General features: G+C 52.0%; 51 protein-coding genes and 21 pseudogenes (1 of these 72 only partly in view). 32 read left to right on the top strand and 40 right to left on the bottom strand.

Translation table 11 applies throughout. The features are described from left to right. From FOY93_RS22855 to FOY93_RS22835, 5 genes are all read right to left on the bottom strand, one after another. Window positions 1–547, bottom strand: the 5' portion of a protein-coding gene (locus FOY93_RS22855; protein ID WP_427859739.1) for an N-6 DNA methylase. Its footprint begins 170 nt before the window's first position; only the first 547 of its 717 coding nucleotides appear in the window; the start codon lies at window positions 545–547; the stop codon falls past the left edge of the window. A gap of 156 nt (window positions 548–703) precedes the next feature. Continuing rightward, on the bottom strand, window positions 704–916 hold the full coding sequence (locus FOY93_RS22850; protein WP_143345843.1) for a hypothetical protein: 213 nt from the start codon (window positions 914–916) through the stop codon (window positions 704–706). Between the two features lie 139 nt (window positions 917–1,055). Further along, window positions 1,056–1,400, bottom strand: a complete 345-nt coding sequence (locus tag FOY93_RS22845) for a hypothetical protein (RefSeq protein WP_143345790.1) — start codon at window positions 1,398–1,400, stop codon at window positions 1,056–1,058. A gap of 46 nt (window positions 1,401–1,446) precedes the next feature. Further along, window positions 1,447–1,740 carry a hypothetical protein gene (locus FOY93_RS22840; protein WP_172621948.1) on the bottom strand — a complete coding sequence of 98 codons (294 nt, stop codon included), beginning with the start codon at window positions 1,738–1,740 and terminating at the stop codon, window positions 1,447–1,449. A 61-nt stretch (window positions 1,741–1,801) separates the two neighbouring features. Then, window positions 1,802–2,197: an ammonia monooxygenase gene (locus FOY93_RS22835; RefSeq protein WP_143345789.1), complete on the bottom strand. Its 396-nt coding sequence runs from the start codon at window positions 2,195–2,197 to the stop codon at window positions 1,802–1,804. A 1,072-nt stretch (window positions 2,198–3,269) separates the two neighbouring features. On the opposite strand from FOY93_RS22835, the gene ltrA reads away from it, so the two are divergent. Further along, entirely contained in the window at window positions 3,270–4,937 is a 1,668-nt protein-coding gene (ltrA, locus tag FOY93_RS22820) for a group II intron reverse transcriptase/maturase (protein ID WP_143345788.1), read from the top strand. A 482-nt stretch (window positions 4,938–5,419) separates the two neighbouring features. Here ltrA and FOY93_RS22815 read toward each other — a convergent pair whose 3' ends face one another. The 15 genes and pseudogenes from FOY93_RS22815 to FOY93_RS22750 all read right to left on the bottom strand — a co-directional run bounded on the left by FOY93_RS22815 (window position 5,420) and on the right by FOY93_RS22750 (window position 14,228). Next, entirely contained in the window at window positions 5,420–5,545 is a 126-nt protein-coding gene (locus tag FOY93_RS22815) for a type I toxin-antitoxin system Hok family toxin (RefSeq protein WP_223540704.1), read from the bottom strand. After that, window positions 5,487–5,636: pseudogene (locus FOY93_RS23820) on the bottom strand (DUF5431 family protein); the annotation flags it as partial. The gene FOY93_RS22815 and the pseudogene FOY93_RS23820, both read right to left, overlap by 59 nt. A 154-nt stretch (window positions 5,637–5,790) precedes the next feature. Then, on the bottom strand, window positions 5,791–6,099 hold the full coding sequence (locus FOY93_RS22810) for a hypothetical protein (RefSeq protein WP_123061034.1): 309 nt from the start codon (window positions 6,097–6,099) through the stop codon (window positions 5,791–5,793). A gap of 113 nt (window positions 6,100–6,212) precedes the next feature. After that, window positions 6,213–6,542: a hypothetical protein gene (locus FOY93_RS22805; RefSeq protein WP_143345787.1), complete on the bottom strand. Its 330-nt coding sequence runs from the start codon at window positions 6,540–6,542 to the stop codon at window positions 6,213–6,215. Between the two features lie 99 nt (window positions 6,543–6,641). After that, on the bottom strand, window positions 6,642–6,965 hold the full coding sequence (locus FOY93_RS22800) for a theronine dehydrogenase (protein WP_123061032.1): 324 nt from the start codon (window positions 6,963–6,965) through the stop codon (window positions 6,642–6,644). Continuing rightward, entirely contained in the window at window positions 6,962–7,690 is a 729-nt protein-coding gene (locus FOY93_RS22795; RefSeq protein WP_123061031.1) for a plasmid SOS inhibition protein A, read from the bottom strand. The genes FOY93_RS22800 and FOY93_RS22795 overlap by 4 nt, the downstream gene beginning before the upstream one ends. Next, window positions 7,687–8,118: a conjugation system SOS inhibitor PsiB gene (gene psiB, locus FOY93_RS22790; RefSeq protein ID WP_123061030.1), complete on the bottom strand. Its 432-nt coding sequence runs from the start codon at window positions 8,116–8,118 to the stop codon at window positions 7,687–7,689. The genes FOY93_RS22795 and psiB overlap by 4 nt, the downstream gene beginning before the upstream one ends. A gap of 42 nt (window positions 8,119–8,160) precedes the next feature. Continuing rightward, on the bottom strand, window positions 8,161–10,170 hold the full coding sequence (locus tag FOY93_RS22785; RefSeq protein ID WP_143345786.1) for a ParB/RepB/Spo0J family partition protein: 2,010 nt from the start codon (window positions 10,168–10,170) through the stop codon (window positions 8,161–8,163). A 75-nt stretch (window positions 10,171–10,245) separates the two neighbouring features. Then, the gene (locus FOY93_RS22780; protein WP_143345785.1) at window positions 10,246–10,479 is read right to left on the bottom strand and encodes a DUF905 domain-containing protein; all 234 of its coding nucleotides are present in this window, start codon (window positions 10,477–10,479) and stop codon (window positions 10,246–10,248) included. 47 nt (window positions 10,480–10,526) lie between these two features. After that, window positions 10,527–11,083: pseudogene (ssb, locus tag FOY93_RS22775) on the bottom strand (single-stranded DNA-binding protein). Window positions 11,084–11,283: 200 nt separating this feature from the next. Further along, the gene (locus tag FOY93_RS24155; protein ID WP_172621947.1) at window positions 11,284–11,979 is read right to left on the bottom strand and encodes a hypothetical protein; all 696 of its coding nucleotides are present in this window, start codon (window positions 11,977–11,979) and stop codon (window positions 11,284–11,286) included. Continuing rightward, window positions 11,945–12,451 (bottom strand): antirestriction protein ArdA, encoded by a 507-nt coding sequence (locus tag FOY93_RS22765; RefSeq protein WP_123061026.1) that lies wholly within the window; start codon window positions 12,449–12,451, stop codon window positions 11,945–11,947. Before FOY93_RS22765 ends, FOY93_RS24155 begins: the two co-directional genes overlap by 35 nt. Window positions 12,452–12,861: 410 nt before the next feature. Continuing rightward, entirely contained in the window at window positions 12,862–13,278 is a 417-nt protein-coding gene (locus tag FOY93_RS22760) for a DUF1380 family protein (RefSeq protein WP_123061025.1), read from the bottom strand. Window positions 13,279–13,326: 48 nt separating this feature from the next. After that, complete coding sequence (locus FOY93_RS22755) at window positions 13,327–13,551, bottom strand: YubE family protein (protein ID WP_123061024.1); 225 nt, start codon at window positions 13,549–13,551, stop codon at window positions 13,327–13,329. Continuing rightward, the gene (locus tag FOY93_RS22750) at window positions 13,548–14,228 is read right to left on the bottom strand and encodes a DNA methylase (protein WP_123061023.1); all 681 of its coding nucleotides are present in this window, start codon (window positions 14,226–14,228) and stop codon (window positions 13,548–13,550) included. Before FOY93_RS22750 ends, FOY93_RS22755 begins: the two co-directional genes overlap by 4 nt. A gap of 500 nt (window positions 14,229–14,728) precedes the next feature. Here FOY93_RS22750 and FOY93_RS22745 point away from each other — a divergent pair, with 500 nt between their 5' ends. Next, window positions 14,729–14,929 (top strand): hypothetical protein, encoded by a 201-nt coding sequence (locus FOY93_RS22745; protein ID WP_017694174.1) that lies wholly within the window; start codon window positions 14,729–14,731, stop codon window positions 14,927–14,929. Between the two features lie 32 nt (window positions 14,930–14,961). On the opposite strand, the gene FOY93_RS22740 is transcribed toward FOY93_RS22745, so the two are convergent. Continuing rightward, on the bottom strand, window positions 14,962–15,192 hold the full coding sequence (locus tag FOY93_RS22740; RefSeq protein WP_017694173.1) for a plasmid partition protein ParG: 231 nt from the start codon (window positions 15,190–15,192) through the stop codon (window positions 14,962–14,964). A 52-nt stretch (window positions 15,193–15,244) separates the two neighbouring features. Beyond that, the gene (locus FOY93_RS22735; RefSeq protein ID WP_123061021.1) at window positions 15,245–15,865 is read right to left on the bottom strand and encodes a ParA family protein; all 621 of its coding nucleotides are present in this window, start codon (window positions 15,863–15,865) and stop codon (window positions 15,245–15,247) included. A gap of 318 nt (window positions 15,866–16,183) precedes the next feature. Here FOY93_RS22735 and FOY93_RS22730 point away from each other — a divergent pair, with 318 nt between their 5' ends. Continuing rightward, entirely contained in the window at window positions 16,184–16,804 is a 621-nt protein-coding gene (locus FOY93_RS22730) for a recombinase family protein (protein WP_143345784.1), read from the top strand. 147 nt (window positions 16,805–16,951) lie between these two features. On the opposite strand, the gene FOY93_RS22720 is transcribed toward FOY93_RS22730, so the two are convergent. Together FOY93_RS22720 and FOY93_RS22715 are read right to left on the bottom strand one after the other, a co-directional pair. After that, window positions 16,952–19,075, bottom strand: a complete 2,124-nt coding sequence (locus FOY93_RS22720; RefSeq protein WP_143345783.1) for a peptidase domain-containing ABC transporter — start codon at window positions 19,073–19,075, stop codon at window positions 16,952–16,954. Beyond that, entirely contained in the window at window positions 19,068–20,342 is a 1,275-nt protein-coding gene (locus tag FOY93_RS22715) for an HlyD family secretion protein (protein WP_143345841.1), read from the bottom strand. Before FOY93_RS22715 ends, FOY93_RS22720 begins: the two co-directional genes overlap by 8 nt. Window positions 20,343–20,803: 461 nt before the next feature. Here FOY93_RS22715 and FOY93_RS22710 point away from each other — a divergent pair, with 461 nt between their 5' ends. The 5 genes and pseudogenes from FOY93_RS22710 to FOY93_RS22690 form a co-directional block, all read left to right on the top strand. After that, window positions 20,804–21,061: a hypothetical protein gene (locus FOY93_RS22710; RefSeq protein ID WP_172621946.1), complete on the top strand. Its 258-nt coding sequence runs from the start codon at window positions 20,804–20,806 to the stop codon at window positions 21,059–21,061. Window positions 21,062–21,111: 50 nt separating this feature from the next. Further along, the gene (locus FOY93_RS22705; protein WP_143345781.1) at window positions 21,112–21,381 is read left to right on the top strand and encodes a hypothetical protein; all 270 of its coding nucleotides are present in this window, start codon (window positions 21,112–21,114) and stop codon (window positions 21,379–21,381) included. A 26-nt stretch (window positions 21,382–21,407) separates the two neighbouring features. Then, window positions 21,408–22,649: a TcdA/TcdB catalytic glycosyltransferase domain-containing protein gene (locus FOY93_RS22700; protein WP_172621945.1), complete on the top strand. Its 1,242-nt coding sequence runs from the start codon at window positions 21,408–21,410 to the stop codon at window positions 22,647–22,649. Between the two features lie 194 nt (window positions 22,650–22,843). Next, window positions 22,844–23,005: pseudogene (locus tag FOY93_RS22695) on the top strand (recombinase family protein); the annotation flags it as partial. Between the two features lie 221 nt (window positions 23,006–23,226). Then, window positions 23,227–23,592: pseudogene (locus FOY93_RS22690) on the top strand (IS110 family transposase); the annotation flags it as partial. A 42-nt stretch (window positions 23,593–23,634) separates the two neighbouring features. On the opposite strand, the pseudogene FOY93_RS23975 reads toward FOY93_RS22690, so the two are convergent. After that, window positions 23,635–23,781 (bottom strand): annotated as a pseudogene (locus tag FOY93_RS23975) (arylsulfatase); the annotation flags it as partial. A 94-nt stretch (window positions 23,782–23,875) separates the two neighbouring features. Beyond that, window positions 23,876–25,221, bottom strand: a protein-coding gene (locus FOY93_RS23815) for an IS3 family transposase (RefSeq protein WP_442876326.1) whose coding sequence is annotated in 2 segments (ribosomal slippage) — window positions 23,876–24,735 and window positions 24,735–25,221 — 1,347 coding nt in all. Because the reading frame shifts where the segments join, the coding sequence is not laid out codon by codon here. A 67-nt stretch (window positions 25,222–25,288) separates the two neighbouring features. Here FOY93_RS23815 and tnpA (FOY93_RS22675) point away from each other — a divergent pair. From tnpA (FOY93_RS22675) to FOY93_RS22650, 5 genes and pseudogenes are all read left to right on the top strand, one after another. Beyond that, the gene (gene tnpA / locus FOY93_RS22675) at window positions 25,289–25,912 is read left to right on the top strand and encodes an IS66-like element accessory protein TnpA (RefSeq protein WP_143345831.1); all 624 of its coding nucleotides are present in this window, start codon (window positions 25,289–25,291) and stop codon (window positions 25,910–25,912) included. After that, complete coding sequence (gene tnpB, locus FOY93_RS22670; protein ID WP_143345776.1) at window positions 25,909–26,256, top strand: IS66 family insertion sequence element accessory protein TnpB; 348 nt, start codon at window positions 25,909–25,911, stop codon at window positions 26,254–26,256. The genes tnpA (FOY93_RS22675) and tnpB (FOY93_RS22670) overlap by 4 nt, the downstream gene beginning before the upstream one ends. Before the next feature lie 19 nt (window positions 26,257–26,275). After that, window positions 26,276–27,847 (top strand): IS66 family transposase, encoded by a 1,572-nt coding sequence (gene tnpC, locus FOY93_RS22665; RefSeq protein ID WP_143345775.1) that lies wholly within the window; start codon window positions 26,276–26,278, stop codon window positions 27,845–27,847. 29 nt (window positions 27,848–27,876) lie between these two features. Then, window positions 27,877–28,509, top strand: a pseudogene (locus FOY93_RS22660) (IS3-like element ISEc36 family transposase); the annotation flags it as partial. Window positions 28,510–28,685: 176 nt separating this feature from the next. Further along, window positions 28,686–29,379: pseudogene (locus FOY93_RS22650) on the top strand (IS1 family transposase). A 35-nt stretch (window positions 29,380–29,414) separates the two neighbouring features. Here the strand turns inward: FOY93_RS22650 and FOY93_RS22645 are convergent. The 5 genes and pseudogenes from FOY93_RS22645 to mobF form a co-directional block, all read right to left on the bottom strand. After that, a pseudogene (locus FOY93_RS22645) lies at window positions 29,415–29,657 on the bottom strand (IS3 family transposase); the annotation flags it as partial. Between the two features lie 2 nt (window positions 29,658–29,659). After that, the gene (locus FOY93_RS22640) at window positions 29,660–30,289 is read right to left on the bottom strand and encodes a helix-turn-helix domain-containing protein (RefSeq protein ID WP_143345774.1); all 630 of its coding nucleotides are present in this window, start codon (window positions 30,287–30,289) and stop codon (window positions 29,660–29,662) included. Window positions 30,290–30,495: 206 nt separating this feature from the next. After that, on the bottom strand, window positions 30,496–30,990 hold the full coding sequence (locus FOY93_RS22635) for a ProQ/FINO family protein (RefSeq protein WP_143345773.1): 495 nt from the start codon (window positions 30,988–30,990) through the stop codon (window positions 30,496–30,498). A 365-nt stretch (window positions 30,991–31,355) separates the two neighbouring features. Beyond that, entirely contained in the window at window positions 31,356–31,634 is a 279-nt protein-coding gene (locus FOY93_RS22630; protein ID WP_143345840.1) for a hypothetical protein, read from the bottom strand. A gap of 119 nt (window positions 31,635–31,753) precedes the next feature. After that, a pseudogene (mobF, locus tag FOY93_RS22625) lies at window positions 31,754–32,275 on the bottom strand (MobF family relaxase); the annotation flags it as partial. Window positions 32,276–32,377: 102 nt separating this feature from the next. Here mobF and FOY93_RS22620 point away from each other — a divergent pair. From FOY93_RS22620 to FOY93_RS22605, 4 genes and pseudogenes are all read left to right on the top strand, one after another. Beyond that, window positions 32,378–32,566 (top strand): annotated as a pseudogene (locus tag FOY93_RS22620) (IS630 family transposase); the annotation flags it as partial. Window positions 32,567–32,831: 265 nt separating this feature from the next. Next, window positions 32,832–33,074, top strand: a pseudogene (locus FOY93_RS22615) (transposase); the annotation flags it as partial. Between the two features lie 229 nt (window positions 33,075–33,303). Beyond that, complete coding sequence (locus tag FOY93_RS22610; protein WP_172621907.1) at window positions 33,304–34,644, top strand: IS110 family RNA-guided transposase; 1,341 nt, start codon at window positions 33,304–33,306, stop codon at window positions 34,642–34,644. 21 nt (window positions 34,645–34,665) lie between these two features. Further along, window positions 34,666–35,565: pseudogene (locus FOY93_RS22605) on the top strand (IS3 family transposase); the annotation flags it as partial. Window positions 35,566–35,579: 14 nt separating this feature from the next. Here the strand turns inward: FOY93_RS22605 and FOY93_RS22600 are convergent. After that, a protein-coding gene (locus FOY93_RS22600) for an IS3-like element ISEc36 family transposase (RefSeq protein ID WP_172621944.1) occupies window positions 35,580–36,808 on the bottom strand; the annotation gives its coding sequence in 2 pieces (ribosomal slippage) (window positions 35,580–36,493 and window positions 36,493–36,808; 1,230 coding nt in all). 102 nt (window positions 36,809–36,910) lie between these two features. On the opposite strand from FOY93_RS22600, the pseudogene FOY93_RS22595 reads away from it, so the two are divergent. From FOY93_RS22595 to FOY93_RS22575, 5 genes and pseudogenes are all read left to right on the top strand, one after another. Beyond that, window positions 36,911–37,135: pseudogene (locus FOY93_RS22595) on the top strand (integrase core domain-containing protein); the annotation flags it as partial. Window positions 37,136–37,440: 305 nt separating this feature from the next. Continuing rightward, window positions 37,441–38,094, top strand: a complete 654-nt coding sequence (nfsB, locus tag FOY93_RS22590) for an oxygen-insensitive NAD(P)H nitroreductase (protein ID WP_143345772.1) — start codon at window positions 37,441–37,443, stop codon at window positions 38,092–38,094. A gap of 45 nt (window positions 38,095–38,139) precedes the next feature. Continuing rightward, window positions 38,140–38,751, top strand: a complete 612-nt coding sequence (locus tag FOY93_RS22585; RefSeq protein WP_143345771.1) for an NAD(P)H-dependent oxidoreductase — start codon at window positions 38,140–38,142, stop codon at window positions 38,749–38,751. Window positions 38,752–39,261: 510 nt separating this feature from the next. Beyond that, window positions 39,262–40,210: pseudogene (locus FOY93_RS22580) on the top strand (IS30 family transposase). Window positions 40,211–40,400: 190 nt separating this feature from the next. After that, on the top strand, window positions 40,401–41,495 hold the full coding sequence (locus FOY93_RS22575; protein ID WP_172621943.1) for an L-dopachrome tautomerase-related protein: 1,095 nt from the start codon (window positions 40,401–40,403) through the stop codon (window positions 41,493–41,495). Between the two features lie 160 nt (window positions 41,496–41,655). Here FOY93_RS22575 and FOY93_RS24150 read toward each other — a convergent pair. Beyond that, a pseudogene (locus FOY93_RS24150) lies at window positions 41,656–42,895 on the bottom strand (IS91 family transposase). Window positions 42,896–43,099: 204 nt separating this feature from the next. Beyond that, window positions 43,100–43,642 (bottom strand): NAD(P)H-dependent oxidoreductase, encoded by a 543-nt coding sequence (locus FOY93_RS22565; RefSeq protein ID WP_143345768.1) that lies wholly within the window; start codon window positions 43,640–43,642, stop codon window positions 43,100–43,102. A 265-nt stretch (window positions 43,643–43,907) separates the two neighbouring features. Between FOY93_RS22565 and istA the strand changes: the two are divergent. The 5 genes and pseudogenes from istA to FOY93_RS22540 form a co-directional block, all read left to right on the top strand. Continuing rightward, window positions 43,908–45,008: pseudogene (gene istA / locus FOY93_RS22560) on the top strand (IS21 family transposase); the annotation flags it as partial. A 93-nt stretch (window positions 45,009–45,101) separates the two neighbouring features. Beyond that, window positions 45,102–45,482 (top strand): IS66-like element accessory protein TnpA, encoded by a 381-nt coding sequence (gene tnpA / locus FOY93_RS22555; protein WP_073001090.1) that lies wholly within the window; start codon window positions 45,102–45,104, stop codon window positions 45,480–45,482. Further along, window positions 45,479–45,826: an IS66 family insertion sequence element accessory protein TnpB gene (gene tnpB / locus FOY93_RS22550; RefSeq protein WP_073001021.1), complete on the top strand. Its 348-nt coding sequence runs from the start codon at window positions 45,479–45,481 to the stop codon at window positions 45,824–45,826. Before tnpA (FOY93_RS22555) ends, tnpB (FOY93_RS22550) begins: the two co-directional genes overlap by 4 nt. A 49-nt stretch (window positions 45,827–45,875) precedes the next feature. Beyond that, window positions 45,876–47,414 (top strand): annotated as a pseudogene (tnpC, locus tag FOY93_RS22545) (IS66 family transposase). Window positions 47,415–47,512: 98 nt separating this feature from the next. Then, window positions 47,513–47,974 (top strand): annotated as a pseudogene (locus FOY93_RS22540) (IS3 family transposase); the annotation flags it as partial. A 691-nt stretch (window positions 47,975–48,665) separates the two neighbouring features. On the opposite strand, the gene FOY93_RS22530 reads toward FOY93_RS22540, so the two are convergent. After that, on the bottom strand, window positions 48,666–48,875 hold the full coding sequence (locus FOY93_RS22530) for a YdgH/BhsA/McbA-like domain containing protein (protein WP_172621942.1): 210 nt from the start codon (window positions 48,873–48,875) through the stop codon (window positions 48,666–48,668). 612 nt (window positions 48,876–49,487) lie between these two features. Between FOY93_RS22530 and FOY93_RS22520 the strand changes: the two genes are divergently transcribed. The 4 genes and pseudogenes from FOY93_RS22520 to FOY93_RS22505 form a co-directional block, all read left to right on the top strand. Further along, the gene (locus FOY93_RS22520) at window positions 49,488–49,991 is read left to right on the top strand and encodes a hypothetical protein (RefSeq protein WP_232057405.1); all 504 of its coding nucleotides are present in this window, start codon (window positions 49,488–49,490) and stop codon (window positions 49,989–49,991) included. Window positions 49,992–49,999: 8 nt separating this feature from the next. After that, window positions 50,000–51,227, top strand: a pseudogene (locus tag FOY93_RS24145) (IS91 family transposase). Between the two features lie 494 nt (window positions 51,228–51,721). Beyond that, entirely contained in the window at window positions 51,722–53,341 is a 1,620-nt protein-coding gene (locus tag FOY93_RS22510; RefSeq protein WP_143345760.1) for an MCR-10 family phosphoethanolamine--lipid A transferase, read from the top strand. Next, a pseudogene (locus tag FOY93_RS22505) lies at window positions 53,338–53,680 on the top strand (Rpn family recombination-promoting nuclease/putative transposase); the annotation flags it as partial. The gene FOY93_RS22510 and the pseudogene FOY93_RS22505, both read left to right, overlap by 4 nt. Window positions 53,681–53,759: 79 nt before the next feature. Here FOY93_RS22505 and FOY93_RS22500 read toward each other — a convergent pair. The 4 genes from FOY93_RS22500 to tap form a co-directional block, all read right to left on the bottom strand. After that, window positions 53,760–54,341, bottom strand: coding sequence for a DUF2913 family protein (locus FOY93_RS22500; RefSeq protein ID WP_143345758.1), 582 nt, complete (start codon window positions 54,339–54,341; stop codon window positions 53,760–53,762). Between the two features lie 52 nt (window positions 54,342–54,393). Beyond that, the gene (locus FOY93_RS24200; RefSeq protein WP_490338434.1) at window positions 54,394–54,618 is read right to left on the bottom strand and encodes a hypothetical protein; all 225 of its coding nucleotides are present in this window, start codon (window positions 54,616–54,618) and stop codon (window positions 54,394–54,396) included. Window positions 54,619–55,302: 684 nt separating this feature from the next. After that, window positions 55,303–56,178, bottom strand: coding sequence for an incFII family plasmid replication initiator RepA (gene repA / locus FOY93_RS22495; protein ID WP_143345756.1), 876 nt, complete (start codon window positions 56,176–56,178; stop codon window positions 55,303–55,305). Then, window positions 56,159–56,236 (bottom strand): RepA leader peptide Tap, encoded by a 78-nt coding sequence (tap, locus tag FOY93_RS22490; protein WP_020323529.1) that lies wholly within the window; start codon window positions 56,234–56,236, stop codon window positions 56,159–56,161. The genes repA and tap overlap by 20 nt, the downstream gene beginning before the upstream one ends. Window positions 56,237–56,314: 78 nt before the next feature. Between tap and FOY93_RS23970 the strand changes: the two are divergent. Continuing rightward, window positions 56,315–56,418: pseudogene (locus tag FOY93_RS23970) on the top strand (replication protein RepA). Window positions 56,419–56,453: 35 nt separating this feature from the next. Here FOY93_RS23970 and FOY93_RS22480 read toward each other — a convergent pair. Further along, entirely contained in the window at window positions 56,454–56,732 is a 279-nt protein-coding gene (locus tag FOY93_RS22480; protein WP_123061079.1) for a replication regulatory protein RepA, read from the bottom strand. Window positions 56,733–56,832 lie beyond the last annotated feature (100 nt).

Raw genomic sequence — 56,832 nt, 5'->3', positions numbered from 1 at the left:
GGGATAGCTGGATAAAGGCCATATCCGCCGCGATCGGATCAATATCGATGCAGCTACCGAACATGTGCTCAGACGGGTTATAGCCCGCCTCCAGCAGATATTCCGCATACGCCACAATCATCCCCGCCGCACCGCTTGCCGGATCGCTGACGGTCACGAATCCCTCACGGCGTATCGTTTCGTCGACGTCCGGCATCAGCAGCCTCGCCAGCAGTGACTGGACGTGATACGGCGTGAAATATTGCCCGTTCCGGTCGTCGCCCAGCTCAAGCTCCATGAAGATCGCACCGAGAAAGTCGTGAAATTTCGCCTCCAGCGCGCAGACCATAAGGCAGAAAAGCGTATGCATATTGCTGATATCGCTCTCGCCGTACTTCGAACAGATTTCACGGCTGCGCTCAATGTTCTCCGGCGTTCTTATCCGCGCCATATCCAACTCGCTGGCCGCCAGCGTGATAAAGTCGCTGAACACCTCCCAGCGGCGCAGCTGGCGGGCGGTATCCCTGAACACGCTGATAAACTGGTGCCGTGCTTCGTCAGTGCTCATCATCCGGTGCGGTATCGTCGGCGCGTTCACGGCTGGCAATACGGGTTTCGCGGGTGTTAAGGGTGCGGCCGCTTTCGCCTGGTCAAAAAAACAGGCAAAACTGAGTTGAGACATATTTCCTCCTCAAATGCCGCCCCCTGCGGGGCGGCTCCTCCGTCAGTTAAATGCCCGCTTCATCTCGAGCGTGCGTAACACCTGCCCCCACTCACTCCCGCGCATGGCAGGAATACGAACGGCGCGCCTCTTCTTCCGGCAGTGCGCTATGTGACGACCCAGCGCCCGCATTTCGGCGCTGATTTCGTCACGGTCGATATCACTGCGTTTAATGCGCACCTGTTTTTTTACGGGTGCGTTTTCCGCCTCAAGCATCTGGACATACAGGGCGGTCGGTGTAACAATTGACGCTCTTCTGAAATGATTCATAGATGTTTCCTTTTAGTTGAGGCCGGATTCATCGTTCCCAGGCGAATAAATCCGGCGGGATATGGCAGACGAAAGTCTGCCTTTTTCATATCTGGCGCTGCATTTCCTCCTTAACGCGGGCCAGGATCTCCGCGTGGTTAAGGCTGCTGTAGTCGCGCATCCGGTAATAACGGATACCGATCCGCGCATAGATTTCGGTCACGTTGCCGCAGACCATCTCCGCCAGCATAAAGGTTTCACACTCGCCGTTCTCACTGCTGCGCCAGTTCATCGGGTACATCAGCCCCAGCGCATCATGGAAGGCGTGAACGTCAATTTCGACGGGCGCTGCGATATACGATTTTTCGCGGCTCAGCCAGTATTCACGCTCTGCCTCACTGGTCGCGTAAATACCCGCTTCAGCGCAGGATTCGGTCAGATTTAAGTGCATGGTTTATCTCCTTCTGGTTTATGGCGCCTGAATGTCGCCGCTGTGGTTAATCGTCAAACGTGATGCCGGAAAATTGAGCCATCAGGTTCAGCATGTCGGCTATATCGTCAACTTTCTGCTGAATGGCAGGTGTTGCCTTAACGATGCGCATCACCGTTGCTTTCAGCTCGTCCATACCGCTGTTTTCCGCTTCACCCAGCGCCGTTTTATCGGTGTTGCTCTGGTACTTCAGCAGGGCTTTGCTGACCTTGTTTTGCAGGCTCTCAAGCCCGCTGAGCGCGCTTTTCTCCCATGCGTCGAGGCTGAATGTGCTGTTCGCATTACCGTTGCTGATGCTCATGATGTCTCTCCGATGTAACTGGCGGCATCCCCTGCCGCCGTGTTTAGTCAGGCCAGTGCACTCACTCTGCGAGCATGGCGTATTCAAAGTTCATGCAGTTTTTCAGGCTCTTGTTCGCATACGTCCACGCCGCCATCCCCGTTGCACCGTATAACCGGACGGCGTGAGCCTGAGCCTGTAACCACGGCTGTACGACATGGAACGACAGCAGCGGCTTATCACGCATCCAGTTGAGCACGCCCTCGTCCCAGACGTTTTTGCTCATGGCGCAAAGGATGTTGCAGACTTCTTCCGCCTCGTCGGCCTCTGACAGTTGCAGGTTCCAGACCTGACACAGCTCCAGCAGGTATGACTTTTGCTCTGCGATAACACAGGCCAGACGGACTTTCGGGTCTGTACCCCATCTTCCGGTAGATTCTTGAGCGGCGGTTTTGACGTTGACGTTTCGTGTGTGCATCCTGGTTTTCTCCTGTGGTGATGGTTGTCCATCTCCCTGGTGAGTTCTCTCGCGGCAAGGGCCGAGTAGCAACGGCGGGGCGGCAGGAGAAGGGCGGAGACAAAAGTTTTTGCGCCCCGCAAAAACTTTTGGCGGAGTGCATTTCACCCTTCGGATGACGACCCGACGGTGCTACGAATAGCCCTCCGCGTGAGGACGCACGGGAGATAGCTTCACCGGGAGAACAGGATGCACACACCCGACACGTCGGAACGGCGTGGCGCCATTAAAGCGACGGCATCAGCCGGCGCGGTGAAGGCGTTCCGGACGGCACGGCCGGAGAAGCCGCAGCCCCTGACCTTCGCCATCAGACCCTAGCCGTATGGCACGAACCCCGAAGGGGTTCGGCGGAGCCCGGCGGGTGCGTCAGCGGCCGCCCTGGCGGAGTGGGGCTCGACGACCGGACAGCAGCGCTGGCCGGGAGCCGAAGGGGGACGTGCGACAGGAAGTCGTTTAACATATTGTTTTACTTTGATAAAACCAGCTATTCCATTAGCTGTAGCCTACCGGAACAGGCGTTGCTGGTAACGGCGGGGTCTGAAGCTTCCGGGACAACGAGATCGGGCGTCAGCCCGGGGAGACTCCCGTAAGGGACTCTCCCCTGCTGCAAGCATCATGCGGCTGGATTGCAAGGCTGGTCAGAAGGGTTAACACATGTGAACTGTTGATAAACACCGTTATCGGCAACAGGCCAAAGATGCTGAAAGGCCTGAACCAAAATGGCACGAGATCGGGTTGCTCCACTGGTCCCCCCGGAGCACATGGACATTGAGATCTCCGGTGAATAGACAGAACCCGCCCTGACCTTTTGTATGTTAAACGGAACCTGGTAAACCCGTATCGCTGCCTGATGGCAGGTGAACCGCAAGGAACACTGTTGGCGGTGCGGGCAGAGGAGGACGGAAAAAGCGAATGCCTGATGGTAATAATCAGGATACGGAGCGGTGCATGCTTCGACGCGAAAGCGGGCAGACTTCCGTCTGGTCTTTATCTGCATGAGATACTGTAAAACTTTCAACAGGATATCAGCGAGATGAATACACACGACAGTGTGTCCACGATACCCCGCCCGACAGGCTGGCACGCCATTGACTGGCGTGCCAGCCATGCCCGGGTGCGAAAGCTACAGCTACGGATTGCAGAGGCAACCCGGCAGCAACAATGGCGGCGGGTCAGAGAACTTCAGCGCATTCTCACACGCTCGTTCTCTGGCAAAGCCGTTGCTGTCAGGCGTGTCACTGAAAACACCGGGAAAAGGACGCCCGGGGTGGATGGCAAAACATGGAGCACCCCGGATGAAAAATGGAAAGGGATGTGCAACCTGAGTCCGCGAAGCTACAGACCACAGCCGCTCAGGCGCATATATATCCCAAAATCGAATGGCAAAAAGCGCCCGCTGGGGATCCCGACATTAAGGGACAGAGCCATGCAGGCACTGTGGCTGCTGGCACTGGAGCCTGTGGCAGAAACTATGGCTGACAATAACAGCTATGGTTTCAGACCCATGCGCAGTACTCACGATGCCATCGAGTCCGTATTTCACCGGATGAGCCAGAAAGTGTCGCCAGCATGGGTGCTTGAAGGCGATATCAAAGGGTGTTTTGACAACATCAGCCATGACTGGCTGCTGTCCAGTATACCAATGGACAAGCGGATCCTCAGGAAATGGCTGAAAGCCGGATATATGGAAAAAGGCGTCTTCTATCACACCGAAAGTGGAACCCCGCAGGGAGGCATTATCTCCCCTCTCCTCGCCAATATGGCACTCGACGGGCTGGAGGGAGAACTGATGCGTACATTCAGGAAGAGCAGGCATTACGGGGCAAAACATCAGGTGAACTATGTACGCTATGCCGACGACTTCATATGCTCCGGGATCTCCCGCGAGCTGCTGGAGAATGAGGTTAAGCCCCTGATAGCTGCGTTCATGCAAAAACGGGGGCTTACGCTGTCTGAGGAGAAAACAGCGATAACGCACATCGAAGAAGGCTTCGACTTTCTGGGGCAGAACGTCAGAAAATATGGCGGCAAGATGCTGATCAAGCCGGCCAAAAAGAATCTGAAAAACTTCCTGAGCAAAGTCAGAAGATTAATTAAGGGTAATCCGACGCTTCCGGCATGGAAGCTGATAAACCTGCTCAATCCGGTGATCCGTGGATGGGCAAACTATCATCAGCATGTCGTGGCCAAAGATATTTTTAATTACGTAGACACCCATATCTGGCGGGCAATATGGCAGTGGTGTAAACGGCGGCATACTCGTAAAGGCCGGCGCTGGGTTGCAGATAAGTATTTCACGTTCGGGGACCGACGCTGGCAGTTCAGCGCCGCGACCCCGGAGGGTAAAACGCTGCTTCTCACCCGGGCGATGGATACGCCCATCAAACGCCACATCAAGATCAGAGGGGACGCGACCCCCTATTCGCCCGGCATGGAAATCTACTTCGAGCGCCGTCTGGACCTGATCTGGACCGGGAAACTTAAGAAGATGAAAACCGTGGCGGCATTGTGGAAACGTCAGGGTAAGTGCAGCCCTCGTTGCAGGCAACTCATCACTAACCAGACAGGCTGGAATATACACCACCGGATCAGGAAGGTTATGGGCGGCAGCGACGACATGTCCAATCTTGAACTGCTACATCCCAACTGCCACCGTCAGTTACACAGCAGGGAGGCCGGTGCCCATAGCGGGCATTTATAAAGGCTTGAGCGGTATGCGGGGAAACCTGCACGTACCGTTCTCAGGGGGCGGCGGCGCAGTAATGCGCTGCTGCTACCCGACATCGCCCTGCCCTGTTTTCGGTTTATGGCCACGGAGCTGCAGCTGAGAAAGTTAACCAGCAGGACGCCGGATATGACACCCGGGATGAAGAACACAGGGAAAACAATGCTGAAGCCAGGTACAGGCAGGTAACTCATGGCGCTCTGACTTCAGCAAATCAGTCAGGAAAGGCTGGAGTGTGGACAAGGCGGAGGGAGCAGAGGGGCAGCGCCGGAGGCGCGTCCCCCTTCCCCTGTTCCCCGGAGGGGAACAGCCCTTCCCAGAAGTTCAGGCGTGCGGTCGCGCCAGGAAGGAAAAAGGGGCTACCATCTAACCGGTAACCCCTTCATAAAGGCGCTTCAGGCATGTCAGAGCAACTCAGCACCTGAAAAGGCGGGGGGGTTCCCCCGCCTCCAGGTAGCTTACTTACCGGATTCGTAGGCCATAAAAGCCGCCACCTCCCTGTTCGTGTCCCTGTACCGGATTTCGCAGAGCGATTTTCGGGTCAGGTAAGTGAATATCAGCAGTGTGAGACACACTATCAACACGCACCAGAGCAGGGTACTTCGTGGCAGTTTCATAGCTGACTTCTCCTTGCCTTTCGGCAGGTAAGCGGCTAATCTGATGTTGTTCAGGCATACAGACTAAGCCTCGTGGGTTAATGAAAATTAACTACGGGGCTTTCTGCTTTCTGCCGCACAACACGGTAACAAACCACCTTCACGTCATGAGGCAAAAAGCCTCAAGCGCCACGTCGATTATACCGGGCAGATGCTCTTTCTGACCAGGAATATCATCGAGCTATGAGCCAACCAACGGCACGAATAAGCAGGCAGAACATGTAAAAAATGACCGTTGCAGTAAACATCCCGATGAGTATCGCCTGAGACACTTCAGGAGCACCTGACCACATACCGTCACTCCTGAACACTAGGAATGAAAATAACGCACCGAGTCCGGCAAGAGACAAAAACTGAAGAATAAATGCCCGCTTCCGGGTCATAACAACACTGATGATGAGATATCCATATCCTGCGCTAATTACGGCTATTAAAACAAACATTCGCAAAAAATGAGTAAAGGCATACTGAACTTCTGTCATAACTGATTTCCATTCCGGGTGAGTTTCGGTGATACCAGCCAGTTCATTAGCCAGGCCAGCATCATCAGCATTCTGGCAGAATAGGGCACTGCATTATCCTGGCAACATTCAGGTTAACGGTTCCTGATATGTACCAGGATACCACACAGAATGACAATCCCTGCCAGCAGAGCCATGTCTGGAATTAGGATATCGAAAGCGCTACTGACCAGTTCATCCGGATTGTGATCCCCCCAGATTGCCAGTCCGTATCCAACCCCCCAGACAAAAAATGCCAGCCCCGCAGCCAGAACTCCCAATTTAAAAAGAAAGAAAAGCACGTTGTCCAGCTTACCAGGCGGATCGTGCCAGGTGATAACCATCGAGACCAGGGCACAGATTGCCCCCCCGATATAGTAAGCCTTGCTTCCGAACATCTCCGGCGCACCGAAGTCTATGATCATCGTTAACAGGCCATTTAACAGCGTGACCAGTATCTCATCTGTAAATTATCCTTTTTAATACCCTGCCGACCCTGTTTCCGGCAAAGTAAAATATCATACTCAATGAGGCGACTTTCCCCGAAAATACTCAGGCCGTGTCATCATTTCCCGCTCAATGAGTTCATCAGCAAACAGCGGCGCAATCCGGTTCACGCGACGTTCCAGATTCCGCCGACGGGCAGCCGCTTTTCGTTCATCACTCCAGCGTCTTATCTGCCTTTCATCCAGAAAATCGACACACACCGCATACCCTGCTCCCGCCACCCAGAGAGCCATCACCGATTCAGGGGCGGGCTTCCCTGCCTCCACCACTTCTGACGCCAGCTCTGGTTCACCGGGGCAGGGAAAGGGACGCTTCCAGCGCAGTGAGTAACGCCACTTCATACACGGCTCCGTGCTGTCAGCTTGTTCGGAACCATCCAGCGCTCCAGCTGCCTGACAGACTCAGTGCTTTCCCGCGCCAGCGCATCCGTTTCGGCCATCACCGTCCAGAACGGCTGGTTCTCCGTCATCCAGCGCTCCATTGGCTCCAGCGACGGGAAACGCTCGCTCCAGCGCCAGAACATCTCCTCCAGGTCGAACTGGCACAGTTCAGTCCCCGACCAGCGTGCGCTCCAGCTGCTGACCGTTTGCGGGGTATGGAATGCCAGCTCAATCTCCGCCTGCCCTGCCAGCGCCTGATACGCTGTTTCGTGCTGGCACGCTTCCTTACGGCGCTGGCGGGTGTATTTTTCATCCCGCAGGGCGTCCTGACAGCGAACCCGCTCGGTCTGCTGAAAGGCCACCTCCGGAAAGAGGCGCTGACCGGCACCGACAGGAAGCGGCAGCCAGCAACACGTCCCGCGGCTTTCAATCAGGGCATCGATGGCACTGAGCCAGCTGTCCCTGCTGCCCCGCAGCTCCCGCGCCGTCAGCACCGGCGCAAAATAATGGATTTCCCTGAGAGTGATGCGCGAGCTGCCCGTGAGCCGCCGGAAAAAGGCGCTGGCATACGGGTACATCATGGACACCGCGCCGCGCGACCGCCTGCGCTCAACCTCGGCGATGGCTTCCATCGCGGCGCGTCGCTCAGGGCTGAAGGGAACCAGAGAGAGATGTGAAGGGATCATACCGCGCCCTCCGCTGCCAGAATGCTGATGATGCTGGCCTGACTGTATCCGTCCGCATCGAGACGCGCCGTCAGGCTGACGGTGTGGCTGACAAACTCCGGCTGGTAGTCGCTCAGGGTACGAATAACGGAGAACGGGCGACCGCTGGCGGGAACGAACACCACCATCCAGACGGGACTGATGCCACCGGGACTGCATACGGCAAGATGATACTGCCCGTGGGAAGGGGTGAAGCGGATTTGCACCGGGAAGAAGCCGCCGAACTCGCTGCGGTACTCGCCGTTCATGCCCCAGCTTTCAGGGCAGGACAGGTCACGCATGACGGCGTGGGTCAGTTCGCGGCGGTAGTCCTCACCGCTGTCGCGCCAGTCCTCAAACTCATCACAGGACATCGTTTTCAGTACATCGGGGGTCAGAATAGTGCGCATACGAATCTCCTTATCGCCGCCCCGCAGGGCGGCGCTCCGTTATCAGGCGGCGTGTGCCGTGTTGGTGGTATCGTTGTCAGTGGTGTCGGTATCTGAAACAGCGTCGTCAGCACCGGATTCAGGCGCTGGCTCAGGTCCTTTCAGCCATGCCGGAACCCAGCGGGTGTGCTGCATGAAGTGCTCCGCATGTGCTGCGGCGTCGCCCTTCTTCATCTTCTCCGCGTCACCCGCCGCGCCCGTCAGCCCCGCCTCTTTCAGGGAGGCGACAATCTGCGGATGTTTCAGGCTGCCGAAGTAGTTGTCCTTCGTCGGCTGCCACCAGTCGCGCAGGTGGAACCCGATTGCCGCCTCGACCGCATCGAGTGGACTTCGGGAGGTATGCCCCATATCGCGGGTCTGAACCCCGTCAACGGAACAGGCGGTGCAGAAGGCCATAAATGACATGAGAGCCTCCCCGCTCAGGGTAAAGAAGGTGGTGAAGTCCTTCTCCCAGCCTTCCGGCAGCAGGGCTTTCAGACGTGCTTTCTCGGTCATCAGGAGGTCAAACGCTGCGCCGCCCTTACCTGAGGGGGCATTTTCCGTCAGGCTGCTGTGTGAGACCGTCAGGCTGATGCGGAACGGGTGCGTCGTGGTCAGACAGCCGGAAAAGACGCAGGTACACATGCGCCAGACCATCAGCGCCACCGCCTTTTCGGGCTGCTGCATCAGCGCCGCCTGTAATGCCAGCGTACGCTCGGAGGTCATTTTCGTGAGCAGCGGGACGCTGATCCCCTCTGCGACGTCGGGCTGGCGTGAGGTGAACGGCACCGTTACGCTGCCAGATTCGGTCTCTTCCGGCATATCTGCTTTCAGGCGCACACCGCGCTGCACGTACACCTGCCCTTCGTACAGGCTGACCATCACCCCCGCGCCGGACTTCATGTCGTCAGTCCACGCGCTGACTTCTGCCGCCTCCTGAATGGCGAGGATGTCCGCTTCGATCGCATCCGACTCGTCGCAAACGCTGTCATATGCGTCGTACTGCTCCCGCAGCGCATCAAGACGCTGCTGCTGCTCAGGGGTGTACACCGGATCGGGTTCAACAGGCTGAACGAACTCTTTACCGTCTTCGCCGTGGTACCAGATACGGGCTGCGCGTCCGCGACTCCATGCCCAGCCCTCACGCTGCTGAATGTCCAGTGCGATACGCTCCAGCTTCTCCTGCACCAGACGCTCAACCAGCACGCTGTCTGCCGTGCCGTCGCCCTCGCCCTGGCTGAACAGATCTTCACGGACGTAACCCCCTGCCGCCTCGTAGGCATCGCGCCCGATAAAACGGAATTTTGTGTTGTCGGTGCGTATCTCGGTTTCGGTAATGGCGCGTTTAATCAGGTGCGCGGGGGCATTCGACCAACTGGCTTTTACACTTTCGAATACCTCAACCTGACGGGCAGGATCGTCCTCGAGACAGAGCGCCTGACACTGCTCAACGGTCAGTTCGTCCTGCGCGAGCTTATCCATCAGGGCAGGCGCAAGATTTGCCAGCTTCAGCATGCGCTGCACGTGGCGGGTGCCGAAGCCGAGCGCATCACCAATCTGCGCAGGGCTTTTGCCCTGCACTGCTAAGGTGCGGAAACCCGCGATCTGCTCGGCAGGATGCATGGCAGCACGCTGCTCGTTCTCCGCGACGGAGGCAAGGGCAGCAATGTCGTCTGAGACGCGCTTCACGGCAACGGTGTAACCGGACGGGAGACGGTTTTCTTCTGCCAGAAGCTGCATGGCGGTGAGTCGGCGGCCACCTGCGGCTACGCCGTATTTACCGTCCGAGAGAGTGTGAACAATCAGGTTCTGCAGCAGTCCGAGCGCCTCAATGGAGTCGGCAAGACCGCGAACGCTGTCCACGGAATACGGGATAGTGCGCACGTTAAAAGGTGATTTAACGAGATCGGACAGCGGAACATACTCGATGACAGCGGCCTCAAGGGCGGCTTTCAGGGCATATTCCTGCGCCTTCGTGATTTTTTTAGTGCTGGTTTTTTTGGGTGCTTTTGCTTTAGACTCGGTTACTGACATAGTTAATACCTCGAGTGTTATTGATGATTGTCCGGCCCTGCGGAGGGACGTCTCCGGCAGGGCACCTCTTACTGCTTACTTCGTTTTACGGATACCGTAACGTTCGATGTAATGGTTTAGCCATTTCCCGGCATCCGCTTCAAAATTCCATGCGCGCCAGACCATCTCGCCATCCTTACGGACAACGAGGCGAAAGTGCGTCCCCTGGTCGTCCTCAATCGCGACATTCGCAAACTCCGCCGCCACGGCTTCGGCCTGTTCGCGGGTGAAGGTGTCATCGGGTAACGGTCCGGCGTTATAAATGCTCATGTTTTCTCCTTCAGCCCCGACAGTTGCGGGGCGTGTTCATCAGGTTTCTAGAACGGGGCATCATCATCCATCGGCGGATAGTCGTCCGGTAGCGGCTGCGGAGCCTCCTGAGACGGCGCGGCGCTCTGACGGCCTTTTCTGCCGCCCTTCGCTTTAGGGGATTTATCAGCAGTGCCAGCAGGTTGTGCCGCAGCGCCAGAGTTCTGCGGTTGTGCGGGCTGCTGCGGTGCGGCACTCTGAGCCTGACCGCCGTCACGACGCCGCCGAGCATCTGCATGGTGCCGTTCTGCCCGACCACGATTTCGGTGACGTAACGGGTCACGTCATTGTCGTCCTGCCAGTTACGGGTACGCAGCTGGCCTTCGACATACACCTGAGCACCCTTGCGCAGGTACTCCCCCGCCACTTCCGCGAGCTTGCCGAACAGCACGACACGGTGCCATTCGGTGTTTTCGCGCATCTCTCCGGTCTGCTTATCGCGCCAGGACTCAGAGGTGGCGAGGCTGAGATTAGCCACCGCACCGCCCCCAGGCATGTAACGGACTTCAGGGTCCTGCCCCAGATTGCCCACGATGATGACTTTGTTGATTCCGCGTACTGTCATGATGAATTTTCCTTCCGGTTGTGTTGCCCTTAAAACCATCACCCGTTGAGTTGCCGGGGCCGCGGTTTTGACGTTTTGCGGGGACCTGCTGAACGCGCCCCCTGGTTGTTACCTTCACCCGTTTGAGAGCCGTTCGCCGCAGGGGCGTAAACCAGCACGGGCGATGGCGGATGTCCAGGGCGCGGTTTACCGCGTGCCATTTACCCTGGACAGCTGACAGCGACTGTGCTTGTCTCAGCCCCGGCGAAAGGACTCAGAGGGGTGAAATGACCAGGAGGAAATGAGCAGGAACCCGCCGCAACGACGGAACGCGCGGGCGCGAAACGGCGTTGCGCCTTACAGCCCGGCGTCAGTTTGCCGGGGTGCAGAAAGCGCAGGATACGGCGCGTGAAGGGCGGCGTGACCGGAACGGTCGCAGCAAGCCTGCCGTTGACGTTGCGACAGAGGGATGGAAACCCGCTGCCCCGAAGGGGCCGGGCAGAGACAGCGAAGCTGGCTCTGTGCGGAGCATGACAGCCCCGGTTCCCGCCAGGGAAGTCGCCCGCAGTCATATCGCTCAGGAAGAAAAGCCGGCAGGACAGTGATATCAACCAGTACGCCACCGGTATGGACACTATTGCCAGCGGCAACGGCAACGGCAACGGCAACGGCAACGGCAACGGCAACGCAGAGATTATCACCGGAACAGAAATAACGCCGACCAGCTGCAGCACACCGGTGTTCATACCCTGACACCACAGGTACATCAGACACTGGCGGAGATGCGCGGCGCCGCAGGCGCGGCGTACTTCGCCGGCAGGCAGAGCCTGCCAGGGTTTTGCGCGCGGGCTGACAGGCGGCTGAACCGCCTGCCGGGGAAAATCAGTTGCTGAAGACGTACCCATCATGGAATACATAACCGCTGCTGAACAGGTCACGCGCCCAGGCTTCAAAATCGAAGTAGCTGCGAAGCGGCTCCGGCACCTCATTCAGCAGGCCGTTGTCCTCCACCATCTCCCGCGCGTAGTCCTCCTCGCTTTCCGCTTCGCCGCGATATGCATCATCAAACGCGTCATAGTCACACTCGCCGGTATACTCCGCCCAGGCGATAAACGCGCCCTCCCTCCCCTCTTCTTCAGCCTGTTTGAACGCGGCGATAAAATCCCAGTCGATGGAGCATTCAGAGACGAACTGCGACGGGATGCCCTCCCAGTCCTGAAACATAAATTCGGCGTCCCATTCATCGTTATGCAGCGCCTGGCAGGCCTCGTAAAAATCCTCCCTGCCGTCAAACTCTGTCAGGTCAAACCATTTGCCGTAAATGCTGCCGCAGTTGTACTTGTGATACGTGCCAACGTAGACAGCAGGCGTGGTGGTCGTAGTGCGCATAAAAATTCCTCCGTGGTCGATGTTGTCTGAGTTCCGGCTTACGCCGTGCCGACACGACAGCCCGACAGGGAGCGAAAAATGCAGGGGCGATGCATGAAGCCGCAGCGCCGGTAAACAGCGGAGAGGGTCTGGACGGTTAGCGAGCGAATATTGAGCGAGATAACGACGGGAAGAACCGCGACAAGACTTTAAACATACGGCGACCGGGTGAAGGCATCGACGTCAGTGAACCCTTGCATTTGCAGCGTTCGGGCTAGAGTAGAGGCACGGCGTAAGCCGCAGAGCGCACGAACGTCATTCACCGCGCGGCCGTAACGCCGTGGAGGTCGCGCCGGAACAGAGGAGCTGGCGACATCCTTTTGCGTTGCAGGACCGGCAGGGCCAGGATTGCTCCCGGCCCTGTGGCTGCATCAGATCCGTTCCATCAGCATTCTGACATCGTGCAGTGCCTGTTTGAGGAATTCAGGCGTGGGTCGGCCCACCTCCCATGCCTGCCCGACAAGATTTTCCAGGTCGCCTTCCTGTCGCCGCAGTACGCGCATGAGCAGCGCCGCGGGAACGCTTACCTCGCGTGCCACGGCCTCACGGTGTCGTACCAGAAGGTCGCATACGCCAGAATTTGTAACGCCTTCCCTGCGATATACAGCCATATCCGTATTACCGGTTGTTTCCATCAGCCCCTGAATCTCGGCAGGTTCCGGCTTTACATCAAGTTCACCGCAGGCGACATAAAAAGCTTCTTCGGTCCAGACCAGCAGGACCAGCGGCTCGTCGGGGGTGAACATGTTTTCGAGCCGGGTGCAGAGTTCTTCGCGTGTTCCGTACATTTTGATTCTCCTGTGTCGTTTTCTGACGGGCGTTTCCGCCCGTCCGTGTCAGTCTTTAAAGCTGGCGTCCAGCTCCAGCGCCTGCCGGTATGCTTCAAGATAAAGTGCGTTGATGCGGCAAATTGTCTGGCGGGCCAGCCGTTCTGTCAGGTTCTCCGCATCGTAGCGGTAGCGCGATTCCAGCGCATTCAGGGTGACGCGAAGGTCGCACATGCTGTTTGCCAGGGCGGCAACGTCGGCACGCAGCGCTTCGTTTCCGGCGTAATTCGTCATGCAGCCTCCGGAAGCCAGTCACCGTTGGCAGCGGGCAGGCACATTGAACGCCGGACAGCGGCCAGCCGCTGAACGCCGGCCCGGTGATACTGTTCGAGCAGCTCAATACCGATGTACCGCCGCCCGGCCTGTAGTGCGGCCACGCAGGTGGAGCCGCTTCCGGCAAACGGGTCGAGCACAATCGCACCGGGATGCGTGAAGGACTCAATCAGCGGTTGCAGGCTGGTTACGGGTTTTTCGGTCGGGTGGTGCCGGTTGCCGCTGTATTTCCAGCCCAGCACGTCCGGCAGCGGGTTTTGTGGCAGACGTGGACGGCCTTTTGCCAGCAGGTAGGCACACTCATGGCGGTAGCCCACATAGGCGGACTTCGATGTGTAGGTTTTGGTAAACACCAGGTGGCCGACAACGCTGAATCCGGCATGTTTCCAAGCAGCCATAAAGCGATCGACGCGGTTCCAGCCGTAGAAGCTCACCATCAGCGCGTCTTTTTTTAGGACGCGGTACATCTCATGGCAGGCGGGTTGCAGCCATTCATCGGTTTTATCGCCGGCGATGGTACGCCCCTGACGGTCACGAAAACCTACCAGATATGGTGGGTCGGTAAGGATGAAATCGACAGCATTATCCGGAAAGCCGGACATGATATGGACGCAGTTACCCAGGATGAAACGGGACATAATCATTCTCCTTTCTCAAATGCGGCGCCAGTTACGCCGTGCCGATACGACAGCCGGGTTAAAAGCGGAGAATGCAGGGGCGGTGCCGCAAGCCGCAGCGCAGTGAAAAAGCAGACGCTGGCTGGACGGTTTGACGGCGAAAATTGAGACGGAAAACGACGGGAAGACAGCGGGTAATGCCTTTGAAATTAACTGCGACCGGGTGAGGACACCGGCGTAGCGAACCCTTGCATTCGAAGCGGCCCGGCTACAGTAGCGGCACGGCGTTCACAGCAGAGCGGTATGAATGAGGAGCGCAGCGACATCGTATTTTCATCGTTGCTGTCCACAATTTCGGTGGGCAATCCTGTGTATAAAATGAGGGTATTCCGCGCAGGTCGCTACCAGCACGGATGACAGCACGCCTGACAAAACGGTTATCTTTTAACCACACTACGCAGACTTCACTTTTCCTGGTGTGGTATGTTGATGCTGAATGTACACAACCGGAGCGGAGAAAGATGGACAGAGAAATGCTGGCAGAGTGGCTGCGGGATATTGCCCAACATATAGAAGAGGAAAGTCCACTGATTCGTGATGTCAGTGTGGATGATGCCCTTTCTGATGAGGGGCTGGCCAGAAAGATCATCACCATCACGTTCAATGCGCCTGGTCGCGCCCCACAGCCTGAAGAGGACGCCAGCAGTATCCCTCGACACTGACAGTCCGATGTACATTACTGCTTAAATGGCGGTTATTCATTTTCTTTAAGCCAACCATCTACAAGTTGGTTGATGACATCCGTTATTGAAGTTCCATTTCGCACGCAGGCGGCTTTAAATCTGGTGTGTTTATCCTCATCAAAATTGACGTTAACACGCTTAACTTTTCCTGATAGGGCTGGCGCAGAAACCACCCTATCGAGGTCTCTGTTCTCACCGAATGTCATTTTTTTGCTACCACTATGGGCTTTTTCAAGTGCCATATATTTACTCCTATCATCAATTACTCATTTGAGTATATAAGTAAAGACACAATTACTCAAATATGCTAAATATTTCTTTTGTAAGGATTTCGATTTCACCTTTAGCCGCTCCATCACTAGACTCGAACACGCTGTCACCATCAAGAATCGATTTGACGTAAATCTGACGCTGGGTAATAGCCGTGCGGAACGATTTAACTCCAGTGTCCCTGATGCTTTCTTTTAGAACACTAAGCATGGTTGCCTGTTCGATTTTTCGGGTGATGAGAAAACGAGCTTCAACTTTCCGGCTATATGCCTGCGCTTCAAGGACAGTGACAACGCTTCCTGCTGCAGAAAAATCAAGCGGGCTGGGAGTAACCGGAATGATAACAAGATCGCTGACCATTACCGCAGCAGATGTAATAACGGAAAGCGAACCGGCACCATCAACGATGACAAAATCATATTCAGTAAGGTCTTTCCTAATGCCATATACATCTTTTTCAGAAGCGGCTGTAAACACATCAAATGCAGCCTTCCCAGATTTACTCCAGGTTGTCAGGCTCATCTGAGGATCTGTATCCACAACTGCGATGTTGTATCCCGCTCGAGCCATTGCAGTACTCACATTGATTACTGCCGTGGTTTTACCTGAACCGCCTTTAGGGTTAAGAAAAGAAATCACCTTCACACTCAAAAACTCCTTTGTGTATTTACTCAATTACTCTTCTGAGTTTTTGAGTTTACCATCTCAGTTAAATGAGTAAAAGCAAAAACACACATTTACACAAAGACTCATATACTCAAAAACTCACGGAGTAAGTAAAAACTCAAATGAGTAAAAGAAAGACACGCATGACGGTATATCAAAATGTGAAGGGATAACCGATGTCGCATTAGGGTATGCTTTATGTATACCACACAAAAAGATACCGGTTAATATTATTGTTACCACATAAGTGATACCATTATTGGCAATACCACTTAAATGTTACCATAAGGGCAAAAAATGTTCGTTTTTGGTTACCTCCGGGCATCCACTTCAGAGCAGGATGCCAGTCGTGCAAAAAATGCACTGAAGGCGTTTGCAAACCAGCATGGTCATCGTATCGCTGGCTGGTATATCGATAATGTCTCAGGTACGACAATGAACCGCCCTGAACTGATCAGACTTCTTGGCGATGCGGAACCAGGTGATGTCATTCTCATTGAACAGGTCGACAGGCTTACCCGCCTGGATGATGCAGGCTGGGAGACACTCAGAAAGCAAATCACCGATAAGCAGCTGGCCATCGTCAGTCTTGATCTGCCGACCAGCCATCTGGCGCTATCCAGCACAGTAAGTGATGACTTTACCCGAAGCATGCTGAAGGCTGTGAATAGCATGATGCTGGATATGCTTGCCGCTATTGCTCGAAAGGACTACGAGGACCGGCGACGCCGCCAGTTTGAAGGTATTAGCAAGGCAAAAGCGGAGGGCAGATACCGAGGCAGGGTGGCAGATGTGCAGAAACATGAACTGATACGAACTCTCCGCATTACACACGGAAAATCCCTGCGTGAAACAGCCCGCCTGGCTGGCGTGTCCAAAATGACTGTTATCCGCGTCTGCAATAACGCTAAAGAGTAGGGGACCGTTCCGGGGTGGTTCGATCCCCTTATTCTGGTAAAAACGGGCTGACTGCCTCATCACGCAGGCGCATGATGGTTTGTCCTGAGGTTCCCAAACTCGCGGGCAACGGCGCTGATACAGCCCCGAGAAAGGGCACTACTGTTCTTAATAACCATTATATTCAACTTTATCATCCAGCGAGATCACCCTGTCAGCAGATTCAATAGTAGTCTTCCTATGTGAAATTATTACTCTGGTTATATTTAGTTCTTTTATTGCCATATTAACAAAACTTTCACTTTCGTAGTCCAGCGCACTGGTCGCTTCGTCCATAAAAATGATACCAGGCTTGCGATAAAGGGCCCTGGCAATAAATAACCGTTGCTTTTGACCACCAGATAACCCCTCTCCTAACTCCCCGATCAACGTTTCATAGCCCATAGGCATTTTCAATATAACATCGTGAATGTAGCATTTTCTTGCACATTCAATCATCCACTCTTCATTTTCGTTTTCATCAAAACCACAAATATTCTCTCGTATCGAACCGGAAAATAATTTATCGTCCTGCATTACGCAACCTATCATTTTATGGTAATTATTTAAGCCTAATTGTTTAATTTCAATTCCGTCTACGATAACCTTACCAGAATCAGGCTCAAACAACCCGCACAACACCTTCATCAGAGTCGTTTTTCCGGCTCCAGAAGTTCCTGTTATCGCTATGCTTTCACCTGGGTTAATACGGATGCAGAGGCCACTAAAAATCGGTGCGGACTGACTATCATAGCGATAACTGAGATTATTTATTTCTAATGAAACAGGACGCATGGCGACATCAATTAGAATATCTGGTTTTCTTTCTTCCTGAGGATGTACAGCAATATCTGCAATACGTTCATTATGCAAACTTATCATTCTCAACTGTAAAATAAATTTAGTTAATGAAGACACTCTGTCTGCAAATTGTTCTCTGAATACACTAAAGGCAATAAACATACCTATAGTCATATGGTTATCAATCACGAGGCTTGCGCCCAGCCATAAAATTACTATCTGGTCGCAGGCCCCTATAAATGAATTTATTCCGCCGAAAAGCAGGTCCATCCGGGTGACTTTTACCCCGGTGTTAATGGTGTCTATTTCTAAATTTAGCCAGTGAGTCCCCCTGCGTTCGCCCATTCCCTGCATCTTAACCGTGGCGATTCCATACAGCGTTTCCATAAAATACGAGCGGGTTCTGGCATCCCTGACAAGCTCTTCCTCAGACAACTGACGGTACGTGCTGTATGTCAGTAACCTGATAAGTACGTAAACTGCAGTAAATCCCAGAACAACCCAGGTTAACCAGCCACCATATAGCACCATCATCACGACTACGCTGATGACCATAATACCATCCATTAGCGCCCCTACGATGCTACTCGTAAACGTCTCACGTAGCGTATTCAGTGAATCAAATCGGGACTGAATATCACCCAGCCTGCGTCGCTCAAAATAGCTCAATGGCAACCTTAGCAGGTGACTAAGTAATCCCGATTGCCACTGAACATTAATCAGTGTCGACATGACTAGAGAAGACCAGGAGCGCAGCATACTTACTGCTGTCCTAAGCAGGATAAATAACATCAGGCCAATACAGATAAGGGTAAGTAAACCACGATCTCCGGCTGGAAGTACGTGGTCCATCACCAACTGTGTTCCAACAGGCATCATCAGGTTTATGGTTTCTATCACTAAGGATAAGCAAAATATCTTTCCTAGCGCCCCCCTGAGACCGTGCACACTGTTCATCAAAGTGCTGAGGCTGAATCGGTTACGTACAGTATTTGCCGTAAATGTGCTGCCGGGCCAGACTTCAAGCGCAACACCGGTAAAACTACGTGAAAGCTCGGCCAGGCTGACGGTACGTCGACCGCGTGCGGGGTCATGCAGAAGTGCGTGGTTACGCCTGACGCTGACAAGCACCACAAAATGGTTAAATTCCCAGTGCAGTATGCACGGCATTTTCAGCAATGAAAGCTCATTGAGCTCAAGTGACAGAGGACGGGTGGATAGCCCCAGCTGTTCGGCAATGCCGGTCAGTCCGGATAACGAGGTTCCACGTGTAGAAAGGTTAAACTGCCGGCGCAACATAATCAGATCAATGTTCTTGGCGTAGTGGCCACATATCATCGCCAGGCAGGCCAGACCACACTCCGAAGACTCGGTTTGATGAACAATTGGGACTCGGCGACGTAGCCTTATATCCATCTGTTCAAGCAATTTTCTGAAGGAGAGCTTATTCATTGACCGGTCCTGTTGCGCTATTTTTCATGTCGTAGAACGGTGACAAAATCCACTGGTAAATCGTCCTTTTTTCCAGAAAAAGGGTGCCCTGTGCCTTCATACCGTTTTCCAGACTCAACCGTTTTCCGTTGTAGGCAATGGTCTGTTTATCAGGTCTGACAATAACCTTATAGTACGGTACAGCGGTGGTTAGTGCGGCTTTGGGTGCCCCCTGATAAGTCAGCATTTCCTGCGGCGAGGCAGGTGCCCTGGAAATGACGGCCACAGTCCCAGCAAACTGACCGAATTTCTCAGCCGGAAAAGCCTCATAGCGAATGTTGACCCGGTCACCGACAGTAATATAGGGGACAGCATCGTTAGGTACCCAGAGCACAAGGGAGTAGTGATCGATGTTATCCGGAATGACCTGAAGCAGGCTGTCACCAATGTTGACCATCTGTCCGGTCGTTACGCTCAACGAATCTATACGACCGTCGGCCAGAGAACGCACGATGATCTCCCCACCTGCATCAATGTTCCGCATTTCCTTCTGTAACTCGTAGCGCTGCATTTCCATCTGGTAAATCTGATTGTCAAATTCAGCGGCCTGGGTGTGGATTTGGCTTTCCAGCGCCGTAATCTGTAGAGCATTCTGTTCATTCTGACCAGAAAGACTCAGCAGGTTGCTTTGCTGCTGGTAATACAAAGCCACCTGGCTGGTAAGTTGGTCCTTGTTGATGAGTCCCCGGCTCTGATAGTTGCGGTAGTTATCCATATTTTCTTTCATAATACGAATACCTTCCTGGGCACGCCGTAGTATGTCGGTGGAGCGTCGGAAAGCGTCTTCATATTGCGCTTTTTGTTTTTCCAGCATGTCCAGGGTGGTTTTCCTGCTGCTTGCCAGCCTGTTGATAATCTGTGTGATACGTTCAAGCTGGTTTTCGATATCCCGACGTTGGTTATCACTGATCACGCCACTGCGCGTGCTTTTACTTACATCTATTTGGTAAATTGGAGCGCCGGACTTAATTATTTGTCCTTCTGTGACGAATTGCTTAACTACTACCCCCTGCACCCTGGAGTAAACGTTTGCCGCACGCGGATAGGTACTGATTTCTCCTGTCACATTGACCCGACGGGTATAGGTTCCTGCTATTACAAATGTCAGAAACGCTGCAATAAAGAAAAGGCATAAGGCAGCCACAACCCAAAAAGGGATACCAGGGATGAGGAGCGCTCTACCACGCCATTTCATTTTTTTATGATCTAGAGCTTCCTTACGAAACAAAACTTCCTCCATGAGGGGTATTCCAATCAGTTCAAAAAAAATTAAATTTCCAATTTAACGGAATTTCAATATAAAAAATACTTAGAGCTGATCCCGGCAAGCATAATACTCCACTTGCGAGTACTCAGTAGCCTAAAATTCTTCTGGCATGATCCTGTTCTTTCTTGCCATGCATGTTCCCAATGCAGTCTCCCTTATGGGGACAGGTTATAAGACAAACTATTACCTTTAAAGAGCAATATACTAACATCAAGAAACCAAAAAAAATGATTTCTTTTTTTTCAATCAGTTAATGAATAAAAGCGCATAGTTACCACGCAATTAATTAGCTAAAAAATAATATCGATGTTAAATATCAATAAAGCTTCATGATCAACATCACAAAAAAACACATTGGTTTTACTTTATTTTTTCATGCAATACATTTAATGTTAAACATAATTTAGAAGAGGAGAAAAGGCATGAAGGAAATTTTAAGTAGTCAATTTGATGCTGTATCAGGTGGATGGAATGATCGAGACGGAAGCGGGAAACGATCTTCGGATAATCCTGGCTCTGGTGGCAATCGTGGTGGTAACAGCGGTAGTGACCGAGGTTTTCAGACAGCTGCATATAAACTGTCTAATGAGGGCAGTGGAAGCGGGGCATATGGATTTGGGAATGCAGGCTCCTACTCAAGTAAAGATTACGGAAATCGACGTGTGGGTACTGATCGGTAATTAAATTACAAAGAACAGGATTTATTTCCTGTTCTTTTCACGAGGTAAATATGCAGACTTATATCTTTTATGTTAAAGAAGAAAATATCATAACCATTCTAAAAAATGATCTCACTGATTTAGAAAGAAGCAGGTTGACGTCCAATGGTTATAAAAAGCATTACTTAGAGGTAGAGGCCAATGATGAAAAAGACGCAGCCAAAAAATTAAATGATCTTAACAATGAAAATCTTAACGCACTAAGTGAATTTTCAGGAAGTCATCTTTTTACAGCTATTTTCATAGTTGGCGCTCTCATTTTAGCTTATTTTTACTTATGAAAATATCGAGCCAACACCTAGAAGAAATGGGTAAATGGAAATCTTCCGTTCCAGAAAATATCCACTTTGTATGGATAGGTTTATTTAGTAATTTAAATACAGATTACATCAAAATATGGAGGGATGTAAACAGAGATAAATCATGTTATCTCTGGCTGGATAAAGGTAGCACCTATTGTACTGAATTTCACAATTCTATAGAAAAATACATTAGTAAAAACTCCAAGACTCCAGTTGAATCATTAATTACATTAAAGAATGAAGCATTCGAGTACATATACCCAAAAGTACTCGAAGGATATGAATTCAATACCTTGGCCTTAGACTTCCTCAAGGAAAAAAACATACCTTTCGAACCAGATAAAATATCCCAGAGCAATATATGTTCATGTGTTAAATACGTTGAAGAAAAGGATATCACCACTATTTTCACTAATCAATTTTTAATGCTGAAAAAGTATTATTATTACGAATTGACACTCAGGGGGAATCTAGCCAGTGCTAGTGATATTGCCCGGCTAATTATACTTTATAAATATGGTGGTATTTATATTGATGTGGATACACTTCCTTATTTTGATTCAGTATTCCGCCACACGAATAAATATTTAATGTCGAACAAGATTGTCGATAATCAATATATCTCCCTGAGCAAAACAAAACTAGCGTTGCAGGTATTAAGTTGTAAACGCACCAACATCCAAAATGGATATGATTACTTAGACGATTGTTTTCATTTATCACCTCATGAAAAAAAGGAAATCAGGGAAAATATTTTTTTGGACTTGTATGATTTTAACTTGAATAGAATACCTCCTATTGGAGAAGTTTTTGCCTATGAAAATTTATTAGCGTTAGGCTCCATTAAAAGGTTGAAAGGAATATATTACAATAATGTGATTGCATCACACCCCGGTTCAAAGTCTATCGGAATTATTTTATGCTCTATAAAAAAAAGATATCGCTTCATTGAAAAGCATGATGCTATTTTTTCTTTATATGAAGATAAAGCCCCATGTCATTATCTCTCTCGCTTGCTTGGGTGGAGGGATGAATCTAGACAAAAAATAAGTATTACACCTGTTTTAACTGGTCCAGGATTAATAGTTGAAGTTATGCTTGGATTGGCATACGAACTTGTAGAGTTTGACAATAGCATCACTCCTTGTGACATTGCTAATTATTTTCAAAATGAAGATTTTGGCATCGCTTTTTTTAGACATAATTTAGATACACCTTACGGACTAGTATCATCATGGAGATCCTAAACATCCATTTATGTTTATAACTGCGCCCAGCAACTACTAAATCGGTTATGAAAATGAGAGGTTGAGTTACCAATCAATAAAACAGCCGGTTATGCCTTCCGCGTCGTTGGTTAATTAAGGCAAGATCCCGCTAATAAAAGAATTTCTAGATGAAAACAACCCTGAATTTTCGTTCCGTTAGCCTTCAAACCCCTATTAGCAAGGCAAAAACGGAGGGCAGATACCGGGGCAGCGTGGCCGATGTGCAGAAACATGAACTGATACGCACTCTGCGCCTGGCTCATGGAAAATCACTACGCGAAACAGCCCGACTGGCTGGGGTATCTAAAATGACGGTAATTCGCTTCTGCAACTAAGAAAAAGGGTAAAAAAGGGGACCGAACCACCCCGGCACAGTCCCCTTGTATCTTGAAAACGATTTAGAATAGCTGTGATTGGATTTGGCAAGGTGTATGCAGCCCGAAGTCCCCTAGGGTCTAAAGCCCGCCCTTCAGCGAATGGCGCATACACTGAGCCACTCATCTGAAACCCGAACAGTTGTCCGTACTCCATAACGCATTTGCAAGGATGGGTAATCATGAGTCAGCCAAATCCACTTTGTGTGGGAATTGATGTTTCGAAAGCCACACTGGACATCGCAGCCAGCAGTGATATTGCATAATTTACAGTCGGCAATGATTCTGATGGTTTTGATGCCATTATCACCGAACTTAGAAAGCATTCTGTAGAGCTAATTCTGATGGAGGCGACTGGCGGACTTGAAGCCGCCGTGGCCTGCTCGCTTCAATCTGAAGGCTTCGACGTTACGGTGATCAATCCCCGGCAGGCTCGTGACTTTGCCCGCGCTATGGGGTATCTGGCAAAAACTGACCGTATTGATGCCCGGGTACTTGCACAAATGGCAGAGGTTATTAATCGACATCCAGAACGGGAACGCTTTATGGGGTTCTCCGCCGGAACCGCCGAAATTTCCGACCTACCATTTTTAGTGATCTTTCGGAACCTCGATAAGGCCATCCGCAATACTCTGAGCCAGTCGCTCCATCCATTTCGCAAAGCGAAAATATCCAGGATATTGCTGGCAGATGTAGTCCATCTGCACCTTTGATGTGCTGTCCATCACTCGTTTAAAGTAAGTGTCACAATTAGACCGTCTGTGCAGCAGGCTCAGGTTCCGGGAAAATAGTGTCCATCATTTTTGATCTGCGCCCCAGATCTTGGACAACTTATGCAGCCTGACTCAATCGATATTGTACCGGACTAAGACCGCCAAGTTTTTCCTTTATCCTCAATTGGTTATAATAATCAATGTAATCGATAATGTCTCGCTTTAAGTCATCCACATTTTTATATTCATTGAGGTAATAACATTCTGATTTCAATGTTCCAAAAAAACTCTCTATCACTGCATTATCAAGGCAATTTCCCCGACGAGACATACTCTGGGCGATGCCACTATCTTTTAACCATCGTTGCCAGCGTGACATCTGATATTGCCAGCCTTGATCGCTGTGCAATATTGGGTGTTCGTCTTTCGGCAACTGTTTCAGCGCATCCGTGAGCATAGTCTGCACCATTGAAGGTAGAGGGCGGTTAGCGAGGTTATAAGCAATGATTTCGCCATTATAAAGATCCATGATGGGCGACAAATACAGCTTTTTGCCATTCACTTTAAACTCAGTGACATCTGTGACCCACTTCTCGTTGGGGCGTTCTGCGTCAAACTGGCGTTTCAGGAGATTATCGCAAATTCGTCCTTGTTCTCCTTTATATGAACGGTACTTTTTGACGCGAATCAGGCTGCTAATACCCAGTTCCTTCATGAGTTTTCTAACGGTTTTGCCATTAAGTAAAACCCCCTCGTTACGACATGCCAGCCTGATGCGTCTGTAACCATAGCGACCTTTGTGCTGGTGATAAATTTTCAGCACAAGCGCTCTGGCAGACTGGTATCGGTCCGGAGCCGCAAGACGTTTTACATGATAGTAAAATGTACTCCGGGGCAGCCCAGCAACGATTAACAATCGGGACAATGGCCATTCCTGCCTTAGTTCACTTACAATGCTCACTTTTTCCTGGGCGCTGAGCATGTTTTCTGCTGAACCAAGGCCTTCAGCTTTTTTAAGTAGGCATTCTCGACCCTGAGTTGTTCAAGTTCCTCTCGCTCAACATCGGTTAATGCTGGCTGTGGTGGGACTGGCGTGATGCTTTTATCTGGCACTGGGATGATCTTTTGATTTTTTCGGGTGAAAGCATCCTCGCCATGTTTTCTATATTTTTCAAGCCAGGTACATACAGTACCAAAGGCTGGTATCCCATGTTTTACCGCAGTTTCACGAACAGAGAAGCCATCATCCACAACTTCTTTTACTACCATAAGTTTGAAATCAGCAGAGTAGCGTCCCTTTTTACCCGTAAGCACACCGATCCCATGCTCCCGGTAGGCATAAGCCCATTTTCTTACCGTGCAAGGGCTTATGTCGTACATCCTGGCTACAGATTTCAGACTCAACTCATCTTCCAGATACTTCTCTGACACTTCCTTTTTGAATTCCAATGAAAATTTTGCCATGCGCCCTCAGTTTTTGATCTGGTGTCTAACTTTTGGGGCGCACTACATTTTAAATGGACACTATCGCTTGAAACACCGGACATGGCTTCTTGAGGTACTTCGCCTCCACTTTGAAGAAAAACTGCCGCGCATTGAGGCCGGACGCCGGTTAGGCATCCCCAAAACCACGGCCTGCGATCTCTTTGTTCGCTTCAGGAAAGCCGGTCTCTCCTGGCCTTTGCCGCCACGGATCAACGCAAAAAACCTGGATAAACGCCTTTACCGGCAGAACTCCCGAAAATCGTCCATTCTTCCCGTAGTCCCTGCGCTCTGCGAAATCCCTGTCGCCCGCAAACGACCACGACGTCCCAACTTCCCCCGCGACTTCAAAATCGCACTGGTGGCGCAGTCGATGCAGCCCGGCGTCAGCGTGGCACAGCTGGCCCGTGAAAATAACATTAACGACAATCTCCTGTTCAACTGGCGACGTCGTTATCAGCAGGAGCTGTCAGGGACTCCGGCCAGCACGCCAGCACTGCTCCCCGTGACGCTGACCGCTACCGAAAGGCAGGTCAGCCCGCTGACACCCTCTGCGGAAGAGTCTCCCTGCTGCGAACTGGTTCTGCCCGCCGGTACGCTGCGTATTAGTGGAAAGCTGACGCCAGAGCTGCTGCAGATGCTTATCCGGGAAATGCAGGGAGGATGCCGGTGATATCACTCCCTGCGGGCTCCCGCATCTGGCTGGTCGCCGGCGTGACGGACATGCGCAACGGCTTCAATGGCCTTGCTTCCAGAGTGCAGAACACGTTACGGGATGACCCCTTCAGCGGGCATCTGTTCATCTTCCGGGGGCGTCGCGGCGACATGATAAAGGTGCTGTGGGCGGACCGGGACGGCCTGTGCCTGTTCACCAAACGCCTGGAACGGGGGCGCTTCGTCTGGCCGGTGACCCGCGACGGCAAAATCCACCTGACGCCGGCGCAGCTGTCCATGCTGCTGGAAGGCATTAACTGGAAGCATCCGCAGCGAACGGAACGCCCTGGAATACGCCTGTAACCTGCTGTAAAGTTGGGTTATGGAGACCTCATACCCTGATGAAAACGCCCGGCTCAGGGCGCTGCTGCAGGAGCAGCAGACCACCATCCGCAAAATGGCGGAGTATAACCGCCTGCTCTCACAGCGGGTGGCGGCGTACGCCAGCGAAATTAACCGGCTGAAGGCGCTGGTCGCTAAGCTGCAGCGGATGCAGTTCGGCAAAAGCTCCGAAAAGCTGCGTGAGAAAACGCAGCGCCAGGTGCGCGAGGCAGAGGAGCGCATCAGCGCCCTGCAGGAGGAGATGGCGGAGGTGCTGGGAGAGCAGCATGACCCGGTACTGCCCCAGCCGCTGCGCCAGTCTTCCTCTCGCAAACCGCTGCCGGCATCGCTTCCCCGGGAAACCCGCACGCTGTCGCCGGCAGAAACCGCCTGTCCGGAATGCGGTGGCGAGCTCACTGCGCTGGGCTGCGACGTATCGGAGCAGCTCGAGCTTATCAGCAGCGCCTTTAAGGTTATCGAAACGCAGCGGCCGAAGCTGGCCTGCTGCAGCTGCGACCACATCGTTCAGACACCCATGCCTTCAAAACCCATTGAGCGCAGCTATGCGGGGCCCGGCCTGCTGGCGCGCATCGTCACGGCGAAGTTCGCCGAACATGTGCCTCACTATCGTCAGTCAGAGATATACCGTCGTCAGGGTGTTGAACTGAGTCGTGCCACGCTGGGGCGCTGGTCCGGCGCGGTCAGCGAACTGATAGAGCCGCTGTACGACCTGCTTCGCCAGTACGTGCTGATGCCGGGTAAGGTGCATACCGACGATATCCCTGTGCCGGTGCAGGAGCCGGGCAGCGGCAAAACCCGCACGGCCCGGCTGTGGGTCTGCGTCCGGGATGACCGTAACGCGGGGTCACAACTTCCACCGGCGGTATGGTTCGCGTACTCGCCGGACCGGAAAGGCGTGCATCCACAGCAACATCTTGCCGGGTACAGCGGTATCCTGCAGGCGGACGCGTACGGTGGCTACAACGCGCTGTACGAAGACGGCCGCATCACCGAAGCGGCGTGTATGGCACACGCCCGCCGAAAAATCCACGACGTCCACGTCCGCCTCCCAACAGATATCACAACCGAAGCACTGAGGCGCATCGGCGAACTGTACGCCATCGAGGCGGAGATACGCGGCAGTCCGGCAGAGGAAAGGCTGGCGACCAGAAAAGCCAAAGCCATACCGCGGATGCAGTCGTTGTATGACTGGATACAGGAACAGATGAAGGTGCTGTCGCGCCACTCGGATACGGCGAAGGCGTTCGCCTACCTGCTGAAGCAGTGGGACGCGTTAAACCTGTACTGCAGCAACGGGTGGGCGGAGATCGACAACAACATCGCGGAGAACGCACTACGTGGCGTAGCCCTGGGCAGGAAGAACTGGCTGTTCGCGGGTTCAGACGCGGGCGGTGAACGTGCTGCGATCCTGTACTCGCTGATCGGCACCTGCCGGCTGAATGGTGTGGAGCCGGAGGCGTGGCTGCGCTATGTCCTGGGACATATCCAGGACTGGCCGGTAAACCGGCTGCGCGACCTGCTGCCGTGGAAAACCGATCTCACATCTGCATAAGCGTCAATACGGTCTGGATGTGACGCTTACTATACCGCATCATGCGTCAGAATGCGCTGCTGCTTGAGCGTAAACCAGAAATACCGCCATCGAAGCGGGCGCATACAGGGAAAGTGGCCGTTGGAGAAAGTAACCAGCGGTGGTGCTCTGACGGATTCGAGTTCAGCTGTGATAACGGTGAAAAACTGCGGGTCACGTTCGCGCTGGACTGTTGCGATCGCGAGGCACTTCACTGGGCGGCCAGTACTGGTGGATATGACAGTGAAACCGTGCAGGACGTCATGCTGGGTGCCGTGGAGAGTCGCTTCGGTAACAGCCTGCCGACATCCCCCGTTGAGTGGCTGACAGACAATGGTTCAGCCTACCGTTCTTATCAGACGCGTCAGTTCGCCAGAATGGTAGGACTGGAGCCTAAACATACGGCGGTACGTAGCCCGGAAAGCAACGGGATGGCAGAGAGCTTCGTCAAAACGATGAAGCGCGATTACATCAGCATCATGCCGAAACCCGACGGGTTAACAGCGGTAAAGAACCTCGCGGAGGCCTTCGAACATTACAACGAATGGCATCCGCATAGTGCACTGGGGTATCGTTCGCCACGGGAATATCTGCGGCGACGAACCAGTAATGGGTTAAGTGATAAAAAGTGTATGGAAATATAGGGGCCAATCCAAACAGTATAGTTGTCTCATTATTTTTTCTCCTCAGAAACATCTTTTGGCTTACTAATGTCTTTAATAAGACCAGATGAAAACTCCGAGGCTACTCCCCCCCAAAAATCGGTGATGCCTCTAATTAGTTGAATCTGATGTATAATACGGGCTTTTGAGGTTATCTCATGGCCAGCGTTAACGTTCATTGTCCCCGTTGTCAGTCTGCACAGGTCTACCGCCATGGTCAGAACCCTAAAGGCCATGACAGATTTCGCTGCCGTGACTGCCACCGTGTGTTTCAGCTTACTTATGCTTATGAAGCGCGTAAGCCGGGTATTAAAGAGCAGATCACTGAAATGGCCTTCAATGGGGCCGGGGTTCGCGATACCGCCAGAACACTGAAAATTGGCATTAACACCGTCATCCGGACTTTAAAAAACTCGCGCCAAAGCGAATAACGTCTTCGCCTGTTGCCCATGCTGATGTGGCGCTTATCTGCGAACTTGATGAGCAATGGAGCTTCGTTGGCAGTAAAGCCCGGCAGCACTGGCTCTGGTACGCGTACAACACCAAAACAGGCGGTGTACTGGCCTACACTTTCGGTCCTCGAACCGATGAAACCTGCCGGGAGCTACTGGCACTGCTTACACCATTCAACATCGGCAGATCACCAGCGACGACTGGGGCAGCTATGGCCGGGAGGTACCGAAGGATAAGCATCTGACCTGCAAAATATTCACCCAACGCATTGAGCGTAATAACCTGACGCTCCGTACCCGCATTAAGCGATTGGCTCGTAAAACAATCTGCTTCTCACGCTCAGTTGAGATCCACGAAAAAGTGATCGGAGCGTTTATCGAAAAATACATGTTCTACTAATTGGATGCACTACCCAATGGATTAATCTGAAGTGGTCAACAAAAACTGGCCACAGCTTTAGAGTTTTTCCAGTATCGGTTTTCCGATTCGTTTGGTGGTAACCCACCGTTATATTCATGCGGTCTGAGCGCGCTGTAATATCCAACGATATAGTCCGTTATTGCGTGAGCTGCATCGCTGAAGCTTACGTAGCCTGTCACTGGCATCCATTCGTTCAGAAAATAAGGGGGATTTTGCCAGCCCCCCTTAATGCAACAGAAACCCCGGGATTGCCGGATCATCAGTAATTCGCCGGAAGTGACTTTTTATCCATCAGCCTTCCCCTGCGCATTGTAATATATCCGCCGGTGCTGAGCTCCTTCAGAATTTTGTTCAGTGAACTGCGTGAGACGGTCGTCCGGCTAAGAATGAACTCAAAGGCTGAAAACCTGCTGCGCTGCTCTTCATCCATTTCCCACAGCATTTCAAGGTGCTGTCTGACAATCCCGTAGACGTTTCGCGATGCGAATGCTTCATCGCGAATGTAGCATTTATTTACCACATCCACACAAAGTGTGAAGGCCTCCTGCCAGAGTGATTGCTCTTCGATAAGGCGCAGCGCGCGTTCCTGCCTTATTGCCATCAGCTCGGCCGGTCTGGTGGTTCTGAGATAATGAAAGATCGTATCCTTCTCCCGGAGGGTCAGTCCGGTGACGGCGGGGGCTTTGACGTAAGCCACGACGGTATCGTCTGACAGCCTGCGGACCTCTGCTTCACCCGCGCACAGACAGTACACGTACTGCGTCTCTTTCTGACGAAATGGTATGGTCTGCTTTTCGCCGGCGACAACCCTGTGAAAACAGTCAGCGCTCTCAATATTGTCAATGATACGTTCTGCAGCAAGCTGTGCGGATATACTGGTCATCATCATTCCGTGTAAAAATACCCATTAATTTAGTGTGGTAAAGGTGTTAACGGAGTTTAATATAGGCGAATTATGATATTATTTTGTATCAGTGATTGTGGAATATTGAAGCTGTGACTGGTATCAAAAAATTCAGCAAGCGTTTGACATTATTCCTGTGGTCCTGACCGGCCTGCCACCTCCGGTGACGGAGACGCCTCATACAGGTACAGTCAGTCAGCGGAATGTGCGGCCTTTGCTTTTTTTTGCCTCAGGTTTATTCGCTTTACCTCTGCTGTCAGCGCTTCCTCCTCCGTGACCATGCCCACAGGTCTGCCCGAGGCGTCATACCGGAAAGCCCCTTCCCTGATGCCCTCCAGATACATCTCGCTCCTGACCAGCGCTTTCAGCGCGAATGCCACCTGTGTAAGCGTTAACGGCAGCTTCCGGGCATCAATGTCCCCTGCCAGCTGGTCTTTTATCCCCACAACCACAGGCCTGGGACGTTCTCCGTCAAACAGACCGGGCCAGAACCGACGCAGGGGATTCACCGCATCGGGTAACTGCGTGGCCGGTAATGGCAACACCGCCGCAGGAGCCTGTGCAGGTTTCTTTCGCATATCAGGCGGAGGGGGCGGATTTCTGGTTATCCTCCGTTTTTTGTGCTTTATCAGGCCGGAAAGACGCGACACGGCGTCAGTCGCCGGAACTTTTTTCTCTGCTGACATAAGTTTCTTCCCTGCAGGTTAAGGTGGTAAATAATACGCTGCGGGCAACATCCGGCCCGCACTGCTCCGCTGATTCGCAGTACCTGAGGAACACCGCAGATACCGCCGGAGCGGGAAATCCAGCTTCCCGCTCCGGCGGTATCCGACAACGACGCCCTGCGGAGGCGTCAGCGGTTCGTTGTTCGCTGCCTGTTCCGGCACTTCCGCGCACAATGTTCTGCAAACCGTTTCCAGCGCAGACAGGGCGCTGATTCTGCAATTTCGCACCACGCCTTCTCTGCAGACCCCTCAAGCTCAAGCCGCACGGCGTTCTGTTCCTTTCTGCGGTGGTGTCGGATATTCCTGTTAGCGTGCATTTTCCCTCATCAATAGTTTCGGAACCAGTAGCAGACCGGACCGTCGGCTGTATCATGGACTGAGCCCATAAACCAGCCTTCATCATCAGGCGGCTCTGGTATCCAGTCTCGGGCATCCTGAGCACCGCCTGCAGGAGCCTCATCGCGCAGGCTCATTGCGTATAACTCCAGTCTGTTGATGCTCAGCCAGTCGCTGAACTCTGCCGGCGTTTTACAGCCGCTGCGGATAAGTGACGGGTGGACCCAGATCCCCTGTTCGTCACGACACACTTCAGCCGCTACAACCATTCCCTCCCCATCACCGTTTACGGGTGACATGTTTTCAGCCACCACGGAGGCAGCGCATGCCGGTTTTTCCATAAAATTTTTCCTTTCAGTAAACTAATTACAACAACAGGTCAAAGAGAGCTGCCCAGAGACCGCAATTTATCTCCGGCAAAGGTGGCATTGAGTACGAGTGCATGGGGGTGAAGCTGCGGATCCAGATCGCGGGAGATATCGTGGTTATACAGAGCAGCCACCATATTTCCCGTAAGCACCGTTTCCGTTTTACCGTTTTCAGTCATGCGCGCGCTGACCAGCTGCTCCACTTCCGTCATCGCCACCGCGACGGCACGATTATGGGCTTCGATAACGCGACGGTCTTCCCCGACCAGTGCCATAGCAGAGACGCTTTTGGGGGCTGAAATGGTCAGATCGTAGCCGCTGCGGTGTTTATTGACGCCATTGACCATCCTGGAGAGATCGGAGCCGTCGGGAAGTTTGCCCTGACGTATCGCATCCATATCGGCGTTAGCCACTTCCCCTTTCAGCCCGATTTTTATCGCGCCCTCACCCAGCCAGCGTGACTCCAGCGAACCGCTCGCATAGTAGTTATCTTCGTGGCTGTAGTAGGAGGCATCCCCCTTAATTGACGAAATGGAGAGCATCAGAATATCCCCCTGCTGTCATCTGAATCATGCGTTTTATCTGCCGCATGGTTGATGTTGACCTCTTCCCTGCGGGTCATATCGAGGGTCTGATGCTGTTGTTACCAGCCGGTTTACTCGCCGTGGGTGAACCACGTTGAGCGACTCTGGCAGGCCCTGCACGATACGATAACCCGGAACCATCAGTGCCAGACAATGTGGCAGTTGTTGAGAAAGGTTCACCATTTTATGGAAACCGTGAGCCCGTTCCCCGGAGGAAAACATGGGCAGGCAAAAGTGGAGCGATATTAGACGCAGCTATTTAGGTTCAAAGGGCAATATCAACATCCTGAAGGGGACGGTTTGTCCCCGGCAGAGCAGTTCTATCTGATGGTCGCCTAAAATAGGCGCCGCAAATTTTCCCGCGCTCTATCCCTTAATGCAACAGAACCATTTAGATTACCCGTGGCGATTCATCTTTTTTATGTAAAAAAACACAAAAAAAAAATTCAACTGAATCGCCACGGGTTTAACAGACACCTCAGAGTCATTTAAGATGGCTTAAAGAGAGGTGCCCATGAGCGGTAAGCGTTATCCCGAAGAGTTTAAAATTGAAGCAGTCAAACAGGTTGTTGATCGCGGTTATTCTGTTGCCAGCGTTGCAACGCGTCTCGATATCACCACCCACAGCCTTTACGCCTGGATAAAGAGCTACGGTCCGGATTCTTCCACTAATAAAGAACAGTCAGATGCTCAGGCCGAGATCCGCCGTCTCCAGAAAGAGCTGAAGCGGGTTACCGACGAACGGGACATATTAAAAAACTGTCCATGGGTGAAACCCCGTCCTGAGTCTCAGAAACTCCCTGGAAAAGCTGGCAGACTAATTTAGCGAAGGAAGCAGCCGTCGGCCTTTTGGTGGTATGACCCCGTAAAAAAACATGGTTCAGGGACTGTGGCGGATCCGACAGTGGTGACTTTGATCCCGTTCAGGAAGGTGATTTCTCCGTCGTCCCCTCCTTCGTTCATCAAAAATGAGCAAGGAGATTCCCATGAAAAAATCCTCCCGAATGTCTATTGTCCATTCTCATGCTGCGGGCGTTGATATTGGCGCTGAATTTCACGTTGTCGCCGTACCGCCTGACGCTGACGCCGAGCCAGTCAGGACTTTTCAAAGTTTCACCGGCGACCTTCATCGGATGTCTGACTGGCTCAAAACCTGTCACATTACGACCATCGCCATGGAGTCCACCGGCGTTTACTGGTTGCCTGCTTTTGAGATCCTTGAAGCCGCGGGTTTCAATGTGATCCTCGTAAATGCCAGAGACGCAAAAAATGTTCCTGGTCGCAAGACTGATGTCAACGACGCCCAGTGGTTGCAGAAACTGCATTCATTTGGTCTTCTCCGGGCCAGCTTCAGACCTGAACACGACATTTCTGTACTCAGGTCTTATTTGAGGCAACGGGAACGCCTGACTGAATACCGGGCTGCACATATCCAGCATATGCAGAAGGCGTTGATGCAGATGAATGTGCAATTACATCATGCCGTATCGGATATCACTGGCGTTACCGGTCTTTCAATCGTCAGAGCCATTGTCAGTGGTGAGCGCGATCCTTCAATGTTGATCCAGTATCGTGATGTCAGATGTAAGAAGACGCCAGAAGTGCTTCAGCAGGCCCTGACAGGGAACTGGCAGCCTGAGCATCTTTTTGCACTTGAACAGTCGGTTGCATTTTTCGATTTTTACCAGGAAAAGATCCGCGAGTGTGATGATCAAATCGAAACTTCATTATTGCAGCTCAGTATCGGAATTAAAGAGCCTGAGGGAGTATTGCCCTCCGCCAGACATCGTACAAAGCAACCCAATCAACTTTCCTTTGATGTCAGACCGTTACTCTGGAAAATTACTGGGGCAGATCTGACACAGATACATGGGTTTGGACCTTATCTGGCACTAAAATTCGTTGCCGAATGCGGTACTGACATGAATCGCTGGCCGGATGCGAGCCATTTTACCTCGTGGCTATGTTTGTCCCCGGGAAATAAGATCTCCGGTGGAAAAGTGTTGTCCTCGAAAACGAGACGTTCATCCAGTCGAATTGCTGCTGCACTCAGGCTGGCAGCCACAACAATTGGCCGGAGCGATACCGCGTTGGGCGCTTTTTATCGTCGATTATCATCCCGTATAGGGAAAGCGAAAGCAGTCACTGCAACGGCAAGAAAACTGGCAATACTGTTCTACAATGCCCTGAAATATGGTCAGAAATATGTCGATCCTGGCGCGGATTATTATGAAGAACGCTACCGTAGTCGCGTACTCGATGGACTTAAACGAAGAGCAAAATCACTGGGTTACTCTCTCCAGCAAGACCCTGAATTATGCGTGTGAATCGGGAGTTTCTCAGGAAGCCGCGGCGTACTTCGCAAAGCTGTCCGACTGAGGTACGCCTTTATCCGTGACAACGCCCGTTGCTGGCCTGTTCGCCTGCTCTGTCGGGTGCTGGATGTTCATCCCAGTGGCTTTTACGCCTGGCTTCAGCAGCCGCATTCACAGCGCCATCAGACAGACCAGATGCTGACAGGACAGATTAAACAGTTCTGGCTGGAGTCGGGATGCGTCTATGGTTATCGCAAGATCCATCTGGATCTGCGGGACAGCGGGCAACAGTGCGGAGTGAACAGAGTCTGGCGACTGATGAAATGTGTCGGGATAAAGGCTCAGGTCGGATACCGGAGCCCGCGGGCACGTAAAGGCGAGGCCAGTATCGTGTCGCCTAACAGGCTCCAGCGACAGTTCAATCCGGATGCTCCGGATGAGCGTTGGGTAACGGACATAACCTACATCAGGACCCACGAAGGCTGGCTGTATCTTGCCGTGGTTGTTGATCTGTTCTCACGCAAAATTATCGGCTGGTCCATGCAATCCCGGATGACAAAGGACATTGTCCTGAACGCACTGCTGATGGCTGTATGGCGGCGTAATCCCCAAAAACAGGTGCTGGTTCATTCGGATCAGGGCAGTCAGTACACAAGCCATGAGTGGCAGTCGTTCCTGAAATCACACGACCTGGAGGGCAGCATGAGCCGTCGCGGTAACTGCCATGATAATGCGGTTGCAGAAAGCTTTTTCCAGTTGTTGAAACGCGAACGGATAAAGAAAAAGATCTACGGAACGCGGGAAGAAGCCCGCAGCGATATTTTTGATTACATCGAAATGTTTTATAACAGTAAGCGTCGGCATGGTTCTAGCGATCAGATGTCACCGACAGAATATGAAAACCAGTATTATCAACGGCTCGGAAGTGTCTAGATTTGGATTGGCCCCTATATTTCCATACACTTTTTATCACTTGACCCATTACTGGTTCGCCGCCGCAGATATTCCCGTGGCGAACGATACCCCAGTGCACTATGCGGATGCCATTCGTTGTAATGTTCGAAGGCCTCCGCGAGGTTCTTTACCGCTGTTAACCCGTCAGGTTTCGGCATGATGCTGATGTAATCACGCTTCATCGTTTTCACGAAGCTCTCAGCCATCCCGTTGCTTTCCGGACTGCGTACCGCCGTATGTTTAGGCTCCAGTCCTACCATTCTGGCGAACTGACGCGTCTGATAAGAACGGTAGGCTGAACCGTTGTCTGTCAGCCACTCAACGGGGGATGTCGGCAGGCTGTTACCGAAGCGACTCTCCACGGCACCCAGCATGACGTCTTGCACGGTTTCACTGTCATATCCACCAGTACTGGCCGCCCAGTGAAGTGCCTCGCGATCGCAACAGTCCAGCGCGAACGTGACCCGCAGTTTTTCACCGTTATCACAGCTGAACTCGAAGCCGTCAGAGCACCACCGCTGGTTACTTTCTCCAACGGCCACTTTCCCTGTATGCGCCCGCTTCGATGGCGGTATTTCTGGTTTACGCTCAAGCAGCAGCGCATTCTGACGCATGATGCGGTATACGCGTTTGGCATTGATCACCGCCATGTCGTCAGTTTCTGATTGTCTGCGCAGCAGTGCCCACACCCGACGATAACCATAGGTGGGCAGATCGCCGATAACGGTATGGATACGGGCCAGCGCGTCGGTATCATCAGGCTTGCGCTTGCACCGACGATCCTGCCAGTCCTTCGACCGGCGGGCCATGGCATGCAGTTGCGCACGTGAGACACGGAGGCAACGACTGACAAGGCTTATTCGCCATCCTCCGGCAACAAGGGCACGTGCGCTATCCACTTTTTTTGTCGGCCATATTCAACGGCTTCTTTTAGCAGCTCGTTTTCCATGGTTTTCTTGCCCAACAGGCGCTGCAGCTCTTTAATTTGCTTCATAGCAGATGCCAGCTCCGACGCGGGCACAACCTGTTCTCCTGCGGCAACGGCTGTGAGGCTGCCTTCCTGATACTGCTTACGCCACAGGAACAGCTGACTGGCAGCAACGCCATGCTGACGGGCGACAAGCGACACAGTCATTCCGGGCTCAAAACTCTGCTGAACAATGGCGATTTTTTCCTGAACACTTCGCCGTCTGCGCTTCTCTGGACCTAAAACATCAATCATCCGAACTCCAACGACTAGTCTAAAAACTAGTATTAAGACTATCACTAACTTAAGTGATACCAACTGTCTGGAGATTCATGGGGCCAGCCTAAGATTATCCGTGGCGATTCAGATAACGCGATGGCCGAAAGCATCAACGGCCTGTACAAAGCGGAGGTGATAAACAGACAAAGCTGGAAAAGCCGTGCAGAGGTTGAGCTGGCGACGCTGGCGTGGGTGGACTGGTACAACAATCGCCGGTTGCTGGAAAGGCTGGGGCATATCCCACCGGCAGAAGCCGAACAGGCATATTATGCTTCCATCGGGAATAAGGATCTGGCAGCCTGAGTTCCCGGACTAAAAACTCTCCCACAAAACCGGGCGGTTCAGTTTCAGGGGGCTACATCAGTAACCCCAGGAAAGCGTTCCCTGTGTACTGCGCCCCTCTGTCTGTGTGCACCACCAGGCCCGTGGCGTATAACCTGCGAAGAGCACCTTTATACCCGTTGTTGACACTAAGAACCCCTGCATATCGGTTACTGTTTGTATCAGACGAACAGTATGTTCACCCAAATTACACTTATCTTTTCCCGTGATGTCGTTAATCTACCCTCGTAGCCCACATACGGGAAATTTAACCACCAGGAGTTGTTATGGATATCATTTCTGTCGCCCTGAAACGCCACTCTACCAAGGCGTTCGACGCAAGCAAAAAACTGACCGCGGAAGAAGCGGAAAAAATTAAAACCCTGCTGCAGTACAGCCCGTCCAGCACCAACTCCCAGCCGTGGTACTTCATTGTGGCCAGCACCGAGGAAGGAAAAGCGCGCGTGGCAAAATCCGCCGCGGGCACATATGTGTTCAACGAACGCAAAATGCTGGATGCTTCCCACGTAGTGGTGTTCTGTGCGAAAACTGCGATGGACGATGCCTGGCTTGAACGCTTACTGGCTCAGGAAGAAGCAGATGGTCGTTTCAATACGCGAGAAGCCAAAGCAGCTAACCATAAGGGCCGTACCTATTTCGCCGACATGCACCGAGTGGCTCTGAAAGATGACGACCAGTGGATGGCGAAGCAGGTTTACCTGAACGTCGGCAACTTCCTGCTGGGCGTGGGCGCAATGGGTCTGGACGCAGTGCCGATTGAAGGTTTCGACGCCGCTATTCTCGACGAAGAGTTTGGCCTGAAAGAGAAAGGCTTTACCAGCCTGGTGGTGGTGCCGGTTGGGCATCACAGCGTGGAAGATTTCAACGCTACACTGCCAAAGTCTCGCCTGCCATTGAGTACGATTGTGACTGAGTGTTAAAAACTGCAGGCGCACCGATATTTTACTTAAAAAGGTATACAAATAATGAAAGTGTTAGTTGTCATTGCACATCCAAAACTTACCAATGGCTCCCGTGTAAATAAATCATTAATCTCAGCCATTAAAGATCATGTTAGTACTATCAGGAATCTATATGAACTTTATCCCAATGGAGTGTTTGATATAAAAAAAGAACAGAGCTTGCTGTTAGAACATGACGTTCTTGTTTTCCAGTTTCCTATTTTTTGGTATTCAGCCCCTTATTTACTCAAGAAGTATTTCGAGGATATTCTTACTCCAGGATTTGCCTATGGAGGTGATGAAAAAGATTTTAAGTTAAAAGATAAGATTTTCCAAATTGTTGTATCTCTGGGGGCAAGAAGAGATAGTTATTACCCATTAACCATTCCCCAACCAGATGACGAAAGTAAAAATTATATAGAGAAGAGGTTAGTGGATTTATTTGGAAATAGTTTGTCAGATGCTTTATTTTTTGACTATGAGCAACTATCAAGTTATACAAAAATGAAATATCAGCATCCATTTGTTGTTTTTGGCGCACCAGAAATCAACTTACCATGGAGAATAACAGATTCAGAACTAAATAGTATTAAATCTAATTACATTGAACTTATCAATACATTTCATAACGTATAATTGCGACTATTCGGATTATATGAATCTATCCAGAAAGAGATTTTCCGATACTTTCTGAAAGAATAAATATGACCGGTAGCAAATGGGGCGAGATGAATTCTGGTAGAAAATTTGGCACTATTTCAAAGTTAACGGTAAGGACTTTTTGTTATTGAAAGGCTTTACATTTCAATAACTTTTATTTAAGCTATGTTATTCACCAGATGTATGCTACGTCCGTAAACCATGGCGTATTCAAGCAGTGGTGGTCGAGAATATTACTCTACAATATTCCTATACACTTATTCTTTAATACATCCATATTTTTACCTTAGTCATTGCAATTGAACTATTTATATATTTATATTTAACTTAAACATATCTTTATCTGCGACTCAGGCATGGGTTAAACATTTAAAAATGGACGCTTCGCGAATTCAGATAATAAGTGCAACGCTCGGTCATGATGGTGAGGAGAGAGTTAGCTGCTGATAAGCTATCCCTCTTCCGTCCAAAGATGAGCGAGTAACCATGAAGTATCAGCAGCTAACCGAGGGGCAACGATACCAGATTGCCCTGCTTTATAAAGAGAATTGTAGTTATTGGGAAATTGGCCAGCGAGTGGGCGTCAGTAAGTCTACCGTCTCCCGTGAACTCAGACGTAATGCCACTCCTGATGGGTATACGCCGGGTGATGCTCAGCGCCTGAGTGAACAGCGGCGTATGGTGGCGGCGAAGCGGTCAGTAAGCCAGAGCACGATTGATTTTGTTGAATTTGCTCTGGAGTGGAAGTGGAGTCCTGAGCAGATAAGCACGGTAGCAAAGGTTATTGGCCTGTCGGTCAGTCACGAGTGGATTTACCAGTATGTGATAGCAGATAAGAACCGTGGTGGTAAGCTTTACACCCATCTGCGGCAGGGGGAAACGTCGCTACCGCAAGGGTTACGGTCAGAAACGGGGCCGCATCCCGGATGCAGTATCGATAGAGCTACGACCCGCTATCGTTGATGAGCGAACCCGTCTGGGGGACTGGGAAGCGGACCTTGTGTTGGGTAGACAGGGAACCGGTGCAATCGTGACGCTGGCAGAACGTAAGAGCCGAATTTATCTGACGAAAAAGGTCTTTTCGAAGGATGCGGTGGAGGTCAGTAACGCGATAATCGCGTTGCTTAGCGATTACCGGGATGCCTGCCACACAATCACCTTCGATAACGGACTGGAGTTCAGTGAGCACAAAGCGATAGCGAAAGCACTGGAAGCGGAGTGCTACTTCGCCCATCCCTACGCCTCGCATGAGCGAGGGCTGAATGAGAACACAAATGGTCTGTTACGGCAGTTTATCCGTAAGGGAACAGACCTTAGGACAGCGTCAGAAGAGGACTTACGGCGCTACCAGAACACACTGAACAGCAGGCCACGCAAGTGTTTGGGGTTCAGGCAACCTTCGGTGGTGTTTGCAGAGCTAAGAAAGGCGGCTTAGCGTTGCACTTCGGACTTGAATTCGCCCTTAGCAGAATGAAAACCCAAAGCTTAAATTAATTCACGGAATCTCACTTCTGTTGAAGTTAATCATTGATTATATAATAAAAACCCTGCAATTAATTTTTGTGATTTACATCTTAACAAGAATAGCAATATCACTATTCTTTACATAATTCATGGAGAATGAAATGAATAAAAAAAACATAACGTTCGCATCATTATCTTTTTTGATATTTAATTCAACAGTATCACACGCAGGAAAAGATATTAAAAAAGGCGAGCTGGAAGTTGTTGCCTCTTTGGATATCAGACCAGGGAATGTTACCGTGTCTGACGATGGACGTGTGTTTGCCACGATACATCCTTTTGATCGCCCCTCACGCTGGCGTCTGATTGAGATCACAGGTAAAACAAGCTGGAAAGCATGGCCTGATGATTCATGGCAAAAAAATGAAAATCAAACTTCATCCCATCAAATTGATACTCCGATAGGCATTACGCGAGATGCACAAAATCGCTTATGGTTGGTAGATATGGGGTTAAACTCAGGGAAAACACGAATTCTCAGCTTTGATATTAATACTGGCAAACATCTCATGACAATTGAACTAGATGACTCTGTCGCTCCGCAGGGCAGTTTTATTCAGGATCTGGTAGTCGATGCTCACGCTGGGTGGATTTATCTGGCTGATATCAGTAATCCAGGATTGATTACTGTCAATATACACAGTAAAATATCCAGCCGATTTTCCGGACACCCGTCATTACAAAGTGAACAATCAGCTGTTATGCATATTGATGGCCAGAATATCCTGTTTAATGGTAAGCCTGCATCAGTTGCTGTAAATCCGATAACGCTAACCGCTGATGGTAAAACTTTATTTTTTGGGGCAATGAATGGCACTACATGGTATGGAATTGATACTGAATACCTTCAGAAGGCTGATGATAAAGTTATTGCTCAACATATTCGGAATGTAGGTAAAAAACCAGTTTCAGATGGAGCAGCTATTTCATCTCAGGGTAGACACTACTTTACTAACCTGAATAACAACGGTGTTGATATGATGGATAACGAAGGGAAACTTATCCCTCTCGTGCGGTCAGCTCTGATTGACTGGCCTGACAGTATTCAGTTCGGCGATAAACAATGGCTTTATATTTCGGCTAACCAACTACATCGTACAGCTATGTTCACAGGTAATGCCGATAAAGGAGAAGCACCATATCGTATTCTTCGTGTATGGACAGATGATACACAACCATACACATCCAATAAGTGAGTGATCTTGATGGTTAGGAGACTGGAAAAGCGTTTTAAAAATATCCTGACCATGAACATAGTCTTTTGGAGCGCAGTGATGGCGGCTGGTAGTGACGCTAATGGCGATAAAATTCGGTTTTCGGTGCCTTTTTAACCTGAAACCCATTTTTCAGGCGCACTTATCCTGCAGTCTGCGCCAGAAGCCATCGTTTCCTGTCGATGCCGTGCAGCCTTTCTGCCACCAGTTCGGTGGCGTGCCTGCCGGCCTCTGCGCCGCTGAAGCGCAGCCGGTTGCCGCACAGAAGGCATTTGTACGGATCCGTGCGCAGAAATTCCTTCATCAGCGCGGCGAAGCCCGGCTGCTCCGGTTTTTCCCGCGTCTCCATCTCCAGGGCTTCATACACTTTTGGCAGCAGCTCGCCCCGTTTACGATTTGACAAAAAACCGTAGTAACGCACCATCTTAAAATGCTTCTCCGGGATATGACTGATATAGCGCCCGCTCATCTCTTCCTGAGTCAGCGTCTGTTTCCGGTGCTGCTGCGTCCGGTGGTCGTAATAGTGGTGCACCACGGCGCCGCCGCTGTAGTGCCTGAGCTTTGCCGCCGACACCGGCGGTCGCTTCAGGTACCGGCCGAGGTATTTGACGCTCCGCCAGGCACCCCGGGTCTTCTTCGCAAAGTGGATGGGCAAAGTGGACCTTCCAGCGGCGCCCGTACTGCGCCTGCAGGTAGCGCTGCCACTGCTTTTTATCGCGGATATGCCCCAGCCCGGGCAGGCTGCCGGGATTAATCAGGTCATAGCTGTGGCGCAGCAGGTGGATGACCGCCCCGCGCCAGATTTCCTCTACAGGCTGCTTCTTAAAGAAGAGGTCGCGCCATACGCTGTGTTTTATATCCAGCCCGCCGCGGGTGACGGACAGATGAATGTGCGGGTGCTGGTTGAGCTGGCGGCCACAGGTGTGCAGGGCGCAGAAGATGCCGACCTCCACGCCCTGTTTGCGGGCCCACCGTAACATGGCCCGTGTGGCGGCCTGAAAGAGCTGATTGAGCAGTGGCCAGTTGTTGTTAAAAAACGGCCACAGCAGGTGGGGCATGGTAAAGGTGATGTGCTGCCAGTCGCAGTCGGGGAGGATGTGGCTCTGCTGCGCCACCCACAGCTCCGTGGCTTTGAAGCCGCAGGAGCTGCAGGCCTTTGACTTACAGCTCTGGCAGAAAAAGCGGGAGTGGGTGCAGTCGGCCAATGCGCAGCAGTAACGGCGAACGCCCATGGCAGCGGTGCCGCAGGCGAGCATGCGCTCGACGCAGAGACGGGTCCACGGGGTCAGGCTATCGCCGAACTTATTGATGAACAAATTCCAGCCGTCATCGACGGTGAAGAGGAGTTTTGCAGGGCGAGGAATATATATGCCGCAGAGTATAAAGCCGGGTTCGGGACATGCAAGCCATCGGAACCGCGAAGCGGTGACGCTCGCCCTGCAAGGGCGCTACTGTTCAGCTTGCAGGTACGAACGAAGCAGCCTGGTGGCTGCAAATCGTAATCGGTTAGAATGGCGTCAATTATCGCTCCCCTAACCGAAGGTCAGCCCTTTTCTGCCCGTTCCACTGAGCGTCAGACCCAGAATTTATTGGCCAATTGACCGGATGAACTCAACATACTCATTGGGTGTTTCTGTCGGCTTAAATTGATCGGCATGAATGACGTATGGATCAATAAAACGCATTTTGCAGGTTCTCGCCGTTTGCACGAAAGGTACCATGAAGTCGTAAAACCAATGCATGTTGTAGCCATCTGGGCCATAGGAGCTTTTAGAGCCACCCGTTGTCGGAGCGAGCAACAGCGACTTACAAGCAAGAGCATAATCTTTACCTTCCACGCCTCCATGATGTGCCCAACCGTTTAGTAAGATGTCATCAATCCACTGCTTCAATAAGCTTGGAGTGGAATACCAATAGAAAGGAAATTGCAAAACGATGGTATTTGCCGTAAGCAACTTTTGGCGATCTTCTTCTAGCTTATCATCAGGCAGACCATTATAGGTTGCATGGCGGTAGCGCTCATAAAGATCAAGAACTTCAATGTTCTTCTCGTTGGAAAGCTTTTTCACCAGACTTTTATTTAAAATAGATTCTTCGAGATTGGGATGTGCAACGACAACAATGATCATTTATCGAGATGCCTTAGAGATAAAAGTTAATTTATATTATGATAACTGTACTGGGGAAAGCTTTCTAGGGTTTGCGTATTTTCATGAGCGGAGATCACCCAATAACATCCATCGAGATCGGGTAATAACATTTGAGCAGATCGCTGAATAACATCGATGGAGATCACTTTTGACTCATTTTGTTATTCGGTGATCTCCATCAATGTTATTGGAACTTCACAGGTGTGTTGATCTGTATCTTTTGCCATTCCGGTGAAGGATACCTATGCCGACAGCTCCAATCTATATGAGAAAACTAAAGGAAATACTTAGACTTAAATATGGTGCCGGACTCAGCCATCGTCAGATTGGCCGTAGTCTCGCGATCTCCCCCTCTGTCGTATCCCGGTATGCCAACCGGGCGGCTCAGCTTGGTATAAAGCAGTGGCCGTTGCCTGCAGAATGGGATGATGCAGCTCTAAAGCATGCGTTCCTTCAGACGCAGGTGAAGATGAAGAAGCATTCCTTGCCAGACTGGGCTACGGTGCACAAAGAGCTGCGTAATAAATGCGTGACGCTGCAACTGCTCTGGGAAGAGTATAGTGAGCGCAACCCTGGCGGTTTTTACAGTTATAACCATTACTGCCGGATGTACCGCGAATGGCTGAAAACCACTTCGCCATCGATGCGCCAGGTCCATAAAGCTGGCGAAAAGCTCTTCGTTGACGACTGTGGGCCAACCGTTGACATTACCAACCCTGATACCGGGGAAATAAGAACCGCGCAGATCATCGTGACCGTTCTCGGGGCGTCAAGTTACACATGGGCAGAGGCCACCTGGTCCCAGCAGCTTGAGGACTGGGTTATGAGCCATGTTCGCTGCTTCCAGTGGCTTGGCGGTGTTCCTGAGCTTGTTGTTCCGGATAATCTGAAAAGCGCCACGTCACGGGCGTGTAAGTATGATCCTGACGTCAACCCAACCTACCAGCAGATGCTTGAGCACTACAATGTTGCCGTCATACCCGCGCGGCCGCGTAAACCGAAAGATAAAGCCAAAGCTGAAGTAGGTGTCCAGGTTGTTGAACGCTGGATCATGGCCCGTATCAGGCATGAGACCTTCTACAGTCTGGCATCACTGAATCAGCGGATCCGGGAACTGCTGGAAAGGCTGAATAACAAGGTCATGCAGAAACTGGGATGTTCGCGGGCCGATCTCTTCATCCAGCTTGATAAACCGGAGCTGAAGCCACTTCCTGAGGCCAGTTACAGCTACACCCTGGTGAAAAAAGTCAGAGTCCATGCAGATTACCACGTAGAGATCGACAAACATTATTACTCGGTGCCCTGTTCGTTGCTGGGCTTACAGCTGGAAGCATGGGCCTCGGGTGGTAAGCGTACAGCGTGAACCGTCTGGTCATAATCTGAAGCATCCGACAAAGTGGTGTCCACCAAATAAGTAGTGGGAACCAAAGTGTCAGATATGCAGAAAAATATGACTCCCGGCAGGCGTAAAGGCTGCCCTAATTATTCTCCTGAGTTTAAACAGCAGCTCGTTGCTGCCTCCTGCGAACCCGGGATATCCATCTCAAAGCTGGCGCTTCAAAATGGCATTAACGCCAATCTGTTGTTCAAATGGCGTCAACAATGGCGTGAGGGAAAGCTGCTATTACCTTCTTCAGAGAGTCCTCAGCTACTTCCTGTGACTCTCGATGCAGCTGCCGTACAGTCAGAGCCACTCGCAGAGGACCCGGAAACCCTCAGTATCAGCTGTGAGGTAACGTTCCGGCACGGAACGCTCCGCCTCAACGGTACTGTCAGCGAAAAGCTCCTGACCGTGCTGATACAGGAGCTCAAACGGTGATCCCGTTACCAACAGGCACCAAAATTTGGCTGGTTGCCGGTATCACCGACATGCGTAACGGCTTCAATGGCCTCGCCGCAAAGGTGCAGATGACGCTGAAAGACGATCCGATGTCCGGGCATGTCTTCATCTTCCGGGGCCGAAGCGGCAGTCAGATCAAACTGCTGTGGTCTACCGGTGACGGGCTGTGCCTGCTGACCAAACGGCTGGAGCGCGGGCGCTTCGCCTGGCCGTCAGCTCGCGATGGCAAAGTGTTCCTGACACCGGCGCAGCTGGCAATGCTTATGGAAGGTATCGACTGGAGACAGCCAAAGCGGCTGCTGACATCCCTGACCATGCTGTAGGCCTCTTTATCCTGGTTGTCGCAGAATAAGCCTGGTAAAATACGGGCCTATGAATGACACCTCTTCTGACGATATCCTTCTGCTAAAACAGCGCCTGGCCGAACAGGAAGCGTTGATCCACGCCCTTCAGGAAAAGCTGAGCAACCGGGAGCGTGAAATAGACCATCTGCAGGCGCAGCTGGATAAACTCCGCCGAATGAACTTCGGCAGTCGTTCCGAAAAGGTATCCCGCCGTATCGCACAGATGGAAGCTGACTTGAACCGGCTTCAGAAAGAAAGCGATACGCTGACGGGGCGGGTGGATGATCCGGCCGTGCAGCGCCCGCTGCGTCAGACCCGCACCCGTAGACCGTTCCCCGAATCACTTCCCCGCGATGAAAAACGGCTATTACCCGCAGACCCCTGCTGCCCGGAGTGTGGTGGCTTGCTGAGTTATCTGGGTGAGGATGCCGCCGAACAGCTGGAGATGATGCGCAGTGCCTTCCGGGTTATCCGGACTGTACGCGAAAAACACGCCTGTACTCAGTGCGATGCCATTGTGCAGGCCCCCGCGCCTTCGCGGCCCATCGAACGGGGTATAGCAGGACCGGGGTTGCTGGCCCGCGTACTAACCTCTAAGTATGCAGAGCACACCCCGCTGTATCGCCAGTCTGAAATATACGGCCGCCAGGGTGTGGAGCTGAGTCGCTCACTGCTATCGGGCTGGGTGGATGCATGTTGCCGGCTGCTGTCACCGCTGGAAGAGGCACTTCGGAACTATGTGCTGACTGACGGCAAGCTCCACGCCGATGACACGCCCGTCCCGGTGCTGTTGCCGGGCAATAAGAAGACGAAGACCGGGCGGTTGTGGACGTATGTTCGTGATGACCGCAATGCCGGGTCAGAGCTGGCACCTGCCGCGTGGTTCGCTTACAGCCCGGACAGAAAAGGCATCCATCCGCAGACCCATCTTGCCGGCTTCAGCGGTGTGTTGCAGGCAGATGCGTACGCCGGGTTCAACGAGCTGTACCGCAATGGCCGGATAACGGAAGCCGCCTGCTGGGCTCATGCCCGCCGAAAGATCCACGATGTGCACATCCGCACCCCGTCAGCCCTGACGGAAGAAGCCCTGAGGCAGATCGGTCAGTTGTACGCCATAGAGGCGGATATAAGGGGAATGCCGTCAGAGCAGCGGCTTGCTGAACGTCAGCGAAAAACGAAACCGCTGTTGAGATCCCTGGAAAGCTGGTTGCGTGAAAAGATGAAGACTCTGTCGCGACACTCAGAACTGACAAAAGCGTTCGCGTACGCACTTAACCAGTGGCCGGCACTGACGTACTATGCGGACGATGGCTGGGCCGAAGCAGACAACAACATCGCTGAAAATGCCCTGCGGACGGTCAGTCTGGGTCGTAAAAACTTCCTGTTCTTCGGCTCTGACCATGGTGGTGAGCGGGGAGCGCTGCTGTACAGCCTGATCTGAACGTGCAAACTGAACGGCGTGGAGCCAGAAAGCTACCTCCGTTATGTCCTTGACGTCATTGCTGACTGGCCGATAAACCGGGTCAGCGAACTACTCCCCTGGCGCGTCGCACTGCCAACTGAATAACACATCCCCGTCAATACGGTTCTCGCTGGACGCTTACCTCGGGTGAGCTGGTCAGGCTGTTCAATCAGGGGCAGGAAGTTGCAGTACATCCCCGCAATCGCAACTACGGCTATGTGGCGTTCATCATCGACGTGTTCGCCGGAGCCATCGTGGGCTGGCGGGTGTCGTCATCGATGGAAACCACGTTCGTGCTGGATGCGCTGGAGCAGGCGCTGTGGGCCCGCCGGCCATCAGGCACCATCCATCACAGCGACAAAGGTTCACAGTACGTGTCGCTGGCATACACACAGCGGTTGCAGGAGGCGGAGCTTCTGGCTTCAACGGGAAGTACGGGTGACTCTTATGATAACGCGATGGCCGAAAGCATCAACGGCCTGTACAAAGCGGAGGTGATAAACAGACAAAGCTGGAAAAGCCGTGCAGAGGTTGAGCTGGCGACGCTGGCGTGGGTGGACTGGTACAACAATCGCCGGTTGCTGGAAAGGCTGGGGCATATCCCACCGGCAGAAGCCGAACAGGCATATTATGCTTCCATCGGGAATAAGGATCTGGCAGCCTGAGTTCCCAACCAAAATACTCTCCCGGAAAACCGGGGCGGTTCAACTTATTTGGTGGACACCACTTTGTCGGATGCTTCAGATTATGACCAGACGGTTTACGCTGTACGCTTACAAATGTGGATGACTTAAAGCGAGACATCATTGGTTATATTGATTTCAATAAACAATTGAAGATAAAGGAAAAAATGGTGAACTCAGCCCGGTGCAATATCGATTAAGTCAGGCCGCATAAGTTGTCCAAGATCTGGGGCGCAGTTCAATTTGGTGTCCACTATCCTCTCAGGAATTTCAGGATCTGCCAGACGGTATTGAAATGATGCTTACTATTCGCGCTCACATACTCAGAGATTTACAAGCAGCGGTTAAAGCAAGAAAAGCAGCCGAACAGATTTTAAAATCAAAGCTTAGCTAGCCGAAGTCATGATTTTTAAAGTTCCAAAAAGATCCTTACTTAAAAAATCACCCCAGCACTTCGGATAAATACAAATATTTATATTTAAAATTTCCTTTGTAATTAATAATATACAAGGAAAGACTCAAACATAGAGACATTAAAAAAAGGGCTCCAACAACAGGCAGCCCTAAAACGTCACTCAAGGAAAAAGGAGGTAATATTCTTGTATAAATCAGCACATGATACCTGAATCGCAATGGATAAATAAAAACATTTCCATTTCAATCGTTTACATAGCTACTCTCCTAGAATAGCGGTCATGTGCACTCTATTACCAGTAGAAGCAGAAATAATTTTGTATGACGTTTGTGCTTCTTTTGCTTTAGCAGCAATTTTTGCTTCTGCACTGTCAAGAGTGTCAGCTGTTACGCTGACAGTCTGCGCCATACCAGAGAATGAAACAACAGAGAGAAGACTAGCTGCTGCGAGAAGTTTAATATTTTCCATAGTGATAATCCTAATAAAGTTAATGTTCATCATAAGAGCATACTGCTCATTTCCTGTTGATGACCATTAAAAACCCTTCAGCTACTATAGGGTCAACACTTTTAATTGTATTCTTTTGTATAGCGTTGACTGTCTTGACTGAACCGTACCGGTTTTGTGGGAGAGAGTTAATTCCGGGAACTCAGGCTGCCAGATCTTTTTCCCTGATGGAAGCATAATAGGCTTTTCCTGCTTCAGCAGGCAGGATGTGCCGGGAGCGTACAGCATCTGAATGGTGTTGAACCCCCTGACGGGTCGAGTCAGTGAACAGTAGCGCCCTTGCAGGGCGAGCGTCACCGCTTCGCGGTTCCGATGGCTTGCATGTCCCGAACCCGGCTTTATACTCTGCGGCATGTATATTCCTCGCCCTGCAAAACTCCTCTTCACCGTCGATGACGGCTGGAATTTGTTCATCAATAAGTTCGGCGATAGCCTGACCCCGTGGACCCGTCTTTGCGTGAACGTAGCGCCCTTAGAGGGCGAGCGTCACGGCTCTGCCGTTCCGATGGTGTTCATGCCCGGCTCACGGCTTTATACTCTGCGGTATGTTAATACCCGAAGGATATCTCCAGCATGCCGCGCAACAAATCTCCGAAAAAACGTAAACAGCACAAACCCGGAAAACCCGGCAGGTCTCCTGCTGACGGGCGTATCCCGTACCGACGCTACCCCAAACGTTTCATGGTCTCCGCGCCTCCTGAGCACGGCCATGAGACCCCGCATGAGTTCTTTTATGACAGTCCCGAAGAAGCCATACAGCACTGCGTCCGCCTTGGGCCTCAGTTTTTTCTCGACACGCTGAACTATCCGCCCCTGGTCACGGTTATCCGGGGTTTTGAGCAGCATCCCGGTGATGCTGAGAGGGCCGGATACGACTGTACCGATGGCGCAATGACTGAAAGCATGCCCGTGGATCAGTTCATGACCTGTACAGAGCTGGGGATAATGCCGGTGTCCTTCGACCCATGGGACAAATCCACCGACAACTGGGCTGACAGACCCGACGAACTCGACTGCGACTGCGACTGCGGGCAGTATGTCGATTTTAGTTTCACCGGCAAGATACCCGGCCTGTAATACCCCGGATGTATATCCCGCGTCCCGCAAAACTCCTCTTCACCGTCGATGACGGCTGGAACAGGTACCTCGGTTCAAATGGCGACAGCGTCAGCCTCTGGACCCGTCTCTGCGTTGAGCGCATGCTCGCCTGCGGGACCACTGAGATGGGTGTTCGTCGTTTTTGCTGTTCGTCACCCGGTTGCACCCACTCCCGCTTTTTCTGCCAGAGCTGCAAGTCAAAGGCCTGCAGTTCCTGCGGATTCAAAGCCACGGAGCAGTGGGTGGCGCAGCAGAGCCACATCCTCCCCGACTGCGACTGGCAGCACATCACCTTTACCATGCCCCACCTGCTGTGGCCGTTTTTTAACAACAACTGGCCACTGCTCAATCAGCTCTTTCAGGCCGCCACACGGGCCATGTTACGGTGGGCCCGCAAACAGGGCGTGGAGGTCGGCATCTTCTGCGCCCTGCACACCTGTGGCCGCCAGCTCAACCAGCACCCGCACATTCATCTGTCCGTCACCCGCGGCGGGCTGGATATAAAACACAGCGTATGGCGCGACCTCTTCTTTAAGAAGCAGCCTGTAGAGGAAATCTGGCGCGGGGCGGTCATCCACCTGCTGCGCCACAGCTATGACCTGATTAATCCCGGCAGCCTGCCCGGGCTGGGGCATATCCGCGATAAAAAGCAGTGGCAGCGCTACCTGCAGGCGCAGTACGGGCGCCGCTGGAAGGTCCACTTTGCCCATCCACTTTGCGAAGAAGACCCGGGGTGCCTGGCGGAGCGTCAAATACCTCGGCCGGTACCTGAAGCGACCGCCGGTGTCGGCGACGAAGCTGAGGCACTACAGCGGTGGTGCCGTGGTGCACCACTATTACGACCACCGGACGCAGCAGCACCGGAAACAGACGCTGACTCAGGAAGAGATGAGCGGGCGCTATATCAGTCATATCCCGGAGAAGCATTTTAAGATGGTGCGTTACTACGGTTTTTTGTCAAATCGTAAACGGGGCGAGCTGCTGCCAAAAGTGTATGAAGCCCTGGAGATGGAGACGCGGGAAAAACCGGAGCAGCCGGGCTTCGCCGTGCTGATGAAGGAATTTTTGCGCACGGATCCGTACAAATGCCTTCTGTGCGGCAACCGGCTGCGCTTCAGCAGTGCACAGGCAGGGAGACATACGACCGAATTAGTGGCAGAAAGGCTGCATGACATAGACAGAAAACGATGGCTTCTGGCGCAGGCTGCAGGATAAGTGCGTCTGAAATATGGGTTACGGGTTAAAAACACGTCAAAAACAGCATTTTATGACTATAACGTTCCCGATGGCGCATCATTACTGCATTGTTGACACTGCTGTTCATGGTCAGGAAATTTTCAAAACGATGATTCATTTTCCTAACCATGAACCTCACGCGCGTCTTTCATCAGGGCCCGAATCGATGACGATTCATCATGGCCGTTTATAGTACCGCAGTCTCTCCCCTTTATTTTTACTGAAAAGCAGACAGAAACCGTAAACGCCGGCGTTGACATGCCGGGGAAGCCCTTATAGTACAATAATTTTCGATATCCAAACTGACCCCTGATATATCAAAACTCAGGCCTGATACCAGAGATAACTCACTGATTAGGTAATATTCATTAAAAAATAGTTTCGCTTAGTGACCTCCGGGTCTGATAACCTGTTGCCCTTTTCTGGTGCAACCTGTGATCCCGGGCGGGGACATATTATTGACGGAGATCGTAATGCCCGTACTTTTAAGGATGAGGGTAATCCCCCTGGTTTTACTTCTGGCACTCGTTTTTGCATTCTTACTTAACTGGCCGGTGTTGCTGCATTTTTACGATATCCTGAGCCGCCTTGAACATGTGAGGGCGGGATTTGTCATTTCCATTCCGTTTGTGCTGGTTGCAGCGCTTAACTTTGTTTTTATGCCTTTCTCGGTTCGCTACCTGCTGAAACCCTTCTTTGCCCTGTTGCTTGTCACCGGTTCGGTGGTGAGTTACGCCACACTGAAATATAAAGTGATGTTTGATCAGTCCATGATCGAGAATATTATGGAAACAACCCCACAGGAAGCGCATTCCTACCTGAATGCCTCACTGGTGCTGTGGCTGGTCTTTATGGGCATTCTCCCGGCTATTCTGTTGTTTTTGATTAAAATTGAATATGCAGACAAATGGTACAAAGGTCTTGCCCACCGGCTGCTTTCCATGCTTGCTTCGCTGGCCCTGATTGCAGGTGTTGCCGCCCTGTATTACCAGGATTATGCCTCTGTCGGGCGTAATAACCCGACGCTGAACAAAGAAATTATCCCGGCAAACTATGCGTACAGCACTTTCCATTACGTGAAGGATACCTATTTTACGACGAAAATGCCTTTCCGGACGCTGGGGGATGATGCGAAGCGCGTTACCCGGAATGGTAAACCCACGCTGATGTTCCTGGTGATTGGCGAAACAGCACGGAGCCAGAATTTTTCCATGAACGGCTACCCGCGTGACACTAACGCCTTTACCAGCAAAATCGATGGCGTTATTTCGTTCAGGAATATGCGTTCCTGCGGCACGGCGACCGCAGTCTCCGTGCCCTGTATGTTCTCGGATATGAACCGTACGGATTACGATGGTAAAAAGGCTGTCGGCAGTGAAAATGTCCTCGACATTGTGCAGAAAACGGGGGGTTCGCTGTTGTGGAAAGAAAACGATGGCGGGTGTAAAGGCGTATGCAGCCGTATCCCGACTGTCGAAATTAATCCCGGTATCAGCAAAACATTGTGTGACGGTAAAACCTGCTATGACGATGTTATGCTGGAAAACCTGGATACCGAAATCGGCAAAATGACCGGAGACAAGCTGATCGCCTTCCATATGATTGGCAGCCATGGACCGACTTATTACCAGCGTTATCCGGCAGAGCATCGTCACTTCATGCCGGAATGTGCGCGCAGCGATATCGAAAACTGCACGCAGGAACAGCTGGTTAATACCTACGACAATACCATTCGCCACACCGACTATGTGTTAGCGCAGATGATTGAAAAGCTTAAGCAATACAGCGAACAGTACAACACCGTACTGCTGTATGTGTCCGATCACGGCGAATCTCTGGGAGAGAGCGGACTGTATCTGCACGGTACCCCCTACAAACTGGCACCGGATCAGCAGACGCATATCCCGATGCAGCTCTGGATGTCGCCAGGCTTCATAGCTGATAAAAATATTAACGCCGCGTGTCTGCAGCATAATGCCGTTAACAAGACATATTCCCACGATAACCTGTTCGCGTCCGTACTGGGGCTCTGGGACATCACCACCGGGGCCTATCTTCCGGGCAGCGACCTGTTCCGGGAATGTCGTGGATAGCGCCCATCTTGCTGGCCAGATATCTGTCTTCATCGCAGGTCATATCGCTGGTACACTCTATAGTGCAGGCAGGCGAAACATCCGACGCCGAAGCCTTTGTACGCGAACTGGCACAGCGTGCCGTAACACGGAGACGCACTTATGACCATCGCACAACAGCTCGAACAGAAGGGTATTGAGAAAGACATCTAGCTGGGTGAACAACGAGGTATTGAAAAAGGCGAGCGCGAAGCCACCCTTAAAATTGCACGAACCATGCTCCAGAACGGCCTTGAACGCAATACAGTCATGAAAATGACCGGTCTGACCGAAGACGACCTGGCGCAGATCCGCCACTAATCCTTTCCTGAGACTCCCTGTCAGGCGGTCAGTGATGGCAATGACAGGGGTTGCATTCACGCGGCCCGTTCTTTGCTGTTCAGCCAGCGCTGATGGTCACCAGCTGCCAGTGATCGTCGTTGCTGACCGCCTCCCAGCCACAGGTTTTCAGCAGCGCATTCAGCCCGTCAGCCTGGCCACCAATTCTTACGGGAACCGGGATAACCTGCTTCCCGTCATCATTAAAACCGATTTCCAGCGCGCTTTTCAGCAGAGAGATGCTGTTAACCGACGCCGCTGGCTGAATCTGACGCCGGCCGCACCACTCACTGTCGCTGAGGACGTGATACACCCAGTCATACTGTTTTGCCAGCTCCATCGCATACGTCAGGCGAAAGAGGTCATTCTGTTCTGACAGTTCGCCGGTACAGCTGCGCCAGAGATAGTCCAGCTTGTGGCGCATCCGAGCCCGGATACCGAGGGTGCGGGCCTGGTTGAGGAGCCAGTCGATATCAGTGGCGACGTCACGGGAAAACCGGCGCTGTTTTTTTGCCTGCGCGAGCCAGCGGGCAAGAAACAGATTTTCCTGCGACTCTGATACCACCACGCGGTCTTCCCGGGCGGTCAGCAGGGCAATGAGGGCGCACCATGCCAGATGGCCAGATTGTTCAGTCAGCGACACGGTTATCTCCGGGTATCATATACCGGGGCAGTATAGCATATCCTGATGATAGTTAATGATATTTAACGGTACCCGTCACGGGATGCCGCAACGCGGCATGGAGGCGCCAGCGTGCGTTGAATATGGCACTGTAAGTGAGTGGCGCCGTAGCCCGGCGCAGCCGGTTACGTGGTGACAGGCTCCACCAGTCTGCCCCTTCCCCCTGCCGGAAAAAACCCGCTGAAAGCGATACAGAAGCCTGTGTGCGCCATCGGAGTGATTCCGGCGTAGCCGGAATGTATCTCCGCGTTAGCGGGCCGTGAGGGCCGCTTACGGGCGTGTACTACTAACTTCCAGCTGCACCACTCACAGCAACACAAAAGTCTAGTTACAACATCCATCACTAAAAGCGATGTCATCCCCGGCCTCCGGCCGGGGGCGGCGGCGCTTTTCAGGGGTGGGTCCCGGGGCAGGTGGTGCCGCTGTGCACGGTCTGCCGCTCTCATTGTTTTGTATGTTGTAACTATGCGCGCGCGACAGCGCCCGCTGCAACGCGGCGGGACCAACCTTTGTTGTTTCCGAACCGGCGCAGACGTGAGTCCGCTGCAGGGGCGGGCATTCTCCTGAGCCTGTCCACAGGGCAGGCGACGAACAGGTTATTTATTTATAAGAAGTAATCTTATTTATTTAAAAGAAGTACAGAGCTGGTTTTTAAAGGAAACCACGCACTTTGAAAATACGTCGGCTGGCGCTCTGTAAGCTGTACGGTTGTAACCTTACGGAAAGGTCCCTTGCAGTTAAATGTGAATAAATGGATTCAGCGACCGCAGCGGGCTTCAGTGGGCAGATTTACGGCCGTTCTGATGGCCGGATGACGGGGATGCCGGTGCAGCTGGCCACCGTTCCGCTCAGAAAATGAGCGCCGGCGGGCTGCAGGCGTGGGAAATCCTCCGGCGTCAGCCGGATTTTTCATGAAGGGGGGTTATATGGGGACGGAGGCCAGTCGCGTGTAGTTGTTCCCGCGCGACATCAGCATGCGCTCCTTCACGCGCCGCTCAAGCTCGCGCTTCATGGCGTCCAGCCCGCCGGTAAAGCGGCCGGTGGCGTACTCGCGCGTCAGCTGCTGTTTCACCAGGGTGACAATGTCCTGACGGGTTCTGCCCGCGTCGCGGCGCGCGCGGGCGCGCTTCAGCCCGTGCGACTTACGCTCGGTCTGGTAAACACGGAAACGTTCGCGCACAAAACGCCAGGCCTTCGCTATCAGCTCGTCCATCCCCAGCGGCTGGAGGCGCTGTTTTTTACGCTGCTGATTTTCCCATTCCACGCGGCTGCGGCGCGCGGCCACCACGGCCACGTCTGAGACGTCCAGCGCCGAGAACAGCGCCGGCGTGAAGGTGATATCGGTCGGGATATTGCACCCAATCTGCGGGTCATATTCGGTCTGGTAGGTAATCAGACCCAGCTCCGCCATAAACCTGAGCGCCCGCGTGGCGCGGGTGATGGAGAGGTTCCCGCTCTTTGACTCCGTCGCCAGCCCGCACTCGATGGCCAGATTGGTGATGGAGCGCTGGACGCGGTTGGCCAGCGGGTCGTAGTGGAAGCAAAGCCCCTGCAGCAGCGCATCGATGGCACGACGGCGCAGCACCGGCGGCATGCGGTGACGCTTACCCAGCGAGCGCACGAACGCCACGTGGACGGAAAAATCAAAACGGGACGTGAAGCCTTCGGCTTTCGCCATCAGCTTACGACAGAACGGCAGCGTCTTCTTTCCTTCGCGCGGCGTGAATGCCGGATGCGGGTTTCTGACCTGCCGGTAATGGGAGAACAGGGTCTGAGCGTCAGTCACACCTTCCCGCACTTATGTTGCACGGAAGGAGCAAATGGCACAGAAACAGGTATTGAACTTTTCTGAGCATAAAACTATACTCCCTGCATAGAGCAACAGCTTCTATACAGTTTAAGTAGGCCCCGTTAATCTTACCGTCCCGCCAAGAATGGATGAGATTATCGGGGTTTTTGCTTTTCTGGCTCCGGGTAGACACCTCATCAGAACCAGTTCCCTGCCACCTTACGGCGTGGCCAGCCAAGAATTCGTTAAAACGATCAGTAATCTAGCACCCAACGAGAAAACGATCAAGAATGTGAAGTCTTTACATCCAGAACACCACGTTCAGAAAGTTCACGTTCGAGTAAGGTCTCAATAAACTGCGCTTGAGTGAGTCCTTCCTCTTCACAGATCGTAATCATCCAGTCTTTAAGAGGATTTTTAACAAAAACCTTCACTTCTTTATGTGTTTCACGTTTACGCGCAATCGCGGCAAGCTGTCTTTCACTTGCCGACATCGGCTTACCTTTTCGGTAAGAACGCTTTTCTTTCGATGAGGAAGTTACTGCATTTTCAGCCTGCGACATCTCTGCCCCCTCAAGGATCAAACAAGGATCGTTTCGCAGAGGATACTACAGATTCCTGAAATCAGCGACTTACTTTATGAACGTAACCCGCGTTGGCGCA

The organism is Enterobacter sp. 18A13 (assembly GCF_007035975.1).
Classification (GTDB): domain Bacteria; phylum Pseudomonadota; class Gammaproteobacteria; order Enterobacterales; family Enterobacteriaceae; genus Enterobacter; species Enterobacter vonholyi.
Note: the sequence above shows the minus strand (reverse complement) of the source record. Positions and strands in the feature narration are given on the sequence as shown.

Excerpts from the sequence above, each read along its gene's own strand:
- FOY93_RS22850 (WP_143345843.1), bottom strand. The coding sequence starts at position 916 with ATGCTTGAGGCGGAAAACGCACCCGTAAAAAAACAGGTGCGCATTAAA.
- FOY93_RS22845 (WP_143345790.1), bottom strand. The coding sequence starts at position 1,400 with ATGCACTTAAATCTGACCGAATCCTGCGCTGAAGCGGGTATTTACGCG.
- FOY93_RS22840 (WP_172621948.1), bottom strand. The coding sequence starts at position 1,740 with ATGAGCATCAGCAACGGTAATGCGAACAGCACATTCAGCCTCGACGCA.
- FOY93_RS22835 (WP_143345789.1), bottom strand. The coding sequence starts at position 2,197 with ATGCACACACGAAACGTCAACGTCAAAACCGCCGCTCAAGAATCTACC.
- ltrA (WP_143345788.1), top strand. The coding sequence starts at position 3,270 with ATGAATACACACGACAGTGTGTCCACGATACCCCGCCCGACAGGCTGG.
- FOY93_RS22810 (WP_123061034.1), bottom strand. The coding sequence starts at position 6,099 with ATGACAGAAGTTCAGTATGCCTTTACTCATTTTTTGCGAATGTTTGTT.
- FOY93_RS22805 (WP_143345787.1), bottom strand. The coding sequence starts at position 6,542 with ATGATCATAGACTTCGGTGCGCCGGAGATGTTCGGAAGCAAGGCTTAC.
- FOY93_RS22800 (WP_123061032.1), bottom strand. The coding sequence starts at position 6,965 with ATGAAGTGGCGTTACTCACTGCGCTGGAAGCGTCCCTTTCCCTGCCCC.
- FOY93_RS22795 (WP_123061031.1), bottom strand. The coding sequence starts at position 7,690 with ATGATCCCTTCACATCTCTCTCTGGTTCCCTTCAGCCCTGAGCGACGC.
- psiB (WP_123061030.1), bottom strand. The coding sequence starts at position 8,118 with ATGCGCACTATTCTGACCCCCGATGTACTGAAAACGATGTCCTGTGAT.
- FOY93_RS22785 (WP_143345786.1), bottom strand. The coding sequence starts at position 10,170 with ATGTCAGTAACCGAGTCTAAAGCAAAAGCACCCAAAAAAACCAGCACT.
- FOY93_RS22780 (WP_143345785.1), bottom strand. The coding sequence starts at position 10,479 with ATGAGCATTTATAACGCCGGACCGTTACCCGATGACACCTTCACCCGC.
- FOY93_RS24155 (WP_172621947.1), bottom strand. The coding sequence starts at position 11,979 with ATGTATTCCATGATGGGTACGTCTTCAGCAACTGATTTTCCCCGGCAG.
- FOY93_RS22765 (WP_123061026.1), bottom strand. The coding sequence starts at position 12,451 with ATGCGCACTACGACCACCACGCCTGCTGTCTACGTTGGCACGTATCAC.
- FOY93_RS22760 (WP_123061025.1), bottom strand. The coding sequence starts at position 13,278 with ATGTACGGAACACGCGAAGAACTCTGCACCCGGCTCGAAAACATGTTC.
- FOY93_RS22755 (WP_123061024.1), bottom strand. The coding sequence starts at position 13,551 with ATGACGAATTACGCCGGAAACGAAGCGCTGCGTGCCGACGTTGCCGCC.
- FOY93_RS22750 (WP_123061023.1), bottom strand. The coding sequence starts at position 14,228 with ATGTCCCGTTTCATCCTGGGTAACTGCGTCCATATCATGTCCGGCTTT.
- FOY93_RS22745 (WP_017694174.1), top strand. The coding sequence starts at position 14,729 with ATGGACAGAGAAATGCTGGCAGAGTGGCTGCGGGATATTGCCCAACAT.
- FOY93_RS22740 (WP_017694173.1), bottom strand. The coding sequence starts at position 15,192 with ATGGCACTTGAAAAAGCCCATAGTGGTAGCAAAAAAATGACATTCGGT.
- FOY93_RS22730 (WP_143345784.1), top strand. The coding sequence starts at position 16,184 with ATGTTCGTTTTTGGTTACCTCCGGGCATCCACTTCAGAGCAGGATGCC.
- FOY93_RS22720 (WP_143345783.1), bottom strand. The coding sequence starts at position 19,075 with ATGAATAAGCTCTCCTTCAGAAAATTGCTTGAACAGATGGATATAAGG.
- FOY93_RS22710 (WP_172621946.1), top strand. The coding sequence starts at position 20,804 with ATGAAGGAAATTTTAAGTAGTCAATTTGATGCTGTATCAGGTGGATGG.
- FOY93_RS22705 (WP_143345781.1), top strand. The coding sequence starts at position 21,112 with ATGCAGACTTATATCTTTTATGTTAAAGAAGAAAATATCATAACCATT.
- FOY93_RS22700 (WP_172621945.1), top strand. The coding sequence starts at position 21,408 with ATGGGTAAATGGAAATCTTCCGTTCCAGAAAATATCCACTTTGTATGG.
- tnpC (WP_143345775.1), top strand. The coding sequence starts at position 26,276 with ATGGAGACCTCATACCCTGATGAAAACGCCCGGCTCAGGGCGCTGCTG.
- FOY93_RS22640 (WP_143345774.1), bottom strand. The coding sequence starts at position 30,289 with ATGATGATGACCAGTATATCCGCACAGCTTGCTGCAGAACGTATCATT.
- FOY93_RS22635 (WP_143345773.1), bottom strand. The coding sequence starts at position 30,990 with ATGTCAGCAGAGAAAAAAGTTCCGGCGACTGACGCCGTGTCGCGTCTT.
- FOY93_RS22630 (WP_143345840.1), bottom strand. The coding sequence starts at position 31,634 with ATGGTTGTAGCGGCTGAAGTGTGTCGTGACGAACAGGGGATCTGGGTC.
- FOY93_RS22610 (WP_172621907.1), top strand. The coding sequence starts at position 33,304 with ATGAAAAAATCCTCCCGAATGTCTATTGTCCATTCTCATGCTGCGGGC.
- nfsB (WP_143345772.1), top strand. The coding sequence starts at position 37,441 with ATGGATATCATTTCTGTCGCCCTGAAACGCCACTCTACCAAGGCGTTC.
- FOY93_RS22585 (WP_143345771.1), top strand. The coding sequence starts at position 38,140 with ATGAAAGTGTTAGTTGTCATTGCACATCCAAAACTTACCAATGGCTCC.
- FOY93_RS22575 (WP_172621943.1), top strand. The coding sequence starts at position 40,401 with ATGAATAAAAAAAACATAACGTTCGCATCATTATCTTTTTTGATATTT.
- FOY93_RS22565 (WP_143345768.1), bottom strand. The coding sequence starts at position 43,642 with ATGATCATTGTTGTCGTTGCACATCCCAATCTCGAAGAATCTATTTTA.
- tnpA (WP_073001090.1), top strand. The coding sequence starts at position 45,102 with ATGCAGAAAAATATGACTCCCGGCAGGCGTAAAGGCTGCCCTAATTAT.
- FOY93_RS22530 (WP_172621942.1), bottom strand. The coding sequence starts at position 48,875 with ATGGAAAATATTAAACTTCTCGCAGCAGCTAGTCTTCTCTCTGTTGTT.
- FOY93_RS22520 (WP_232057405.1), top strand. The coding sequence starts at position 49,488 with ATGCCGCGCAACAAATCTCCGAAAAAACGTAAACAGCACAAACCCGGA.
- FOY93_RS22510 (WP_143345760.1), top strand. The coding sequence starts at position 51,722 with ATGCCCGTACTTTTAAGGATGAGGGTAATCCCCCTGGTTTTACTTCTG.
- tap (WP_020323529.1), bottom strand. The coding sequence starts at position 56,236 with ATGCTCAGAAAAGTTCAATACCTGTTTCTGTGCCATTTGCTCCTTCCG.
- FOY93_RS22480 (WP_123061079.1), bottom strand. The coding sequence starts at position 56,732 with ATGTCGCAGGCTGAAAATGCAGTAACTTCCTCATCGAAAGAAAAGCGT.